The sequence below is a fragment of the Mesorhizobium sp. M1D.F.Ca.ET.231.01.1.1 genome (assembly GCF_003999155.2).
GTDB lineage: Bacteria > Pseudomonadota > Alphaproteobacteria > Rhizobiales > Rhizobiaceae > Mesorhizobium.
The window spans coordinates 234,953-292,623 of record NZ_RZOZ02000007.1 but is presented as its reverse complement, the minus strand read 5'-3'; the positions used below and the strand labels follow the sequence as shown (position 1 = coordinate 292,623).

Annotated in this window: 44 protein-coding genes (2 of these 44 running past the window's edge); 31 read left to right on the top strand and 13 right to left on the bottom strand. The window is 63.4% G+C overall.

Annotation, left to right across the window (positions count from 1 at the left end; genetic code table 11):
* Window positions 1-838 carry the 5' portion of an FAD-linked oxidase C-terminal domain-containing protein gene (locus EN874_RS20445; protein ID WP_127426504.1) on the bottom strand. The gene continues 659 nt to the left of window position 1, outside the view, so only the first 838 of its 1,497 coding nucleotides appear in the window; its start codon is at window positions 836-838; its stop codon lies off the left edge, out of view.
* 270 nt (window positions 839-1,108) lie between these two features.
* On the bottom strand, window positions 1,109-2,431 hold the full coding sequence (locus tag EN874_RS20440; RefSeq protein ID WP_127426505.1) for a DUF3422 family protein: 1,323 nt from the start codon (window positions 2,429-2,431) through the stop codon (window positions 1,109-1,111).
* A 208-nt stretch (window positions 2,432-2,639) separates the two neighbouring features.
* Between EN874_RS20440 and EN874_RS20435 the strand changes: the two genes are divergently transcribed.
* From EN874_RS20435 to EN874_RS20425, 3 genes are read left to right on the top strand one after another with little or no spacing between them, the layout of a single operon-like run.
* Window positions 2,640-3,443: an FCD domain-containing protein gene (locus tag EN874_RS20435; protein ID WP_127426506.1), complete on the top strand. Its 804-nt coding sequence runs from the start codon at window positions 2,640-2,642 to the stop codon at window positions 3,441-3,443.
* Between the two features lie 23 nt (window positions 3,444-3,466).
* On the top strand, window positions 3,467-4,603 hold the full coding sequence (locus EN874_RS20430) for an alpha-hydroxy acid oxidase (RefSeq protein ID WP_127426507.1): 1,137 nt from the start codon (window positions 3,467-3,469) through the stop codon (window positions 4,601-4,603).
* 60 nt (window positions 4,604-4,663) lie between these two features.
* Window positions 4,664-5,434 carry a metallophosphoesterase gene (locus EN874_RS20425; protein ID WP_127426508.1) on the top strand — a complete coding sequence of 257 codons (771 nt, stop codon included), beginning with the start codon at window positions 4,664-4,666 and terminating at the stop codon, window positions 5,432-5,434.
* Window positions 5,435-5,459: 25 nt separating this feature from the next.
* On the opposite strand, the gene EN874_RS34065 is transcribed toward EN874_RS20425, so the two are convergent.
* A complete protein-coding gene (locus tag EN874_RS34065; RefSeq protein ID WP_127426509.1) occupies window positions 5,460-5,600 on the bottom strand; it encodes a hypothetical protein in 141 nt (46 codons plus the stop codon).
* A 286-nt stretch (window positions 5,601-5,886) separates the two neighbouring features.
* On the bottom strand, window positions 5,887-6,585 hold the full coding sequence (locus EN874_RS20415; protein WP_127426510.1) for a type 1 glutamine amidotransferase: 699 nt from the start codon (window positions 6,583-6,585) through the stop codon (window positions 5,887-5,889).
* An 87-nt stretch (window positions 6,586-6,672) separates the two neighbouring features.
* On the opposite strand from EN874_RS20415, the gene EN874_RS20410 reads away from it, so the two are divergent.
* The 4 genes from EN874_RS20410 to EN874_RS20395 all read left to right on the top strand — a co-directional run bounded on the left by EN874_RS20410 (window position 6,673) and on the right by EN874_RS20395 (window position 10,745).
* Window positions 6,673-7,320, top strand: coding sequence for a hypothetical protein (locus tag EN874_RS20410; RefSeq protein WP_127426511.1), 648 nt, complete (start codon window positions 6,673-6,675; stop codon window positions 7,318-7,320).
* Between the two features lie 31 nt (window positions 7,321-7,351).
* Window positions 7,352-8,086: a 16S rRNA (uracil(1498)-N(3))-methyltransferase gene (locus EN874_RS20405; RefSeq protein WP_127426512.1), complete on the top strand. Its 735-nt coding sequence runs from the start codon at window positions 7,352-7,354 to the stop codon at window positions 8,084-8,086.
* A 209-nt stretch (window positions 8,087-8,295) separates the two neighbouring features.
* Entirely contained in the window at window positions 8,296-9,669 is a 1,374-nt protein-coding gene (locus EN874_RS20400) for a glutamate--cysteine ligase (protein ID WP_127426513.1), read from the top strand.
* A 101-nt stretch (window positions 9,670-9,770) separates the two neighbouring features.
* Window positions 9,771-10,745: a DUF937 domain-containing protein gene (locus EN874_RS20395; protein ID WP_127426514.1), complete on the top strand. Its 975-nt coding sequence runs from the start codon at window positions 9,771-9,773 to the stop codon at window positions 10,743-10,745.
* A gap of 354 nt (window positions 10,746-11,099) precedes the next feature.
* Here EN874_RS20395 and EN874_RS20390 read toward each other — a convergent pair whose 3' ends face one another.
* Window positions 11,100-11,390 (bottom strand): DUF1127 domain-containing protein, encoded by a 291-nt coding sequence (locus tag EN874_RS20390; RefSeq protein ID WP_127426515.1) that lies wholly within the window; start codon window positions 11,388-11,390, stop codon window positions 11,100-11,102.
* A gap of 238 nt (window positions 11,391-11,628) precedes the next feature.
* Between EN874_RS20390 and EN874_RS20385 the strand changes: the two genes are divergently transcribed.
* Entirely contained in the window at window positions 11,629-12,585 is a 957-nt protein-coding gene (locus EN874_RS20385; RefSeq protein ID WP_127426516.1) for a LysR substrate-binding domain-containing protein, read from the top strand.
* A 227-nt stretch (window positions 12,586-12,812) separates the two neighbouring features.
* On the opposite strand, the gene EN874_RS20380 is transcribed toward EN874_RS20385, so the two are convergent.
* Window positions 12,813-15,041: an EAL domain-containing protein gene (locus tag EN874_RS20380; RefSeq protein WP_127426517.1), complete on the bottom strand. Its 2,229-nt coding sequence runs from the start codon at window positions 15,039-15,041 to the stop codon at window positions 12,813-12,815.
* A gap of 123 nt (window positions 15,042-15,164) precedes the next feature.
* Between EN874_RS20380 and xseA the strand changes: the two genes are divergently transcribed.
* A complete protein-coding gene (xseA, locus tag EN874_RS20375) occupies window positions 15,165-16,730 on the top strand; it encodes an exodeoxyribonuclease VII large subunit (protein ID WP_127426518.1) in 1,566 nt (521 codons plus the stop codon).
* 7 nt (window positions 16,731-16,737) lie between these two features.
* Complete coding sequence (locus tag EN874_RS20370; protein ID WP_127426519.1) at window positions 16,738-17,856, top strand: P1 family peptidase; 1,119 nt, start codon at window positions 16,738-16,740, stop codon at window positions 17,854-17,856.
* Window positions 17,857-17,917: 61 nt separating this feature from the next.
* Here EN874_RS20370 and EN874_RS20365 read toward each other — a convergent pair whose 3' ends face one another.
* Entirely contained in the window at window positions 17,918-18,172 is a 255-nt protein-coding gene (locus EN874_RS20365) for a DUF768 domain-containing protein (RefSeq protein ID WP_127426520.1), read from the bottom strand.
* Window positions 18,173-18,726: 554 nt separating this feature from the next.
* Between EN874_RS20365 and EN874_RS20360 the strand changes: the two genes are divergently transcribed.
* From EN874_RS20360 to EN874_RS20330, 6 genes are all read left to right on the top strand, one after another.
* Window positions 18,727-20,589 carry an ABC transporter ATP-binding protein gene (locus tag EN874_RS20360; RefSeq protein ID WP_127426521.1) on the top strand — a complete coding sequence of 621 codons (1,863 nt, stop codon included), beginning with the start codon at window positions 18,727-18,729 and terminating at the stop codon, window positions 20,587-20,589.
* A complete protein-coding gene (locus EN874_RS20355) occupies window positions 20,589-22,481 on the top strand; it encodes an ABC transporter ATP-binding protein (RefSeq protein WP_127426522.1) in 1,893 nt (630 codons plus the stop codon). The genes EN874_RS20360 and EN874_RS20355 overlap by 1 nt, the downstream gene beginning before the upstream one ends.
* A 733-nt stretch (window positions 22,482-23,214) precedes the next feature.
* Entirely contained in the window at window positions 23,215-25,506 is a 2,292-nt protein-coding gene (locus EN874_RS20345; protein ID WP_245516096.1) for a mechanosensitive ion channel family protein, read from the top strand.
* Between the two features lie 405 nt (window positions 25,507-25,911).
* A complete protein-coding gene (locus tag EN874_RS20340; protein WP_127426523.1) occupies window positions 25,912-27,126 on the top strand; it encodes a glycosyltransferase family protein in 1,215 nt (404 codons plus the stop codon).
* Between the two features lies 1 nt (window position 27,127).
* Window positions 27,128-28,372 (top strand): glycosyltransferase, encoded by a 1,245-nt coding sequence (locus EN874_RS20335; protein ID WP_127426524.1) that lies wholly within the window; start codon window positions 27,128-27,130, stop codon window positions 28,370-28,372.
* Complete coding sequence (locus tag EN874_RS20330; RefSeq protein WP_127426525.1) at window positions 28,369-29,520, top strand: glycosyltransferase family protein; 1,152 nt, start codon at window positions 28,369-28,371, stop codon at window positions 29,518-29,520. The genes EN874_RS20335 and EN874_RS20330 overlap by 4 nt, the downstream gene beginning before the upstream one ends.
* 37 nt (window positions 29,521-29,557) lie before the next feature.
* Here the strand turns inward: EN874_RS20330 and EN874_RS20325 are convergent, their stop codons facing one another.
* A complete protein-coding gene (locus tag EN874_RS20325; RefSeq protein ID WP_127426526.1) occupies window positions 29,558-30,229 on the bottom strand; it encodes a class I SAM-dependent methyltransferase in 672 nt (223 codons plus the stop codon).
* Between the two features lie 164 nt (window positions 30,230-30,393).
* Between EN874_RS20325 and EN874_RS20320 the strand changes: the two genes are divergently transcribed.
* From EN874_RS20320 to EN874_RS20310, 3 genes are all read left to right on the top strand, one after another.
* Window positions 30,394-33,108 (top strand): ABC transporter ATP-binding protein, encoded by a 2,715-nt coding sequence (locus tag EN874_RS20320; protein ID WP_127426527.1) that lies wholly within the window; start codon window positions 30,394-30,396, stop codon window positions 33,106-33,108.
* Window positions 33,109-33,295: 187 nt separating this feature from the next.
* Window positions 33,296-33,745 (top strand): cyclic nucleotide-binding domain-containing protein, encoded by a 450-nt coding sequence (locus tag EN874_RS20315; protein ID WP_127426528.1) that lies wholly within the window; start codon window positions 33,296-33,298, stop codon window positions 33,743-33,745.
* Window positions 33,746-33,813: 68 nt separating this feature from the next.
* Window positions 33,814-34,668 carry an MBL fold metallo-hydrolase gene (locus EN874_RS20310; RefSeq protein WP_127426529.1) on the top strand — a complete coding sequence of 285 codons (855 nt, stop codon included), beginning with the start codon at window positions 33,814-33,816 and terminating at the stop codon, window positions 34,666-34,668.
* Between the two features lie 244 nt (window positions 34,669-34,912).
* Here EN874_RS20310 and EN874_RS20305 read toward each other — a convergent pair whose 3' ends face one another.
* Together EN874_RS20305 and EN874_RS20300 are read right to left on the bottom strand one after the other, a co-directional pair.
* Window positions 34,913-35,689 (bottom strand): polysaccharide deacetylase family protein, encoded by a 777-nt coding sequence (locus EN874_RS20305; RefSeq protein ID WP_127426530.1) that lies wholly within the window; start codon window positions 35,687-35,689, stop codon window positions 34,913-34,915.
* Window positions 35,686-36,774 (bottom strand): glycosyltransferase family 4 protein, encoded by a 1,089-nt coding sequence (locus EN874_RS20300; protein WP_127426531.1) that lies wholly within the window; start codon window positions 36,772-36,774, stop codon window positions 35,686-35,688. Before EN874_RS20300 ends, EN874_RS20305 begins: the two co-directional genes overlap by 4 nt.
* Window positions 36,775-36,849: 75 nt before the next feature.
* Between EN874_RS20300 and EN874_RS20295 the strand changes: the two genes are divergently transcribed.
* From EN874_RS20295 to EN874_RS20260, 8 genes are all read left to right on the top strand, one after another.
* Window positions 36,850-38,028, top strand: a complete 1,179-nt coding sequence (locus EN874_RS20295) for a DUF3095 domain-containing protein (protein WP_127426532.1) — start codon at window positions 36,850-36,852, stop codon at window positions 38,026-38,028.
* A 191-nt stretch (window positions 38,029-38,219) separates the two neighbouring features.
* A complete protein-coding gene (locus EN874_RS20290; protein ID WP_127426533.1) occupies window positions 38,220-39,314 on the top strand; it encodes an IS4 family transposase in 1,095 nt (364 codons plus the stop codon).
* A gap of 304 nt (window positions 39,315-39,618) precedes the next feature.
* Window positions 39,619-40,959, top strand: coding sequence for an adenylate/guanylate cyclase domain-containing protein (locus tag EN874_RS20285; RefSeq protein WP_127426534.1), 1,341 nt, complete (start codon window positions 39,619-39,621; stop codon window positions 40,957-40,959).
* Window positions 40,960-41,107: 148 nt separating this feature from the next.
* Window positions 41,108-43,003 (top strand): ABC transporter ATP-binding protein, encoded by a 1,896-nt coding sequence (locus EN874_RS20280; RefSeq protein ID WP_127426535.1) that lies wholly within the window; start codon window positions 41,108-41,110, stop codon window positions 43,001-43,003.
* The gene (locus EN874_RS20275) at window positions 43,000-44,898 is read left to right on the top strand and encodes an ABC transporter substrate-binding protein (protein ID WP_127426536.1); all 1,899 of its coding nucleotides are present in this window, start codon (window positions 43,000-43,002) and stop codon (window positions 44,896-44,898) included. The genes EN874_RS20280 and EN874_RS20275 overlap by 4 nt, the downstream gene beginning before the upstream one ends.
* 2 nt (window positions 44,899-44,900) lie before the next feature.
* Window positions 44,901-45,899, top strand: a complete 999-nt coding sequence (locus EN874_RS20270) for an ABC transporter permease (RefSeq protein WP_126085750.1) — start codon at window positions 44,901-44,903, stop codon at window positions 45,897-45,899.
* Window positions 45,896-47,077 carry an ABC transporter permease gene (locus tag EN874_RS20265; protein ID WP_127426537.1) on the top strand — a complete coding sequence of 394 codons (1,182 nt, stop codon included), beginning with the start codon at window positions 45,896-45,898 and terminating at the stop codon, window positions 47,075-47,077. The genes EN874_RS20270 and EN874_RS20265 overlap by 4 nt, the downstream gene beginning before the upstream one ends.
* 246 nt (window positions 47,078-47,323) lie before the next feature.
* Complete coding sequence (locus EN874_RS20260; RefSeq protein ID WP_127426538.1) at window positions 47,324-47,803, top strand: class I SAM-dependent methyltransferase; 480 nt, start codon at window positions 47,324-47,326, stop codon at window positions 47,801-47,803.
* Window positions 47,804-47,819: 16 nt separating this feature from the next.
* On the opposite strand, the gene EN874_RS20255 is transcribed toward EN874_RS20260, so the two are convergent.
* Window positions 47,820-49,235, bottom strand: a complete 1,416-nt coding sequence (locus EN874_RS20255; protein WP_127426539.1) for an adenylate/guanylate cyclase domain-containing protein — start codon at window positions 49,233-49,235, stop codon at window positions 47,820-47,822.
* Window positions 49,236-49,435: 200 nt separating this feature from the next.
* Between EN874_RS20255 and EN874_RS20250 the strand changes: the two genes are divergently transcribed.
* A complete protein-coding gene (locus EN874_RS20250; RefSeq protein ID WP_127426540.1) occupies window positions 49,436-50,260 on the top strand; it encodes a hypothetical protein in 825 nt (274 codons plus the stop codon).
* 139 nt (window positions 50,261-50,399) lie between these two features.
* Here the strand turns inward: EN874_RS20250 and EN874_RS34855 are convergent, their stop codons facing one another.
* Complete coding sequence (locus EN874_RS34855) at window positions 50,400-50,534, bottom strand: hypothetical protein (RefSeq protein ID WP_281061447.1); 135 nt, start codon at window positions 50,532-50,534, stop codon at window positions 50,400-50,402.
* Between EN874_RS34855 and EN874_RS20245 the strand changes: the two genes are divergently transcribed.
* Window positions 50,533-50,961: a GNAT family N-acetyltransferase gene (locus EN874_RS20245; protein WP_245513725.1), complete on the top strand. Its 429-nt coding sequence runs from the start codon at window positions 50,533-50,535 to the stop codon at window positions 50,959-50,961. The two genes, EN874_RS34855 and EN874_RS20245, sit on opposite strands and share 2 nt — an antisense overlap.
* A 70-nt stretch (window positions 50,962-51,031) precedes the next feature.
* On the top strand, window positions 51,032-52,417 hold the full coding sequence (locus EN874_RS20240; protein WP_127426542.1) for a hypothetical protein: 1,386 nt from the start codon (window positions 51,032-51,034) through the stop codon (window positions 52,415-52,417).
* 44 nt (window positions 52,418-52,461) lie between these two features.
* On the opposite strand, the gene EN874_RS20235 is transcribed toward EN874_RS20240, so the two are convergent.
* The gene (locus EN874_RS20235) at window positions 52,462-55,386 is read right to left on the bottom strand and encodes a trifunctional glycosyltransferase/class I SAM-dependent methyltransferase/polysaccharide deacetylase (RefSeq protein ID WP_127426543.1); all 2,925 of its coding nucleotides are present in this window, start codon (window positions 55,384-55,386) and stop codon (window positions 52,462-52,464) included.
* Window positions 55,387-55,711: 325 nt separating this feature from the next.
* Here EN874_RS20235 and EN874_RS20230 point away from each other — a divergent pair, with 325 nt between their 5' ends.
* On the top strand, window positions 55,712-57,671 hold the 5' portion of the coding sequence (locus EN874_RS20230) for an adenylate/guanylate cyclase domain-containing protein (RefSeq protein ID WP_127426544.1). It continues 1,340 nt past the right edge of the window; the window shows 1,960 of its 3,300 coding nt (coding positions 1-1,960); its start codon is at window positions 55,712-55,714; its stop codon lies beyond the right edge, outside the window.

Sequence of the window (57,671 nt, the reverse complement as noted above, 5' to 3'; positions counted from 1 at the left end):
CATGGACGAAGTCTTCCGCCGCCTGGATCGCCGGGCGGTCCATCATCTCCATGCCGCCGGGGATGATGCCGGCGCCGATGATGTCGGCGACGCACTGGCCGCCCTCTTCGCTCGTCGGGAAGCCGATCAAGAGCGCCCGCGCCGTCTCCGGCTTCTTCAGGATGCGCACGGTGACCTCGGTGACGACACCGAGCAGGCCCTCGGAACCGGTCATGACGCCGAGCAGGTCGTAGCCTTCCTGGTCGAGATGGCTGCCGCCGAGCCGCACCACCTCGCCGTTCATCAGCACCATCTCGATGCCCAGCACATTGTTGGCGGTCAGCCCGTATTTCAGGCAGTGCACGCCGCCGGAATTTTCCGCGACATTGCCGCCGATCGAGCAGGCGATCTGGGAGGATGGATCGGGGGCGTAGTAAAAGCCCTCCTGCTCGACAGCGGTGGTGATGCCGAGATTGGTGACGCCCGGCTGGGCGACGACGACGCGGTTGGGATAGTCGATCGCCAGGATGCGGTTGAAGCGGCTCATCACCAGCAGCACCGCATCCTCGAGCGGCAGCGCGCCGCCAGAGAGCGAGGTGCCGGAACCGCGCGGCACGACGCGGATGCTGCGCTCGTTGCAGTATTTCAGGACGCGCGAGACCTGCGCCACCGTCTCCGGCAGCACCACCACCAGCGGCAATTGACGGTAAGCGGTGAGGCCGTCGCTCTCGAAGGCCCGCATTTCGTTGGCCGCGTCGACGACACCCTCCCCCGGCACGATGATGCGCATGTCGGCGACGATCTCGTCGCGCCGGCGCATCGTGGCGTCGTCTGGCTTCGGCATGGCAAGGCCGGACATCGGGGCAGCCTCATGAGCTTGACTGGTCAAAATCTTTTACCAGCCAAGCGCGTTCGTTGCAAACCCTGCGTCAGTCGGACAGGGGGACGGGCGCAGTCCAAGCTTCCTCAGCGGCAATCTGCCGCTATGGTTTACCCTCCCCCTTGTGCGGAGGGTCGCGAACGAAGTGAGCGGGGTGGGGGTCGGCGCGACGAAAGCGCTTTACGAGCACCCACGCCCCGATCCGCTATGCGGATCGACCCTACCTACAGGGGAAGGTAAGGGGCGCGGCTATTCTCCCGCCGGCTTACCCGGCTCGGAATGCATCTTCCGCACGCGGCGCACGCCCCACCATACCAGCAGGATGGCGACCGGCACCGAAGCCGCGGTGACGACTTCCGGCGCAAAGGCGTGGCCGAAGCTCGAGGCGCCCTTGGCGACGTAGCCGATGAGGCCGACGACATAATAGGAGACGGCGGCGACCGAGAGGCCTTCGACGGTCTGCTGCAGGCGCAATTGCAGCCTGGCGCGGTTGTTCATCGAGGCCAGAAGATCGCGGTTCTGCTTCTCGACGTCGACATCGACCCAGGTGCGCAACAGCGTGGTGGCGCGGGTGAGCTTTCGCGAGAGGTTGGCCTGGCGCTCCTCGACGGAACGGCAGGTGCGCATGGCCGGCGCCATGCGCCTTTGCAGGAAGCCGGCCCAGGTGTCGTAGCCCTGCACCGGCTCCTCATCCAGCGCCTCGAGCCGTTCCGAGACGATGCCGTCATAGGCGCGGCTGGCGCCGAAGCGGTAGAGGCTGGACGCCGCGTCGGCTTCGAGTTCGGCGGCAAGCTCGGTGAGATCGGCAAGCAGCGTCTGGCTGTCGCGGGTCTCGACCGCCTTCATCTCCAGTGTCGTCTGCGCCAGCCGGTCCTCGATGCGGCGGGCCCGGCCGGACAGCGTCAGCGCCAGCGGCAGGCCAAGCATGGCAAGGGTCCGGTAGGTCTCGATGTCGATCAGGCGCTGCGACAAGGCGCCGGTGCTGGCCGGCGTCAGGCCGCGGTCGAGCACCAGCATGCGGGTCAGGCCGTCGCCGTCCTGGCGGAAGTCGGTGACGATGGCCGCGGCACCGCGCTCGACCAGCGAATAGCAGAGGCTGGTCGGGTCGAAGCCGGCGATCACCTTCTCGCTCGCCTGCGTCCATTTGCGGATCTCGAGCCGGATGCCGGAGATCACGGTTCCCGGCGGCGAAAAGCCGTTGCCGAAGGGCGAATCCTCCTGGCCCCGACCGTTTTCGGCCAGCGGTCCTTCCCAGAGATAGGTCGAGAACTCCGTGTGCCGCTCCCAGCGCAGCGTGCCCTTGCCCCATCTCATGGCGTGGTGGCGGGCATGGCGCTCGGGCGCCGCGATGCCGAGGCGGCGCGACAGTTCCGAGAGCACGGCATGGTCGACGCCGGCACCGCCGTCGGTCATGAAGGAAAGCTGGATGAGCACGCGCGGCTTCTCGACCAGCGGATGCGGCCGGGCATGGACTTCGCCCAGCGCGCCGGGGCGTCCCTCATGCGCCGGAAAGCCCATGACGCTGCCCTGGGCGCGCGGCTGGAATTCGAGGTTGGACGTCTCGTCCGACACGGCTGGTCCCCCTGGTTTCGACCGTTCGTGCAATCGGGTTGTCTTGCGGCAATCGCCAAGGCACGTAAACAGCAAATTTTAGCAGGCACGGATGGGAAGGCACTGCGTCGGAATCGACCGGATCCGGCGAATTGGATAAATAATTTGACCAGTTGGCGACAGAGGCTTTAATCTGGGCGGCATCCAATCCGTTCCCAGGCGCCCTCCGTTGAGCGATATCTTCTCCAGGATCGAGCATTCGCGCACCGCCGACGAGGTGGTGCAGCAAATCGAGAGCCTGATCCTCGAAGGCGTGCTGCGCACCGGCGACCGGCTGCCGGGCGAGCGCGAGCTGGCGCGTCAGTTCGACGTGTCGCGGCCGATCCTGCGCGACGCGCTGAAGGCACTGGAGGGACGCGGGCTGCTGACCACCAGGCCGGGCGGCGGCACGCATGTCGCCGACGTCATCGGCCAGCTTTTCACCAAGCCGGTGACCGACCTGATCTCGATGCACCGCAAGGCGGTGACCGACTATCTGGAATACCGCCGCGAGGTCGAGGCGATCGCCGCCGAGTATGCGGCGCGGCGCGCAACGCCAGAGGATCTCGCTCTGCTCGACCGCATCATGGCGCGCATGGACGAGGCGCACCGGACCGGCGATTTCGACGACGAGGCGGAAATCGACGTCGAATTCCATCACGCCGTCTGCGAATGCGCGCACAACATCATCCTCCTGCACACGCTGCGCTCCTGCTATCGGCTGTTGTCCGAGGGCGTGTTCCAGAACCGGCTCCTGGTGTTCACCGTTCCCGGCGCGCGCGAGGCGCTGCTTCAGCAGCACCGGGCGATCCACGCTGCGATCAAGGCGGCGGACCCGATCGCGGCGCGCAAGGCCGCGATGGACCACATCACCTATGTCGAGCGCTCGATGGCCGAAGCCGAGCGCAGCGGCGACTGGCAGCGCGTGTCGCGGCTGAGGCTCAGGCAACGCTCCGAGACCGGCGACATCGAACCCGCACGCAAACGCTCCTGAACACGGATCAAGCAAGGACCATTATGAGCGAAATCCTCACCATCGCCGATCTCAAGGACCTGGCGCGCCGCAAGGTGCCGAAGATGTTCTTCGACTACGCCGATTCCGGAGCCTGGACGGAGAGCACCTACCGCGCCAACGAGGAGGATTTCCAAAAGATCAAGTTTCGCCAGCGCGTGCTGGTCGACATGAGCAACCGCTCGCTGGAATCGACCATGATCGGCGAGAAGGTGGCGATGCCGGTGGCGCTGGCGCCGACCGGGCTGACCGGCATGCAGCATGCCGACGGCGAGATGCTGGCGGCGCAGGCTGCCGAGGAGTTCGGCGTGCCGTTCACGCTCTCGACCATGAGCATCTGCTCGATCGAGGATGTCGCCTCGGCGACCAAGAAGCCGTTCTGGTTCCAGCTCTATGTGCTGCGCGACAAGGACTTCGTGCTCAACCTCATCGACCGCGCCAAGGCGGCCAAATGCTCGGCGCTGGTGCTGACGCTCGACCTGCAGATCCTCGGTCAGCGCCACAAGGACGTTCGCAACGGGCTGTCGGCGCCGCCCAAGATGACGCTCGCGAACATTGTCGACCTCGCCCTCAAGCCGCGCTGGTGCCTGGGCATCGCCGGCACCAAGCGCCGAACCTTCCGCAACATCGTCGGCCATGCCAAGGGCGTCAGCGACGTCTTTTCGCTGTCGTCCTGGACGACGGAGCAGTTCGATCCGCAGCTGTCGTGGAACGATGTCGCCTGGATCAAGGAGCGCTGGGGCGGCAAGCTGATCCTGAAAGGCATCCTCGACAAGGAGGACGCGCTGATGGCGGCCGAGACCGGCGCCGACGCGATCGTCGTCTCCAACCATGGCGGGCGGCAGCTCGACGGCGCCGCCTCCTCGATCTCGGTGCTGGAGGAGATCGCCGACGCGGTCGGCGACAGGATCGAAGTGCACATGGACGGCGGCATCCGCTCCGGCCAGGATGTGCTCAAGGCGCTTTGCCTCGGCGCCAAGGGCACCTATATCGGCCGGCCCTTCCTCTACGGCCTCGGCGCGATGGGCAAGGCGGGCGTCACCAAGGCGCTGGAAATCATCCGCAAGGAAATGGACATCACGCTGGCGCTGTGCGGTAAGCGTCTGGTAACCGACATGGGCAAGGACCAGTTGCGGCGCTAGGGGCTTATTCACCGATCCGCCCTAGTTTCCCGTGATGACCGACACGGGAAGACGCTCGCCTTGACCGAAACCGGCATCCATTACCTCGACGCGCGCGGGCCGGACGGCATGCGGCTCTACGCGATCGGCGACGTGCATGGCCGTCATGACCTTCTCGCCGCCATGCACCACCGGATCGGGAGCGAGCTGGAACACGCGCCGTCGTCCGACTGGCGCATCATCCATCTTGGCGATTATGTCGACCGCGGGCCGGACTCCAAAAGCGTCATAGAGTTCCTGATCGAGGCCAGGAAGCGCGACCCGCGCAACATCATGCTTGCCGGCAACCACGATATCGGCATGCTGGAATTTCTTGCCGATCCCGACCCGGACGGCCTGTTCATGCGCTTTGGCGGGATCCAGACCGCGGCGTCATACGGGGTGAAGCTTTCGACCGGCGGCAGCTGGTTCGGCAGGCCGGACGAGACGCTGGCCCACGGACACGCGGCATTGGTCGACGCGGTGCCGCAAACCCATGTCGATTTCCTGAAGTCGCTGTCCTTTTCAGTGTCCTTCGGCGACTTCTTCTTCTGTCATGCCGGCATCAGACCCGGCATTCCGCTCGAAAGCCAGAGCCCGCTGGACCTGATCTGGATCCGCGACGCGTTCCACGATCACCCGGGGCTCTATCCGAAAGTGATCGTGCATGGGCACACACCCGTGCCGGAAGCCGAGGTGATGGCCAACCGCGTCAATGTCGACACACTCGCCTGGCAAGCGGGAACGCTGAGCGCGCTCGCCGTCAATGGCGGCGACAAGCGCATCCTGACCGTGCAAGGGAAAGCGCTTTAGGCCGCGATCCTTTTCCTGGATTGCTCTAGTTGAGCGCGCCGGTGACGCCGTAGCCGTCGACGGCCCGGTGGTTGGTCGCTGCATCGGCGGCATAGATGCCGAGGCCGCACAGAACGATGGCAGACAGCATGACAAAGGACAAAAGCGCTGCTTTCACGGACGTCATCTCTGGTTAAGCTTTCTGCATCTGTGCACGAGGCGGTTACCAATGCGTTGAAACGATAAAATGCGTCTCAATGTTTCGACGATTTCGCGCTTCTAGGCAGATTCTGTATCGCCGGTGTGTCGCCTGGATCACACAGAAGGTTCATCGCGGTTGCACGGACGACACAGGGCGGGCGCCTTCTAGGATGGCGGGCGAGCACAAGCTAAGGACGAAGCAGGTTTTCCCCAGGCGGAACCGCCGTCGCGTGCCAATTATGTCACGCTTGGTGCGGCGATCTGCAAGATGATCAGATCGTCGCTACCCAGGCGCGCGCAATCGCTAGGCCGGCGGCGTCGGCATCGGGCCCGTTGCGGACCATCTCGTCGTCGAGCCTGCCGGCCCAGTCGGGGTGACGGTCCTCGATCAGCGCGGCGAAGGAGGTGCTCCAGTCGCGCACCATTGGGCGATCCGCCTCGAAATGGAACTGGAAGCCATAGACGGCGCGGCCGATGCGAAAGGCCTGGTTCGCCGCGACATCGTTGGTGGCAAGCCGCACGGCCTCCTCGGGCAGGTCGAACGTGTCGTCATGCCACTGGAAGATCGGGAAGCTTTCCGGCAATGCGCCAAGCACCGGATCGGCCTTGGCCGCCGTCGTCAGCGACACGCAGCCCCAGCCGAATTCAACGGCACCGCCGATGTGGTTCTCGGCGCCGAAGGCGCGGGCGAGAATCTGGCCGCCAAGACAGATGCCGAGCACCGAGCGGTCCTTGCCGGCGAAATCGCGCGTCAGCTCGAGCAAGGCGGGAAAGTAGGGATAGTCGTCGTCGGCCAGCGCATTCTGACCGCCGCCCAGCACCACCATGGCATCGTGACCATTTGCGTCCTGCGGCAGCGGGTCGCCCTGGTAGGGGCGGCGCAGGTCGAGGTCGGCGCCTGCCTCCGCAAGAGCGGCGCCGATCTGGCCGAGGCCGGTGTTGTCGTAGTTCTGGACCACCAGCACCCGCATGGGAAAATCCTGCTGACATGAAAATGCTGGGGCGAGCGATATCATGGCGCCTTCCTTTCAGCCAAGATGCGTGCCGGGGAGAAAGCTATGCCACTGCAGAACCGGGTCGATCCGTTCGGTGTCATTCATGCCGCGCCGGAGCGCGGCCTGTTTACCGGCAATCGCGGCATCATCCACGACCCAGAGACGAAAACGCTTTTGAAGAAGCGCTGGGCCCTGCCGGCCTGGATCATCTGCACGTGCCAGTTCCGTGGTGTGCGGCGCGAGCCGATGGGCCGCAACCGGCCGGGGGGTAAGGCGGGCTGGACCGAGCTGTTCTTCCTCGACGAGGTGACGGCGCTCGCCGCAGGCCACCGGCCCTGCTTCTTCTGCCGGCGCGAGCGGGCCGCCGATTTCGTGCGCCGCTTCGGCGAGGCCTTCGGCGTTGCCGAACCGCGCGCGCCGATGGTCGACAAACGGCTGCACAAGGAGCGGTTGGGCTCGGGCGGCCGGCCACCGACGGTCGAGCCGGACGTGCTTTCCGCCCTGCCTGATGGGTCCATGGTCGCGGATGGCGGCACCGCCTACGCCTTGCGTGGCGGCAAGGCGCTGCGCTGGTCGTTCGCGGGATATGGCACTCCGACGGAATTCGATGAGCTAGCGGGCCGGCCGCTTCGCCTGATCACGCCGGCGACCACCATCTCGGTGCTGCGGCAAGGCTACGTGCCGGCGTGGCATCCTTCCGCCGAGGCTTGACGGCACAGGTCGCGTCGCCCATTGCTCGGCAATGCGCGCCAATTACAAGATGCAGCGGCTGTTCGTGCCGGACGACCTCGGAGCGGGCATCGAAGTCGATGCCGGACAACAGCAGAGCCACTATCTCGCGCATGTGCTGCGGCTCGGCGAAGGCGCCGAGGTTCTTCTTTTCAACGGCCGCGACGGCGAATGGTCGGCGGCGATCGCCGCCAAATCCAAGAAGGCGGTGCGGCTCAAGGTGCTCTCCCTCCAGCGGCCGCAGCCGCCGCTGCCCGATCTCGTCTACTGCTTCGCGCCACTGAAGCAAGGCCGGCTCGACTATCTGGTGCAGAAGGCGGTGGAGATGGGCGCAGGCATCCTGCAGCCGGTCATTACCCAGCACACGCAAGTGGCGAAGCCCGGCATCGATCGGCTGCGCGCCAATGTCGTCGAGGCGGCCGAGCAATGCGGCATCCTGGCGGTGCCGGACGTGCGCGAGGCGGAGAAGCTGGAGCGGCTGCTCGGCGGCTGGGACAAGGAACGGCGGCTGATCTTCTGCGACGAGGATGCCTCGACCAACAATCCGCTGCCGGCCTTGCAGGCGGTGCGGGAGAAAAAACTCGCGCTGCTGGTCGGGCCGGAGGGCGGATTTTCCGACGACGAGCGCAGGATGCTGCGCGCGTTGCCCTTCGTCAGCGCCATCCCGCTTGGCCCCCGCATCCTGCGCGCCGATACGGCGGCGGTGGCCGCGCTTGCCGTGATGCAGGCGACGATCGGCGATTGGTGATCAAATCCAGTTGAGCCGTGGCTCAGGATTTTTCGCTTGATCGGCTACTGACATTTCGTCCATCTAGCGCCCGGCGGTCGTCCGGCCGCCTACAGCGCCGCGCGTCCTTTTTCGGACGCGCAAAGGACGTTGTAGCACTTTGATTTGGCGTATGATCCTTTCCGAAAATCGAAGCCGATTTTCGGAGTCATGTGGCGGGAGGGCTCATCATGGCGCGCGACACAACCGATATTCAGCCCATTGAAGGCATCGACGAACTCGTCGGCTATCTCGCCGCGGGCAACAAGCCGCGCGACAAATGGCGCATCGGCACCGAGCACGAGAAATTCCCCTTCTATGTCGACGGCAACGCGCCGGTGCCCTATGGCGGCGAGCGCGGCATCCGCGCCATCCTCGAAGGCATGCAGCAAAAACTCGGCTGGGATCCGATCATGGATGCCGGCCGTATCATCGGCCTGGTCGAGCCGACCGGCCAGGGCGCGATCTCGCTGGAGCCCGGCGGACAGTTCGAGCTCTCCGGCGCGCCGCTGGAATCCATCCACCAGACTTGCCGCGAGGGCAACGCGCATCTGGCGCAGGTGCGCGAGATCGCCGAGCCGCTCGGCATCCGCTTCCTCGGGCTCGGCGGCAGCCCGAAATGGTCGCTCGCTGAAACGCCGAAAATGCCGAAGTCGCGCTACGAGATCATGACCCGCTACATGCCGAAGGTCGGCACCAAGGGTCTCGACATGATGTACCGGACCTGCACGATCCAGGTGAATCTCGACTTCGAAAGCGAAGCCGACATGCGCCGCAAGATGCAGGTGTCGCTGAAGCTGCAGCCGCTGTCGACGGCGCTGTTCGCCAATTCGCCTTTCACCGAGAGCCATCCGAACGGGCTGCAGAGCTGGCGCGGCGACATCTGGCGCGACACCGACAATCAGCGCTCCGGCATGCTCGAATTCTGCTTCGCGGCGGATTTCGGCTTTGCCGATTATGTCGAATGGGCGCTCGACGTACCGATGTATTTCGTCATCCGCGACGGGCAGTATCACGACATGACGCGCTACACCTTCCGCCAGTTCATGGCGGGCGCCGCGCGCAACGAAGTGCCCGACGGTCTGCCGACGATGGGCGACTGGGCAAACCACCTCTCGACGCTGTTCCCTGATGTGCGGCTGAAGCGTTTCCTCGAAATGCGCGGCGCCGATGGCGGACCGTGGCGGCGCATCTGTGCGCTGCCGGCCTTCTGGGTCGGGTTGCTCTATGACGAGCAGGCGCTGGACGCCGTCGAGGCACTGACCTCGAGCTGGACCTACCAGGAGGCGCTGGCGATGCGCAACGCGGTGCCGGAACTCGGCATTGCGGCGCCGTTCCGCAACGCCACCTTGCGCGACGTCGCCCGCGACGTGCTTGCCATCGCGCGCACCGGGTTGAAGAACCGCGCGCGCAAGAACCGCGACGGCTATGACGAGACTTCGTTCCTCAACACGCTGGACGAGGTCGTGGCGCGCGGCACGACCAGCGCCGAGGAGATGCTGTCGGCCTACCACACGCGCTGGGGCGGCTCGATCGAGCCGGTGTTCATGGAATATGCCTACTAACCGGCCAGCTTGCGCCTGACGGCGCGCGGCGAAAGCCGCTTCAATCAGGAATGGAAACGAATTAGGCTTCTTCCACGAGGATGTTCCCGAAGGAGACGCCAATGCCTTCCTTGTTCGACATATTCGCCCAGGCGCAGAACGGCGCCGGCATGCAGGCGCTGGCCCAGCAGTTCGGGCTTTCGATGCAGCAGACCCAGGCCGCGGTGCAGGCGCTGCTGCCGGCCTTCTCACAGGGGCTTCAGCGCAACACGGCGGACCCCTATGGGATGGGCGCCTTCATTACGGCGATGGCGAGCGGCCAGCATGCCAAATATTTCGAGGACGCGACCCGGGCCTTCTCGCCGCAAGGCATTGATGAAGGCAACGGCATTCTCGGTCACCTGTTCGGCTCGAAGGACCTGTCGCGCGCCGTGGCCGCCCAGGCCGCGCAGGCGACCGGCCTCAGCCAGCAGCTGCTGCAGCAGATGCTGCCGGCCATGGCCTCGATGATGATGGGCGGGCTGTTCAAACAAACCAACAACCAGATGCAGGCCGCCGGCGGCTTCGGCGGCGGCAATCCGCTCGGCGAGATCATCGAGGAAATGATGCGGCAGGCCGGAGGCGGCGCGCAAGCGCCGCAACCGGCACCCAGTCCCTATGGCGACAACCCGCTCGGCAAGGTCCTGCAGGACATGTTCGGCGGCGGCGCGCAACAGCCGCAAAGCCAGCCGCAGCAGGCGCCGAACCCCTACGGTGACAATCCGCTCGGCAAGGTGCTGCAGGATATGTTCGGTGGCGGCGCGCAACAGCCGCAAGGCCGTCCGCAGCAGACACAGAGCCCCTATGGCGACAATCCGCTCGGCAAGATGTTCGAGGAAATGCTGCGCCAGGGCGGCGGCGGGTTCGGCATGCCCGGCGCGCAGCCACCGCAGCCGCAGGCGCAGCAGCCGCAAACCAATCCGAGCGGCCGACCGCGAAACCCGTTCGATGACATTTTCGGCAGGATGTTCGAGACCGGCGCGCAGCAGCGTGACGAGTATCAGAAGGGCATGGAGACGATCTTCGACCAGTTCAAACGCGGCATGGACCGGCGCTAGCTTTCGCGCCCACGGCGAGGTCGTCATCCACGGGCGGAGCGACGCGAAGCGGAGCGCAGACCCGAGGATCCATGCCGTTACCTTCGCCGAAGGTGCAGCGGAGCAGAATTCTGCACAGTTACAGCGCGTCAACGTCACGGCATGGATTCTAGGGTCTGCGCTGCGTCGCTTCGCTCCTTGCTCCGCCCTAGAATGACGAACTAAAAGAAAAATGCCCGGTCCTGGAGGGGTACCGGGCAATGTGCAGGCAGGCCGGCGGGGAACCGGCAGGGAGTGTGGGAGCCTGCATGAAGCTTGGTCGCGCCAAGCCCCGAAAAGGTTCAAGGGCGGCCCAAAATTCAATCGCGCAGCCGATCAGGCCACCTTGCGGGCGAGGTCCTCGATCGTGTCGACGCGGTCGCTGGCGATGGCGCGCAGCTTCGCCGTCGGATCGCGGCCGAAAGGAACGGCGACGGCGACATGAAGGTCGGCGCGAGTCAGGCCGATGTCGGCAAGCTCGGCATCCGACATCTCGCCGAGGCGATAGAAGGCGCGGCGGTTTTTCCAGGCGCGATAGGTATTGGCGACCGCATTGAGCACGCGCGTCGCAACGGCCGGACGCGTGGTGATGCGCGGGGTCTGGGAGGCGAATTCGATCGTGGTCATGTCAGTCTCTCCTTCGGGAGTCGAGCGGACGAAACCAGTCAGCCGGCGCCTTGGGAGAAAGCGCCGTTGCGGTCTCGATACACTTAAAGTGACGCATGTCGTTGTCCCCAAACCGGGGACCACTTTTAGGCGACATGCAGTGCCTTCATGTGGACGATGCCAATTTGCCACTGTGCGATTGATTAATCCAACGAATGTTTCTAATCTTTAGCATCAACATCAATGATGGATTGGACCGATGAAAGCGCCGCTCGATCTCGATCAGTTGCAGACCTTCATCTCGATCGCCGACACGGGAAGCTTCACCCGCGCCGCGGAGGAGGTGCACCGGACGCAGTCGGCGGTGTCGATGCAGATGCGCCGGCTGGAGGAGCGGATCGGCAAGCCGCTGTTCGAAAAGGACGGCCGCACCAACAAGCTGACCGAGGAAGGCGACAGGCTGCTTTCCTACGCGCGGCGGCTGATCTACCTCAATCGCGAGACTTTGGCCGCCTTCGACGACCAGCGGCTCGAAGGCACGATCCGCATCGGCACGCCGGACGACTATGCCGACCGCTTCCTGCCCGAGATCATGGCGCGCTTCTCGCGCTCCAACCCGCGCGTCGAGCTGACCGTCATCTGCGAGCCGACGCCGGGGCTGGTCGAGCACATCAAGCGCGGCAATCTCGACCTCGCGCTGGTGACGCACAACGATACGCGCGGCCAGTCGGAAGTGGTGCGGCGCGAGCCGCTTCTGTGGGTTACCTCGGCCAACCACGCCACGCATGAGCAGGAGATCCTGCCGATGGCGTTCGGCCGGCCGAACTGCATCTGGCGACGCGCGGCCGTCGACGTGCTCGACCGGCAGAACCGCGAGTATCGCGTGCTGTTCTCCAGCTTCTCGGCCACCGTGATCACGGCAGCCGTGCTTTCCGGCCTCGCCATCTCGGTGCTGCCGGAATGCGCGCTCAGGCCCGGCATGCGCGTGCTCGGCGAGGCCGACGGGTTCGATGCGCTGCCGGATTGCCGCATCGGCATCATGCGCGGCCAGACCTCGCAGCCGGAGATCGTCGACGCGCTGGCCAGGCACATCGCGGAGAGCCTGGACAACATTTCCGTGCCGGTCGGCGAGGAGACGGGAAGCTTCGACTTCGCCGCGCTTGCCTTCGCCAAGATGAAGCGGACCAAGGCAAACCAGATCCTGCCTGGCTGGTAATCCCTGGGGCCTTGTTCGATCGCGCTGGAGCAGGTCATCGTCTCACGGAAACGCTGACCTGTGTTTCACGCAATTCCGCAGCGAAGGCGCCGAGCCTAACCGTTGCACACTTTTCCTGGATTTGTTCTAGCGCGTTTCACCGTTTCACGGAAACGGCGAAACGCCCTATCTCCTTGTTTTTACGCAATTCCAGACCGAAAACCGCTCACACTTTTCCTGGAATTGCTCTAGGCGCGAGCGGCGGTCGGCCCGACCTCGTCCGAAGAAGCCAGGCCAGAAAGGCTGAGCAGTTGGACCGGCTCGAGCGGCGGCGACAAGAAATAGCCCTGTAGCTGCCGGCAGCCCATGGCGACCAGCAGCAACTTCTGCGCCTCGGTCTCCACACCCTCGGCAGTGACGTCGACCCCGAGCGCCATGGCGAGATCGATCAGTGCCTTGACGATCGCCGCCGAGTTGCCGTCGCCATCGAGCAGCCGCACGAAGGAACGGTCTATCTTGAGCTTGTCGATGGCGTGGCGACGCAGGTAGCTCAGCGATGAATAGCCGGTCCCGAAATCGTCCAGAACGATGCCGACGCCCAACTGGCGCAAGGTCGCCAGAGCCGCCCGCGAAGCATCGCTGTTGTCCAGCAGCACGCTTTCGGTGATCTCGAACTGCAGGCGCTGCGGCGCCAGCCCGGTGTCGGCAAGGATCGATGCAACCTTTTCAGGAAAGCCGGCGTCGCGCAACTGCAGCGGCGACACGTTGACGGCGAGCCACGGCAGGTCGGTGCGCACGGCGAAGCGGCAGGCCTCCTGCAGCACCCACGCACCGAGCTGGCCGATCATGCCGCGTTCCTCGGCGATGGCGATGAATTGCGCCGCCGGCAATGCGCCATGCACATCATGCCCCCAACGGATCAGCGCCTCAGCGCCGAGGATCGTCTCGCCGTTCGCCGCGAACACCGGCTGGTAGGCAAGCCTGATGCCGGTGCCGCCGTCGAGGGCCTTGCGAAGCTCGGTCTCGACCTTGCGCTTGCGCAGAAGCAGATCGTCCATGTCGCCGGCGAAGACCTGGTGCCGGCCCCGGCCGTTCTTCTTGGCTTCGTAGAGCGCGATGTCGGCCTTGCGCAGCAGATCGTCGGCATCCGTCTCGCCGCCGGCCGATAGCGCGATGCCGATCGAAGCGCTGACAAAGACCTGATCCTCCATGAGCTTGAACGGCTCCTGCAACTTCTGCAGCAGCCGCTCGGCGATATCCTCGGCGGCGCGGATATCGCGGATGTCGACGAGGATCAGCGCGAACTCGTCGCCGCCCAGCCGTGCGACGGTATCCACCTCGCGAACGGTGTGCTGCAGCCTGGCCGCTGTCTGGCGCACCAGCTCGTCGCCCGCAGGATGGCCGAGCGTGTCGTTGATATGCTTGAAGCGATCGAGATCGAGATAAAGCAACCCCACCCTTCCCATGTCGTGAACCGCGATGTCCTGGCCGGCCCTGAGCAGGGCCCGCCGCAGGCGGTCCTCGAACAGAGCCCTGTTGGGCAGGCCGGTGAGCGTGTCGTGGAAGGCGAGATATTGTGCCTCGTCCTGGCTGGTCTGCAGCGCGGACGAGGCGCGGCGGAGCCTGCGCAGCAGGAACGCCAGGACGCCCGCCGCCACAAGCAGCGCCACGCCCAGCGCCGGCGCCATCTTGCGCACCAGTGTAAGACCGGGCCGCTCCCGATCCCAGCCGACATAGCCGAGGATGACGCCGCGGGAATCGACCAGCGGGACCGCCGCGGCGCCGGCCGGTTGCGACAGCGGTACAAGCCGCGCACCGTCGAGCAGATATTTTCCCGCAATCCTGCGGATGACGGCGTCGTTGATGAACTCCACCGACACGTCCAGATATTCGGTGCCGGGCGCCTGCGTGACCCGGTCCGAACTCGGCAGCAGCGGCATGACGCTCAGGATCGCCGGCTTGCCGCCAAGCGACACCAAGTCCTCCGCGACCATCTTGGCAGCCTGGCCGGAAGCGTCGGTCTTCGGCGGCCCGGCCAGCATGCGACGCAGCTTCTCGACGGATGGCTGCAAGGCAGGCTCGTCCCTGCCATAGGCGGACGGATCGACCACCTTGCCTTCTTGCATGGCATGAATGGGATGGTCGGCGGCATCGAGTATGTAGACCTGGTTGTGACCGTAATAGATGTACATCCAGACGCTGAGATTCTCCTCGATCCAGGTCTGGTTGCCGGCTCGCACATTGGTGATCGCGTCATCCCAGACCGAAACGCTTTCCTGCTCACGCTGAACAGACGCAATCTGATCCTTCAAACCGTCGGCGATGAATATTTTCTGGCGTTCGAGCGAGACGTCGTCGGCCTGGGCGGTCGCATAGACGCCAAAACCGACGACGATGACCAGCGCGAAGACAGCCAGCGTCAGCACGGTGAGCGTGACCTGATGCGTCAATGGGCTGCTGTTGGTGCGTTCGCTCATGCGTTCCCTGGGCCGACTTTCCTGCCGCCAGTCAAAGCAAATCGGGTTTAAGATCGCGTTATAATATTAGCGAGGATTCCTCCCTGCCTTGACGCGGCCCGATAAGCGTTCCCCAATCATGTGATGAGCGAAGCAGCAACCGAATCACGCAGCAACGCCACCGAATATACGGTGAGCGAGATTTCCGGCGCGCTGAAGCGCACGGTCGAGGACGCTTTCGGCAATGTGCGGGTGCGCGGCGAGATCTCCGGCTACCGCGGGCCGCATTCCTCCGGCCACGCCTATTTCGCGCTGAAGGACGACCGTGCCCGGATCGATGCCGTGGTGTGGAAGACCACGATGGCGCGCCTGAAATTCCGGCCCGAGGAAGGGATGGAAGTGATCGCCAGCGGCAGGCTGACGACCTATCCCGGCAAATCCAACTACCAGATCGTCATCGACAATCTTGAGCCGGCCGGCGCCGGCGCGCTGATGGCGCTGCTCGAAGAGCGCAAGCGGCGGCTGCAGGCCGAGGGCCTGTTCGATTCCGACCGCAAGCGGCGGCTGCCGTTCATGCCGCGCATTATCGGCGTCGTGACCTCGCCGACGGGCTCGGTGATCCGCGACATCATCCACCGCATCAAGGACCGCTTCCCGCTCACCGTGCTGGTGTGGCCGGTCAGGGTGCAGGGCGAGACGACGGCCAAGGAAGTGACAGCAGCCGTCAACGGCTTCAACGCGCTCATCTGGGACGGCCCCATCCGGCAACCCGATCTTCTGATCGTGGCCCGCGGCGGCGGCAGCCTCGAGGACCTTTGGGGCTTCAACGACGAAGGCCTGGCGCGCGCTGTCGCGGCCTCGCATATTCCGGTGATCTCCGCGGTCGGGCACGAGACCGACTGGACGCTGATAGACTTTGTCGCCGACATGCGCGCGCCGACGCCGACGGGCGCCGCCGAAATCGCCGTGCCGGTCAGGGCGGACCTGGAGGCCACCCTGGCAAGCCTCGGCGCGCGGCTCAACGCCTGCGCCTCCCGCAATCTGGAGCGCAAGCGCCAGGCGGTGCGCGCCGCGGCGCGCGCGCTCCCCTCGCCCGACCAATTGCTGGCGCTGCCGCGCCGCCGCTTCGACGAGGCGACCAGCCGGCTGGGACGAGGTCTGACGGTGAGCATCGAGCGCAAGCGCGCAAGGCTGGAGAGGCAGCGGCTGACGCCGGCCACCTTGTCGCGCCGCCTCAACGAGACGCGCACGCTGACAGGCCGCGACATCGCCCGCGCACGCGCCGCCTTCTTCGCGATCGTTCGCCAGGGCCGGGCCCGCTTCCTGCGCACGTCGGCGAGACTGTCACCGGCGCCGATCGTGCGACGGCAGAAGCTGCAGGCCGACACTCTGGCCGGGCTGACCCGCCGCCAGGATCAGGCGATGACGCGGCGGCTCGACCAGTTGCGTGCCGCCCTCACCCAGGCCGACCGGCTGCTCGCCACGCTGTCGCACAAGGCCGTGCTGGCGCGCGGCTTCGCGCTGGTCAAGGACGCCGACGGCGCCGTCATCAAGCGCGTCGCGGAGCTGGCGCCGGGGGCGGCGCTGCAACTGGAGTTCGCCGACGGCAATGCCGAGGCCATCGCCACCAGCGGCGGGGCGCGGCCGAAGCTGGCCGCCAAGCCGTCGGGCAAGGCCAAGGAGCCGGGCAATCAGGGCTCGTTGTTCTGAGGACGGGATGGGCAGCAACGACCCGCATCTTCGCACGCCATCGGGCAAGCCGCGTCTGCGCTCGTTCGGGATAGCCCTGGACGGCACGCCCGGCCGCTTCAACGCCATCACCGACGTGCCGGGCGTCGCGGTCGGCTATACGACGCTGATTGCCGGCGACGGCCCGCTCCAGATCGGCAAGGGGCCGGTGCGCACCGGCGTCACAGCGATTCTGCCAAGACCGGTTCAAGAGCTCGCGACGCCGGTCTTCGCCGGCGTCTTCAGCCAGAACGGCAATGGCGAGCTGACCGGCACGCACATCATCGAGGAGACCGGCGCCTTCAACTTCCCGGTCACTATCACCAACACCCATTCCTGCGGCGTCACGCGCGACGGGACGCTGCGCTGGATGAGCCGCGCGCTGCCGGCCGCGCTCGACAGCGCCTGGGGCCTGCCGGTGGCGGCTGAGACCTATGACGGTTTCCTCAACGACATCAACGGCCATCATGTCGGCTTCGAGCATGTCGCCGAAGCGCTCGACAGCGCAACAGGCGGCGCCATCGAGGAAGGCAGCGTCGGCGGCGGCACCGGCATGATCACCTTCGGCTTCAAGGCCGGATCCGGCACCGCCTCCCGCATCGTCGAATGGCAGGACAAGCGCTACACGCTCGGCGTGTTCGTGCAGTCGAATTTCGGCAAGCGCAGCAATTTCACCCTTCGCGGCCGGCGCGTCGGCCCGGAATTGGCCGAACCGGCGATCCGCGAGGCCACGCCGCGCGCCGAAAAGGGCTCGATCATCGCAATCGTGGCCACCGACGCGCCGTTCCTGCCGCACCAGATGAAGCGGCTGGCCAGGCGGGTACCGCTCGGCATCGCCTTGACCGGCGGCTACGGCTACCACAGCTCTGGCGACATTTTCCTCGCATTTTCGACCGCCAATCCCGAAGCCGCGCTGGCGGCTCCAGGCCGCATCGCCCGCGCCGATTTCATCCCGGACGTCGATATCGATCCGTTCTTCGATGCGGTGGTGCAGGGAGTGGAGGAAGCGATCCTCAACGCGCTCATCGCCAATGAGGACATTACCGGGCGCGACGGCAATTTCGTGCCGGCGCTGCCCAAGGCGTGGCTCAAAGAGAAATTCGGGTAGGCCGGATCCAGGATCAGGCCGAAAAATGCCTGTTTTTCCCGGCTCAAGCCGGGACGGCATCTCACTCTGACGGCTTGTCCGGCGCCGTCTGTTGCTCGCTCTCTTCGGCGACTTCCTCGAGCCGCGAAGCAATCAGTTCCTGGATGTCGCCGACTTCCTCCTGGATGTCTTCCAGAAGAATGCCTTCCTCGGCGGCCTGGGCGCAGCACTCCCTGGCGAGGGTCTCGGCCTGCTTCTCGATCTTGGCCGGCGAATGCTGGCAATGGACTTTCTCGCCAATCCATCCGCGCAAGAACTCGATCGCATGTTCACTCATACTGCTTCTTCCCTAGCGGCAATGCCGGTTGGTAGTCGTGCACGCCCCCATCCCGCTAACGGATGCAAGTCCCATTCGAGCCGAGTCGGCCTCGCCCCGCAAGACATCTTGCCCGAGGTCCACAAAGCGGGAGGAATTGGAGGGTTCAGGAAACACGTTCTGATTGGTGAGGGTGATGATGCCTTGGCCAGGACCGTCAAGGATCCGTTCTATTGTTTCTGTTTGCTTTTTCCCGGTTTTCCAGACCGATTTCGGTGACAACACGCAACGCATTTACGGCGATCTCGCAGGCGCGTCCAGGAGGCGAGAAACCGAAAGCCGCCGGTATATAGTGATATCCTCATGCAATGTCGACTCCGCGCGCCGACCCTGCTTCTTTCCGCCGCGTCAGGTACCCTGGATCACAAGGACATGCGGCCGGCTTCGCCAGGCACAGCGCGATGCCGTCATTGGCCCCTTGAACGCTCAACTCTGGCACGCGTAACATCAAATCGCTCACTTGAGTCTGTTTCATTCGTCCGGGCTAATGCCCGGATCGGTTTGGATATTTTCCTTTGCATAAGGATGCAAAAAGCAGCGCGCCGGAGCGCGGCAAATCCTTTGCCCATGTGGCGGAAGCCTCCTGGGGAAAGGGTCTCAGCACCCTGCTCCGCATCATGCGCATGACGCTGCGCCACCCTTGGCAAGTCGCGATCACCATCGTCTCGACCTTCATCGCAGCGACGCTGCAGCTTCTCATTCCCCGCCTGCTGGGGCGCGCCATCGACCAGGCGCAAGGCGTGATGGCCGAGGGCGCCGGCATCGCCGCGCAGCACGCGCTGTGGAGCACGGCGCTCACGGTGCTGGTCGTCAGCGTGCTGCGCGGCCTCTTCACCATGGCGCAGAACTACTATGGCGAGGCCGTCGGCCATCAGACCGGCTATGAGCTGCGCCTGGCGTTCTACGAGAAGATCCAGCGCCTCAGCTTTGCCTTCCACGACAGGGTCCACACCGGCGACCTGATCACGCTGGGGCTGCTCGATCTCGACGGCGTGCGCATGTTCTTTTCCACCGGCGTCCTGCGCGTGGTCCTGCTCGGCGTGCTGATCGGCGTCGGCGCCTATATCCTGATCAGCACCGATCTCGTGCTCGGACTGCTCAGCCTGAGCTTCGTGCCCTTCGTCGCCTGGCGATCCTCCGTCACCCAGCTCAGCCTGCGCAGCACCTGGCTGACCCTGCAGCAGCGCCTGTCGGTGCTGAGCCGGGTGATGGACGAGAATCTCGGCGGCATCCGCGTCGTGCGCGCTTTCGCGGCGCAGCGCCATGAGCTGGGCAAATTCGACCGCGCCAAGCAGGATGCGCTGGCTCTCGCCAACGAGCGCGTCGATATCCGCGTCAGCAACACCAGCGCCATGAACTTCTCGTTCCTGGCGGCCATGGGCCTGGTGCTCTGGTTCGGCGGCCAGAAGGTGATGTCGGGTCAGATCAGCGTCGGAACGCTGGCACAGTTCCTCACTTTCATGACCATCCTGCAGATGCCGGTGCGCCAGCTCGGCCTGATGGTCAACTCGTTCGCCCGCGCCTCGACCTGCGGCACGCGGCTGTTCGAACTGCTCGACACCGAGCTAGACATCAAGGACGCGCCGGGTGCCAAGGACCTCGTCGTCACCGACGGCGTGCTGCGCTTCGAGGATGTCGGCTTCCATTATCCGGGCTCAGGCGGCCGGCCGACATTGTCGGGCATTTCCTTCGAGGCCAGGCCCGGCCAGACCATCGGCATCGTCGGCCCGCCCGGCAGCGGCAAGTCGACCATCGCGCATTTGATCCCGCGCTTCTACGATGTGAGCTCGGGCACCATCACCATCGACGGCCAGGACATCCGCGAGGTCACGCTGCAGTCGCTGCGCAAGGCGGTGGGCGTCGTGCAGCAGGACGCTTTCCTGTTCACCACCTCGATCGAGAACAACATCGCCTACGGCAATCCCTGGGCGCGCGAGACGCGCATCGAGCGGGCGGCCGAGTCCGCCCAGCTGCACAACTACATCATCGGGCTTCCGGCCGGCTACACCACGATCGTCGGCGAACGCGGCGCGTCGCTCTCCGGCGGCCAGCGGCAGCGCCTGACCATCGCCCGCAGCCTGATGCTGCGGCCTTCGGTGCTGGTCTTCGACGATTCGACCGCGGCCATCGATGCCGGCACCGAGCAGCGCATCCGCGCGGCGATGAAGCGCTTCGCCAAGGATCGCGTGACGCTCATCATCTCGCATCGGCTGAGCTCGCTGATGCATGCCGACCAGATCCTGTTCGTGGAAGGCGGCCGGATCGTCGAGCGCGGCACGCATGAGGAGCTGCTGGCGCTCGGCGGACGCTACCGCGCGCTCTACGACCTGCAGCTCAGGCCCGACGACGACCGGCCCGTCGCGCTGGGAGCGGCATGATGTCGACACAGAACGACGACGAGAAGGAAGACACCAGCGGGCGGCCGGCAAAGGCCGTCGTCGGCTCGCATCGCGACGAGGAAGAGGTTTTCGCCAAGGCCTACGATCCGCGCATCGTGCGGCGCATCTGGAGCTTCGTCAGACCATACCGGATCCGGATTTTCATCTCGGTCGGAGCGGTTCTGGTGTTCACGCTGACGCAACTGGCGATCCCGCTGGTCATCCGTTACGCCATCGACCACGGCATGGCGCCGTGCCGGGTTGACCGTTCGATCATGGCCTTGGCGACCGGCGCTTTCGCGGCGGTCATCCTGGTGAACTATGCGGCGAGCTATGTTCAGGAGAACGTCGTCGGCAAGGTGGCGGAGAACGTCCTGTCAGACCTGCGCCGCGCCATGTTCGGCCATCTGCAACGGGTCTCCCTAAGCTTCATGGACAAGACCGAGGTCGGCCGGCTGATGTCGCGCCTGCAGGGCGACGTCAATTCGATGCAGGAGTTCCTCGAGACATCGGTCATGTCGGTGGGCGACATCGTGCTCTTGTTCGGCATCGTCAGCGTGCTCTTGTGGCTCGATTTCCGGCTCGGTCTGCTGACGCTCTCGACCATGCCGATGCTGTTCATCGTCCGCCTGTTCTGGCTGCCGCGCGCCAAGGTCGCCTTCATGGCCGCGCATGAAACCAACTCGATCGCCAACGGGGCTTTAGCGGAAGGCATCCACGGCGTGCGCACCGTGCAGAGCCTCGACCGCCAGCACGTCAATTTCGAGCTCTATGACGAGAAGGTGCTGGCCAATCTCAAGGCCCATCTGCGGTCGGCCAAATACGCGCAGGTGATGGTGCCGATCGTCGACACGCTGACCGGGATCGCGATGGCGACAGTCATCGTCGTCGGCGGCTCGATGGTGCTGTCGCACGGCCTCGACATCGGCGTCATGGTGGCGTTCCTGTTCTACATCCAGCGCTTCTTCGACCCCATCCGCTCGCTCACCATGCAGTACAGTGTCATGCAACGCGCCATGGCTTCCGGCCAGCGCATCTCCGAAGTGCTCGACGTGCCGGTGGACGTCGCCGACAGGCAAGGCGCGGTGGCGCTTTCGCGCGACATGGACGGCTCGGTCGAGTTCAGGAACGTCACCTTCGGATACCGGCGGAACCAGCCGGTGCTGAAGAATGTCAGCTTCCGCGTCAATCCGGGCGAAACGGTCGCGCTCGTCGGTCCGACGGGCTCGGGCAAGTCGAGCTCCGTGGCGCTGGCGCATCGCTTCTACGACGTGTGGTCGGGTCAGGTCCTGGTCGGCGGGCACGACGTGCGCGACCTGACGCAGGATTCGCTCGGGGAACAGATGGCGATGGTGCTGCAGGAGCCGTTTCTGTTTTCCGGGACGGTGCTGGAGAACATCCGCTATCACAAGACCAATGCAACGCGCGAGGAGGTGGTGCGCGCGGCCAGGGCCGTCGGCGCGCACGACTTCATCGAGCAGTTGCCCGGCGGTTACGACACCGAGCTCGAGCAGCGCGGCGGCAATCTCTCGCTCGGCCAGCGGCAGTTGATCAGCTTCGCGCGGGCGCTGGTTGCCGACGCCAAGATCCTCGTGCTCGACGAAGCCACGGCCAGCATCGATTCCTACACGGAGATGCTGATCCAGAAGGCGCTGATAAAACTGCTGGAAGGCCGGACCGGGCTCGTCATCGCCCATCGGCTCGCCACCATCCGCGGCGCCGACCGCATCATCGTCTTGCAGAACGGCGAGATCGTCGAGAGCGGCAACCACGAACAATTGATGGAGCGGAAGGGCCTTTACGCCCGGCTCTACAACATGAACTACGCCTCGTTCGACGACATTTCCGAGGAGGCGATGGAAATGGACGCAATGGCCGGCAAAGCGACGTGACCGCCAAGGAGTTGTCGCAAGAAAAGGCGGACCTGGGGGACACCGGCTCCGCGTTGCCTGCCGACGGGCTTCGGGGGAGAAGTCTGGGTTCGGCGCGCAGTATGGGCTAGGCCGCAGCCTGGCGCAGCTCCGGCAGATCGATGAAGCGGCCAAGATCCTGAGCGCGGTGCAGGAGCGAGCCGACAAGCCCATCGACCCAGTCCTTGGCGCCAAGACGCGCCTGCAGTTGCAGAGGCTGAAAGAGGACGCGAACCCCTGTTACATCAGACTGGAGCCCGCGAAAGCAAACCTATCCCCGCTTGAGCTTGTCGGCGCCTGATGCAGGCATCCTGCTTGCCGCAAGGAGCCTGATCCCGCGCGCCATGCCCACCGCAGGCTGAATTGGCCGACTTGGCCGGAGCGATTGCTTCGTTCGCCTCGCTTCGCACCGGGCTGAAGCCGCTGTCGGTCGGATCCGGCCAGCCTGGGTCCCGACGGAATTGCGCCAGCCCCCCGACCGGTGGCCACATCGACATCGCTGGCATGTCGCGGGCTGTCCACATAGTGCTTGCCGTCGATCCTGGAAATCGGCTAGGCGCATGGCCTTAAGCCAGGCGAGCTCGATGCCAGTTTCTCGCGCGAAACCGGTGACGCCTTGCACCGCAACACTGGTTTCTTCAAGGTAGGAGCGACGACTGGGCATAGATGTCGTTGCTTGCCGATTTGGCCGGAAGGTTACAGCACGATGCCACTCATGATCAGACGGTTGGGGACCAGGAGTCTGGCGCGCCCGGCGCGGCGTCTCGAAGACCTGACTGCGATGTTTGTCCTGATCGCCACGTCGCTCGTCCTTGGGATCGCGCTCTTGTTTGCTGGTCCGGCACAGGCTCAAGCGCCGGCGACCGTCCCGCCTGAAAGGGTAAAACAGCTATTCGAGCTTCTCGACGATCCGTCGGTGAAGGCCTGGGTGGCCGAACAGCGACATCAGGACGCCCGGCCCGCGGCTGCGCCTGCCGAGGCGGGAGCTTCGCCGGCCCGCGCATCGTCCGACGCGGTGGCCACACCGGGCCAGATGAATACGATGGCATCCTCGACGCTCGATCGGATCAAGCATCATATCGAAAGAATCGTGCGGACTTTGCCCTTGCTGCCAGGCCAGTTCGCGCGCGTTCGGGCAGAGACCATGGACGATATGTCCAGCAAGGGCTCTGCCGGCGTATTCATGCTGATCACGATGTTCATCGCTGCCGGCGTGGCGCTCACCTGGGCAACGTACAGGCTCACCCGTCCGTTTCGTCTTTGGATCATTGCGCAGCCGAAGGACACGCCCATCGGGCGGGCCAAGAAGATTGGCGGTCGCACGCTTTATTCCAGCCTGCTGATCGTTTCGTTCGCGCTGGGCAGCGCCGGCGCGTTCATGTTGTTCGACTGGCCGATGCTCATCCGCGAGATCGTGCTGACATTTCTGATCGCTGCAGTCGTTACAGCGGCTGTGCGCATGTACGTCGCAGCCATGCTCGTCCCTTCCTTCATGAAAGTCGAGAACGCCGTCGAGGTTCGCGCTTTGCCGGTCACCAACGAAACGGCCGACCATTGGTTCTATTGGCTACCCCGGATCGTCGGCGTCTTCGCCTTCTTCGCCGCGGCGTTTACCCTCCTGCCGGGTCTCGGCATCGATCGGGACGGAATGCTGGTCCTGTCGACGGGCGCCGATCTCGTGCTGCTGCTGCTCTTGCTGCTTGCCATTTGGCGTCGGCCACGAACACAGCGAGACGATGCGCAGCCAAGCGGCCACACGGGAGCGACCTGGCTATTGACCGCCTATTTCGTCGTTCTGTTCCTGCTGCGCATCGCCGGTCTCAACATATTGTTCTGGTTTACCTTCGCCGCATTCTTCCTGCCTTTGACAGTCGTGCTGACGCAGCGCGGGGTCAATTTCGTCCTGCGGCCGGGTTCGGAAGATGCCGGCCGGCCCACGATCCCGGCGGTGACGATCGCCGTCATCGATCGAGCAGTCCGGATGGTCTTGATCCTGACGGCGGCTTATTTTCTCGCGCGTGTCTGGGGCCTGGACATGCAGTCCATGCGGGACAGCGATACGACGACCACGCTCATATTGCGCGGCTTGATCAATGTCATGGTCATTGCGCTCGCAGCCGATTTCGGCTGGTCGATCATCAAAGCCTTGATCGAACGAAAGCTGGGCATCGAGACGCCGCACGCGGTGACCGACGACGAGGAGGCCCCGATCCTCGATCCGCAGCAGGCGCGGCTGCGCACGCTCTTGCCGATCATCCAGAACATTCTGCTCGCAGTGATCGTCGTGATGGCGGTGCTGATGATGCTCGCCTCGGTGGGTATCGAGATCGGCCCGCTGATCGCCGGCGCCGGCGTCGTTGGCGTCGCCGTGGGATTTGGAGCTCAAACCATAGTCAAGGACGTCATTTCGGGCGTGTTTTTTCTGCTCGACGATGCGTTTCGTGTTGGCGAGTACATTACCTCCGGCCGTTATGTGGGGACGGTGGAGAGCTTTTCGCTGCGCTCGGTGAAGCTGCGCCACCATCGTGGCCCGCTGTTCACGATACCATTCGGTGAACTCGGAGCCGTCCAGAACCAGAGCCGTGACTGGGTCACCGACAAATTCAACATCACCGTCGGCTACGACACCGATATCGATTTCGCCCGCAGGCTGATCAAGCGGATCGGCCTCGAACTGGCGGAAGATTCCGAATTCAAACAATGGGTGCTCTCGCCGATCAAGATGCAGGGCGTGCAGGAATTCGGCGAGTACGGCATCGTGTTGAGGGTCAAGGTGACGACCAGGCCGGGGGGCGCCTTCAATATGAAACGCAAATTCTATGTACGCCTCCGCCAGGTCTTCAAGGAGCAGGGCATCGAACTCCCATTCCCGACGGTCCACGTCGAGGGGCTGCAGAACCCACATGGGGCAGAGAGCGCACCGATAGAGATCACACCCGCGTTGAAAACGGCCGTCGCGCAGTCGCACACCACTCGGCGCAGAAGAAAAGCCAGCACAACGGAGTAGGAAAGCTTGTGACGTCCGCCGGCCGCAGCGAAACTTTCCGCGCATCGCGCGCGGCAGGGATACTCTTTTATCTTCAACCACTTAAGGCGAAAGAGCACCGTCCGGCCGACAGGCGCGGGCGCTTCGCACGAATGCAGCTCCATGGAGGGGTCCGGGTTTCTGATGTCTTGTTCACCACGAAAAGTGAGCCTGGAGTGGAGAGCGCCGGCTGGCCCTTTCGCGCCGCTCGGCGGGTGTGCATAGGAGTCGATGAGCCGGCGGATGGTGAGGCGATCTGCGGCTTGTTCGGTAATACAAATTGAAAATTGCGCCCTCATGTTTCAAAACAGGTCGATTGACCCAGTATGGTTTCGAAACGTGGGGTCGCCCACGGTCTCAAGGCGAGAGTTTAAAAGACGTTCAATAATGACCCATCACGTACAAGATGCCCGAATTCTCATGTACAGCCACGACACGTTCGGGCTAGGCCACCTGCAGCGCTGCCGGACGATCGCGCATTCGCTGGTCGAGGATTTCCACGGACTTCAGGTGCTTATCATTTCGGGTGCGCCTATTGCCGGCGCCTTCGACTACCGCGCCCGTGTCGACTTCGTGAAGATCCCCAGCGTCATCAAGTTGCGCAACGGCGAATACACCTCGTTGGAAAAGGATATCGACCTGCATGAGACGCTAAGGATGCGCCAGTCGATCATCCGCCACACCGCCGAGACCTTCCGGCCGGATATATTCATCGTCGACAAGGAACCGCTCGGCCTGCGCGGCGAGATCGAGGACACGCTGTCCTACCTCAAGACTCGGGGCACCACGCTCGTGCTTGGCCTGCGCGAGGTGATGGATGCGCCGCATCTGCTCGAAGCAGAGTGGGCACGCAGGGATGTGATGCGCAAGATAGGCCTGTTCTACGACAAGATCTGGGCCTATGGACCGCCGGATTTCTACGATCCATTGACCGGCCTGGACGTGCCGCCGAGTGTCAGGGCAAAGATGAGGTTCGTCGGCTTCCTGCAACGAAGCCTGCAGCGGAACGAATTGCCCGGCCACCGGCCCGAGGGCGACTATATCCTCGTTACCACCGGTGGCGGCGGCGACGGCGCCGAACTGATCCACGACGTCATCGATGCCTATGAGCACGATCCGCACTTGCAGCACAGGGCGCTGATCGTGCTTGGGCCTTACATGCCGGCGCGCAAGCGCAACAAGCTGCTCAAGAAGGGGGCCAAGATCCCCTACATCAGGATCATCGAGTTCGACAACCGCATGGAAGACCTGATTGCAGGCGCCAAGGCGGTGGTGGCAATGGGCGGCTACAACACCTATTGCGAGATACTGTCTTTCGACAAGCCGGCGCTGATCGTGCCGCGCGTCGAGCCCCGCGAGGAACAGCTGATCCGCGCTCGGCGCGCAGCCGAACTCGGCCTCGTCGAGATGCTTTTGCCGGAAGAAGCCAAGGATTCCCAGCGCTTTGCCGATGCACTGGCGGCGCTGCCGGACCGGCCCCGCCCATCACAGAGCAATCCGCATCTTACCCTGGAAGGGCTGCCTCATATTTCGGAAATCGTTGCGGAGCTGTTCGACCGGCGGGCCGGCCATCACCTTTCGGTCATCGAAGGAATAAACTGAGTTGCAACGTCGCAAGATCGTCGTGGTTCTGAAGGGGTATCCACGGCTGTCGGAAACCTTCATCGCGCAGGAACTGCTCGGTCTGGAACGTGCGGGGTTCGACCTGATACTCGTCGCGCTCAGGCGGCCGACCGATGCAAAACGCCATCCCGTGCATGACGAGATCAAGGCGCCCGTCCATTATCTGCCGGAGTATCTGCATAAAGAGCCGCTGCGCGTGATCCGCTCGCTGTTTGCTCATCTGCCGCGGCCGGGCTTCTGGCGCGCGCTCGCATCGCTGGCTGCCGATATCCCCCGCGACTTTACGCGCAATCGCGTGCGCCGCTTCGGGCAAGCGCTGGTGCTGGCGGCCGAATGGCCGGAAGGCGCGGGATGGTTGCATGCACATTTCGCGCACACGCCAGCGTCGGTGACGCGCTATGTCAGCCTGCTTCGCAGCCTGCCCTGGAGCTGCTCGGCCCATGCCAAGGACATCTGGACATCGGCGGACTGGGATCTGGCCGGCAAGCTTTCCTCGGCGCGCTGGACGGTCACTTGCACGAAGACCGGCTTCGACCGTCTGAAAGAACTCGCCAACGGCAACTCGTCCGTGCATCTGAGCTATCATGGGCTCGACCTTGATCGCTTCGGCAGTTTCGGCGAGGCGCGAAAACAGCACGACGGCTCGGCTCCGGACGAACCGGTTATCGTTCTGAGCGTCGGGCGCGCCGTCGAAAAGAAAGGCTACGACACCTTGCTGGAGGCGCTTGCCCTCTTGCCTGGCGACTTGGCGTGGCGTTTCGAGCATATCGGCGGCGGCGAGGAACTGGAACGGCTCAAGGCGCTGGCGCGAAAGCTCGGACTGGACGGGCGCGTCTCCTGGAAAGGCGCGCTTGCGCAGGAGGACGTGCTTGAGCACTACCGCCGCGCCGACATCTTCGCCCTGGCCTGCAGGATCAGCGCAAATGGCGACCGGGACGGTCTGCCGAATGTTCTGGTGGAGGCGGCGAGCCAGCGGCTTGCCTGCGTGTCGACCGATATTTCCGGCGTGCCGGAGCTTTTATCGCCGGATGAAACCGGGCTGCTGGTTCCGACGGAGAACCCGATCGCCCTCGCTCAGGCGCTGGAACGCCTGATCCGTGATCCCGTGCTGCGCGCCCGCCTCGGCGACGCCGCAGAGCGGCGCGTGCGCGGCAATTTCGATCATTTGACAAGCATTGGACAGCTCAAGGAACTGTTCGAGCGCGAGTGGCGGGTCGCCGATTGAAGCGGCTGCGCGCCTTCCTCTATGTCCAGCACCTGCTCGGTATCGGCCATCTCGCGCGCTCCAGCCGCATCGCAGCCGCTCTTGTCGATGACGGATTCGACATTACCGTCGTGACCGGGGGAGCGCCGATCGCGGGGTTTCCGGGACCGGGAGTAAAATCTGTAGCCCTGCCGCCTGTCACTTCCGGTGACGAAGGATTTTCCGGACTTGTCGACCTGCAGGGCAAACCCATCGATGACGATTTCAGGAAACGGCGTTCGGAGATGCTGCTGGACGCATTCCGGGATTGCAGGCCTGATATCGTCATCGTCGAGGCGTTTCCGTTTGGACGCCGCCAGATGCGTTTCGAACTCTTGCCGCTGATCGAAGCCATCGAAGCGACGTCACCCAGGCCGCTGCTGGCGACGTCCGTCCGCGATATCCTTCAGGAGCGCGTCAAGCCGGGCCGAAACGAGGAAACGGTCGAACTCATCAGCAGGCATTTCGACCTTGTCATGGTCCACGGCGATCCTGCTTTCGCAACCATCGACAAGACATTTCCGTTGGCCGGGGCGATAAGGGCCGAGGTCGCCTACACGGGGCTCGTTGCGGCGCCGCCACCGCCGGCGGCCTCCGAGCGCTTCGACATCCTGGTGTCGGTTGGCGGCGGGGCTGCCGGAAAGAGCCTTGTCAGCTCTGCCATCGCAGCCGCGCGGAATGCCGGCAACGGTTGGAAATGGTGTTTGATCACCGGCCCAAACCTGCCGAAAGACGAGTTTGACGCGATCGCTCGCGATGCGCCGCCCGGCCTGTCAATCTTCCGGTTCCGCGAGGATTTCGCCGGCCTGCTGACCGGAGCCCGCCTGTCGGTCTCGCAGGCGGGTTACAACACGGTCTGCGATGTCCTGCGCGCGGGTTGTCGCTCCCTGCTCGTTCCATTTGCGGCCGGCGGGGAGACCGAACAAACGGTTCGCGCCCTGATGCTCGAAGAACTCGGTCTTGCAACGGTGCTGAAGGAAAAGGACCTGACGCCTGAAGGTTTGGCGCAAGCGATCGAACAGGCGCTTGCAAGACCGACACCATCCGCGCATCGTCTCGATCTGGAAGGCGCGCATCACTCGGCGCAAATCCTGCGCGAGCGGTATCGAACCTGGTGCCAAAAATCCTGACGCGGGTCGCGTCGGGGTTAGATTGGCGCAACGCGCTTCAAACAGTTCCAATCAGCATGAAGCGCGTATAATTCTTTGTCGGCAGCTCGCCGGAGAACCTGATCTCCCGCAGCGCCGCCATGGCTTCGAAGGCTGCCAGTGAAGCCACGCAGTTGATGTGCGTCGGCTCGCTGAAATAGTCGTTCGATTGCAGCAGCACAGTCGTGCCCCGCGGAAGCAGGGCAAGCCAGGCGCTGAGATCGGCTATGTGCTCGCAGCTTGTATTGACCACCAGGTCGGGTTGCCCAGCCGCATAGTCGAGTGCGTACATATCGTCCGTCAGCGCCCGGAACCGGTCGCCGGCTTCCCGGTTGAGGGTCAGGGCCACCGCGCCGACTTCGGGGTCGATGTCGATGCTATCGACCGCCGCTATGTCGAAGCGGGCGTCGTTGAAAAGCATTGCCGGCAAAACGCCGTACCATCCACCCAGAACCCATATGCGCCCGAACCGGCCGCCGCAGCTTTCGAACAGCTTGTCGAGCGCCCACGTCTTGCAGGCGACCTGCTTGTGGTTGAAGGCGTTGGCGATGTCGGCCTGCGGATGCTTGGCGATGACGCGCGCCAGCCCTGCCACGAGCGGGTGGTTGACATAGACGGCAATTCCCCGCGTGAGGTCCAGGGCCTGGTCGTGCCCGTCCAGACCGGCATTGCGTGGCTGCGTGACATCCATCATATTCGCCTTGTATGTTGGGATTTCGGGCGACACAACGCAATCTTTGCCCCCGCAAAGCCGCCTCGCAGGCTTCGAACATGTCGCCGGCGATGGTTGCCGATACGCTGTCCGCTGGCAGATGCTTTTGCTTTGTTCTTTGAACTGAAGGTCCACAGTCGCATATGGAACCCAGCCTAGCCCGCTACATCTGGAGGCACACCAGGAAGCAGCAGATCTGGATATTGATGATCGTCCTGCTGTCGATGATCCCCTATTTCATGTCCTTCGACCTGCCGAAGCTGATCGTCAACGGCCCGATCCAAGGCAGGGGCTTCGAGCAACCGGGCGCGACCCAGCCATTCATGAGGTTGCACTATAACCTGCCGTTCATCGGCGAGGTCCTGTTGTTCTCCGGTTTTCAGCTCGGCCGCAAGGCAACGCTGCTTGCCCTGAGCATTGTGTTCCTCTTGCTGGTCGTCATCAACGGCCTGTTCAAACTCTACATCAACACCTACAAGGGCCGCCTCGGCGAGCGCATGCTGCGCCGTATCCGCTTCGATCTGGTCGATCGTGTGCTGCGGTTTCCGCCTATTTACTTCAAGCGGGTGAAATCCGCCGAAGTGGCGACCATGGTGAAGGACGAGGTAGAGCCGCTGGGCGGCTTCATCGGCGATGCCTTCCTGCAGCCGGTGCTGCTCGGCGGCCAGGCGCTGACGGCCATGCTGTTTATCATGGTCCAGAACGTCTGGCTCGGAATGATAGCGGTCGTGATCGTGGTGATCCAGATCGTGCTCATCCCGCGAATGCGGCGGCGGCTGCTGGTGCTCGGGCGCCAACGGCAGTTGACAGCGCGCGCGCTTTCGGGCCGGGTCGGCGAAATCGTCGACGGCATAGGCGCGGTTCACGTTCACGATACGTCAAACTACGAGCGAGCCGACATAGCATCCCGGCTCGGGCTCATCTTCAAGATCCGCTTCGATCTTTACCAATGGAAATTCATGGTGAAGTTCCTCAACAATTTTCTCGCGCAGCTCACGCCCTTTCTGTTCTACATGATTGGCGGGTACCTGGTTATCGGAGGACGGCTGGACGTCGGCCAACTCGTGGCCGTGATCGGCGCCTACAAGGACCTGCCCGGACCGATGAAGGAACTGATCGACTGGGATCAGGATCGGCAGGATGTCCAGGTCAAATATCAGCAGGTCGTTGAACAGTTCACCGTCGAGGGTCTCATTGCGCCGGGAATCGCAGCGCTGACCGTCGACAATCCCGCTCCGATGACCGGTCCGCTGTCGGCGATCAGTCTGTCGATGGCAGACGATGGCGGCGCAATGCTCCTCGACCGTATCTCCCTGCAGGTCAAGCCGGGTGAGACGGTTGCGCTGGTCAGCACCGCAACAGGCGGAGCGGAGGCACTTGCCGAAGCCTTCGCGCGGCTGAACTGGCCAGACAGTGGAAAGGTCACTTCGGGCGCCGATGACCTGCTTGAACTTCCCGAAGCAGTGACCGGCCGGCGCATGTCCTACGCCTCGTCGGATGTTTTCCTGTTCCAGGCAAGCCTGCGCGACAACCTGCTCTACGGGTTGAAGCATGCGCCGCTGACATCGGTGCCTTATGACGGCGCAGCGGCAGACCAGCAGCGTTGGAACATCGAAGAGGCGCGGCGGTCGGGCAATCCGGATCTCGATGTCCACAGCGACTGGGTCGACTATGCTTCCGCCGGCGCTACCGGCCCGCACGACCTCTTTGAAGCCGTGCGCCAGGTCCTCGACGCGGTTCTTCTGTCGCGCGACATTCTGGATCTTGGCTTGCGCTCTTCGGCCGACCTCACGCGTCACACGAAACTTGCCGGGCGGATCGTAGAACTCCGTGCGGCGCTGCGAACCCGGCTGGAAAAAGAAGGGTTGAGCGGGCTGGTGGTTCCTTTCGAACCGGGCGCCTACAACAAGGAAGCGGCGATTGGCCAGAACCTGCTCTTCGGCGCTGCCGCCGGCCCCGAACTAGCCGACAGGGCTCTGGCGGCCAATCCTTATTTCGCGTCGGTGCTGAAGCAAGCCGGCCTCGATCGCACGCTCTACGAAATGGGCATGGATATCGCCAAACAAGCGATCGAGCTGTTTGCCGACCTGCCGCCCGATCACCAGTTCTTCCAGCAGCTCGCCTTCATGAGCGCCGAGGAGATACCAGCTTACGAAACCTTGCTGCAACGGCTCAAGAACCGTCCCTACGAGACGGTCTCGGAGAACGACCGCGCCATGATCGTCACCCTGAGCTTTGCCTATATCGAGCCCCGGCATCGCTTCGGCCTGCTGAGCGACGAATTGATGAACAAGATCGTCGCCGCACGCAACCAGTTCTATGAAGACCTGCCGCCCGAGCTGCAAAACGCGGTCGAACGGTACGATCCTGCCAAATACATTGCCGCGGCCACGGTCATGGACAATGTCCTGTTCGGGCGTCTGGGCAGCAACCATCCCGACGCGCCGGACCGCATACGCTCCATCGTCTATGACATTCTTGATGAACTGGGGCTTTATGCCGAACTGCTGGATGTCGGTTTGGACTTCAACGTCGGTGCCGGCGGCAGGCGGTTGACCGGTGGACAGCGACAGAAGCTCGATGTTGCCCGGGCCCTGCTCAAGCGTCCCGATTTTCTCATTCTCAACCGGCCGCTGTCGGCGCTCGACCAGCGCGTGCAGGACAAGGTGCTGCAAAACGTGCTCGAGGAAGCCAGACGCGACGGCCGTTCGCCGGCAATTGTGTGGGTCGTGACGAATCCGGCAATGGCGATGATGTTCGATCGCGTTATCGTCTTCGACTCGGGTCGTTTGGTGGAGGACGGAACACACGAGGGACTTTTGGCAGGGGACGGTATTCTCAAGGAACTGCTGTCATAGGGCGTTGGAAATTCAGATAGGATCATTCTGCCGGTGGGAACTTGCTGCAGCATCAAGGATTGAGGTTCCAGCCGGTCGGGGTCGCCACCTCAAGTGGTTCGTATTGCCACCCCGAAACGGAATTGATTTCATCTGGGCGTCGGTTGTTCTAGTCTCGCAGACGTGAATTTTGGGAAGGTTTGCGACAATGCTGCTCAAGGATGAGGTTGGAATGCTGCAACGCGTTCCCTTGTTCTCCGGCATAGAGCCGGCAAAGCTCAAGCTGCTTGCGTTCACGTCCGATCGCGTGAGCTACAGCGCGGGCGAGATCCTTTTCCGGCAGGGCGACGAGGGAGACGCCGCCTATGTCATCCTTTCAGGCAAGGCGGATATTCTGGTCGATTCCGACAGCGGACCGATAAAAGTTGCCGAACTGCTGCCAAATTCGATCGTTGGCGAGATCGCCATATTGTGCAACAGCTCCCGCACGGCCAGCGTCAGAGCCGCAAGTCCGGTGGAAGCCTTGAGAATTCGCAAGGATCATTTCCTGAGGCTTATGAAGGAGTTCCCGGAAATGACCATCGAGATGGTGCGGGTCCTCGCCGATCGCCTAAGCCATACGACCGCGGATCTGATCGACGCACGGAGCGCCAAGTAACCAGTGACGCGCGTTTGATCCTCGCCGTTGTGATGGCACCACGGGCGACTGGACTGCGAAGGGGTAGCATGGACGACGACGTTTTCCTGGTCAGGTTTTGGGGCGTGCGCGGCAGCATTTCGGTATCGGGGCCAGAATTCTCCCGCTATGGCGGCAACACAATCTGCATTGAGATGCGATGCGGCAAGCATACGCTTCTGTTCGACGCGGGCTCTGGCCTACGGCCTGCCGGCCACGCGCTTCGGGCGTCGGGCGTGACCGATTTCGACCTGTTTTTCACCCATTGCCATTACGATCACATCATCGGGTTCCCGGCTTTTACGCCGATCTATGATCGGAGCGTCAAGGTGACGCTTTGGTCCGGGCATCTTGCAGGACGCATGACGACCCAGCAGATGATCGATGAGTTCATGCGGCCGCCATGGTTTCCGGTGAGGCTCGATATCTGCAAGGCAAGGCTCGACTGTCGCGATTTCGTATCCGGAGACGTGCTTCGGCCGCGTGAGGGGGTGGTGGTACGAACCGGCAGTCTTATTCATCCGGGGGGCTGCGTGGGCTACCGGGTCGAATGGGGCGGCCGCGTCGTGGCGGTGATCACAGACACCGAGCACGAACCGGACCTGCTTGACCAGACGGTGCTCGGCCTGATCGAAGATGCCGATCTCGTCATTTACGATTGCACCTACACCGAAGAGGAGATGGAACGCCGCCGCGGTAACGGGCACTCGACATGGCAAGAGGGCGTCAAGCTCTGTGAGACGGCCGGTGCGCGGGGGCTTGCGCTGTTCCACCACGATCCGTCACGCACCGACGACCAACTGGACGAGATCGAGAAAATGGCCAAAGACAGGTTTGCCGGCGCCTTTGCCGCGCGGGATGGCCAGACGCTCCAATTTCCAGTCTCATTGCGCAAAAAGGGCTGAGCGGTTTTCCTGTTTTGATGCAATTCCGGACGGAAAACCGTTTCACACTTCTCCTGGAATTGCTCAGAGCGGTTCACCGTTTCACGGAAACGGCAAACCGCTCCGTCTCCTTGTTTTGACGCAATTCCGGACGGAAAACCGTTTCACACTTTTCCTGGAATTGCTCAGAGCAGTTCACCGTTTCACGGAAACGGCAAACCGCTCCGTCTCCTTGTTTCGACGCAATTCCGGACGGAAAACCGTTTCACACTTTTCCTGGAATTGCTTTAGCGGCGCTGCGCTCGATCAATGTCGTGACAGGAAGCCATGTGCAGGCTTCGGTCTGCGCGGTGACTGTGAACAGCCGTTCAAGGAAAAGCCAGGCCGATTCATCGTGCACGAGATGGTGGGTGAGCAGGCCGACCGGTTCGCCGCCGTCGAATGCATGCTGCAATTGCGCGACGATAGCCTGAACCAACAGGTCATGATCGCGGCATCCGCGCGTGCCACGCCAATCCATGATGTCGACATTGCTGTTGATGACCGCCAGCGGAGCCGGCTTCGGCGGTCCATAGACCGACAATGCCGCAAATCCGATCGATCCAAGGTCGGGTACCAAGCCGGCGTCGATCCTGTTCCAGGGCGGCACCAGCATCGGAACGGCACGTGCGCCGTGCAGGCCGATCACACGCGACAGCCCGCGAGCCAGATCATCGAGCACCGCCTCGCGTGGCCGATGCGGGCCAAGCTCCTGCTTCTTCTGGCCCTCGGGCGCATGATTCCGGTGCGCCCAGCCATGGATGGCGACCGTGGCTTGCGGCGCCTCGTCGAGCCGCGCGGCAAGCGTCTCATCAGTCGGGGCCGGAATGACGGCCAGCGTGACCGGTACCGCGAATTCACCGGTGAGGCCGAGCAGCCGATCAAGCGCAGGCGTCGGAGCCACGGCGTCATCGTCGCGCAGCCAGAACTCCGCCTTACGCCCCGCCCGTCGTCGGCGCGCCAACTCTTCCACCAGGGGTTGCCAGATCCGATCGGATGTCATGAAACCGGGATCTTCGCAAGAAGCTCGGCCAGACGCACCGCCGCAGCACCGAGGGAACGTTCTTCGAGGATGAAACGTCTGGCTTCCGCAGCCATGGCGGTTCTTTCGTCGTTACGGACCAGAAGCCTTTCAATGGCGGAAGCGAACGCCGCCACATCGCCCGGTGGGGTGAGAAACCCGGCCTGGCCATTCCGCACGACCTCCGGCACGCCGGCGATGTCCTGGGCCACCACCGGAAGGCCGGCGGCCTGTGCTTCGAGATAGGCAATGCCATAGGCCTCGCCGAAACCCGGCCAGACGTAGATTCCCCCGCTGTAGAGGACATCCGGCACGGCGGCTGGCTCGATCGCGCCGAGCCATTCGATACGGTCGGCGGGCAAGCCGGCGAATTGCGCCTTGACCTCGTCACGGGCCGGCCCGTCCCCGACGATCGACATCGTCCAGCACAGGTGGGCGATCGAACCGAGCGCCTGCGCCAGCATGCGATAGCTTTCCAGCTTGTCGCCTGGGCGCATCATGGCGACGGTGACGAGGCGCGTCCGACAACCCCGTGCCGGCGTTTCCCGGAATGCCGATGTGTCGATGAAGGGCGAAAGCATGCCGTAAGCGGCGTCGGGTATCGCGTCTGCCAGTCCCTGGCGATCCCTTTGCGTGAAGCAGATGTTCAGCGCCGCCTGCTCGACGGCTCGCGCCACCAGCGCTTGCGTGTCGGCCCACAAGCCGGCGTTGCGCCGCCTCGAATAGGAGGCTTCCGCCGTCACATAGGGAACGGCAAAGGCCGACGCCAGCTCGGGCCCGATCAGGTCGGGCGCCTTGTAATAGGGATGATAGGAGAACCAGAGATCGGGCTTGCCGTCACGATCCCAAAGCCGTGTCAGCCGCGCGACTTCCTTTTGGGCCTCGATCCTGAGCGCATCGAAACTTTCCGGCTCCTGTTGGCGTAGATAGAAGCGCAATTCGGAGGCCAGTTCGACGCTATGCCCTCCGCGCTCCAGCGCCTTGATCAGCGCCCGTGCCATCTGGCGGTCGCCGGAGGCAACGGGGTCATTGGGTGACTTCAGCGGCGCATAGAAGGCAATTCGCATCGCCGGAACCTATCATCGGAAGGCCGGCGCAAGTCAATTTCGAAGCATGATCGACTTCACCTGCAAGCAGTAGGAATGTGCTATCTGATGCTCATGGAAACAGCTATCGCGTCCGACCCGTTTGTCGCTTCCCTGCCGGTCTTCGCAAAGTTCGAAAGCGTTGCCGATATCGACAACTATCGACCTCTCCCCGACGGCTGGGCGCTGGCCACCGCCGACATCGTCGGCTCGACCAAGGCGATCGGGGCCGGGCGCTATAAAACCGTCAATATGGCCGGCGCCAGCGTCATTTCGGCGCTGCTCAATGCGCTTGGTCGGCAAGATCTTCCTTTTGTCTTCGGCGGCGACGGCGCGCTCGTGGCGTTCCCCGGCTCGGCGCTGGAGATCACACGCAACGCGCTGGCGGCTGTCCAGAGATGGGTGGCGGACGAACTGGACCTGACCTTGCGCGCCGCAATCGTGCCGATAAAGGACATAAGAGCGCAAGGCCTCGACGTTCGCGTGGCGCGGTTCCAGGCCTCCGAAGCGGTCTTTTATGCCATGTTCGCCGGCGGTGGCGGCAGTTGGGCGGAAGCCGAGATGAAAGCGGGGCGCTACCGCATCGATCCCGCGCCGGCCGGCGCGCGCCCGGACCTGACCGGCCTCTCCTGCCGCTGGAACCCTATCGAAGCCCGGCATGGCGAAATCGTCTCGATCATCGCCATACCGCGGGCTTCGCGCGACTTGCGCGGTTTCCAGTTGCTGGTTTCCGACATCATCGCCCTTGCCGGCAGGCAGGAGCGCGACGGTCACCCGGTGCCGGCGAGCGGGCCGAGCTACAGTCTGCTGCCCGCCGGTCTCGATATCGAGGCGCGGGCCGTGGCGCCGGTCGGACGGCGGTGGCTGGCGAAGCTGTGGGTGGTGTTCCTGATGACGCTTACGGCTGTCACCGATCGATTTGGCTGGACGATCGGCAGGTTCGATCCGAAGATCTACAAACGCGACGTGGCCAGCAATTCGGACTTCCGCAAGTTCGACGACGGCTTGAAGATGACCATCGACGTCGAGGCGGATGTGTTGCAACGGATCGAGAGCCGGCTGAAACAGGCGGAAGAAGCGGGCATCTGCAGCTATGGCCTGCACCGCCAGAAATCGGCCCTGATGACATGCCTGGTCGCCTCGCCGCTACAGCGAGATCACCTTCATTTCATCGATGGCGCGGCCGGCGGCTACGCGATGGCCGCCGCAAGCCTGAAGGCGAAGGCGGCAATCTGACGACGGCCGGCCCGAGAGACGCCGGTGAAGGCTAGAGCAATTCCCGGAAAAGTTTGAGCGGTTTTCCGTCCGGAATTGCGTAAAAACAAGGAGATATGGCGTTTCTCCGTTTCCGTGCACAGTACACGACGCAAGGGTGAGGACGGCTTGGAGTGATTGAATAGAGGATTCTTCGCCAAAAGGATCCTGCCATGGCAATCACGGTTCACGCCGCCCTCATCGAGACCCTAAAACGTCATTTCGCGCTGCGCAATTCGCGGCTGGAAACGCTGGCCGTCCTGATCGTGGGGCTGGTTCAGGGCCGCACGGTCAATCTGAGCCATGTTGCGAGCCATTTCCCGGGAACGGCGCAGCACGGGTCGAACTATCGCCGCCTACAGCGTTTTTTCCAGTCGATCCGGCTGGATCAGGCAGTTGCTGCGCAGCTCGTCGTGCGGATGCTGAACCTGTCGCGGCCCAAATACTTGGCACTCGACCGCACCAACTGGAAGGTCGGCTGCAAGGATATCAACATTCTCATGCTGGCCATCGTGACACGGCGCTTCCGCGTGCCGCTGCTGTGGACGGTGATCGATCACCAGGGCAACAGCAACACCGGCCAGCGCATCGAACTGATGCGACGTTATCTGAGCCTGTTCGGCGCGGCCTCGATCGAACTGCTGCTCGCCGACCGCGAGTTCATTGGCGCCGACTGGGTCAAATTCCTCATCGAAAACAAGGTCCCATTCGCCATTCGCGTCAAGCAGGGCCAGTGCGTTGCCCCGGCCGATGGACGGCTCTGGACGATCACGTCCCTGCTGCGCCGCCGCCGCAAGAGCCGCGGCCTCACCACCTTCCAAGCCTCCTTGCCCGACGCATCCACCGTTCTGTCCTTTGCCGTCAAATGGATCGACGGCAGAAAAGGCCAGCCAGGCGAATGGCTGATCGTCATGACCAACAGCCCCGATGCCAAGGCGGCAATAGGCGCCTATAAGAACCGTTGGGCCGTCGAATGCCTGTTCGCCGATGCCAAGACACGCGGCTTCAACATGGAAGACACCAGGATGACGGCCCCAGGCAAGATCGACACCCTGACCGCCATTCTCGCCATTGCCGTAACCTGGACCTATCGATGCGCGACCCAAACCATGGGCATCAAGGCGATCAAGCGAAAGGTGCATGGCCGACGCGAGAAGTCGTGGTTCCGCACCGGCCTCGACGCGCTCAGGGCATGGATCACCTTCGCACCCGAAAACGCTCTGCGAGCCTGGCAAAGCGAATTCCCAAAACGCATCAAAAACCTATGAGTCGTGTACTGTGGTTTCCGTGAAACGGTGAAACGCGCTACGGCGTCCGAGCCGACGAATTTTTGCCCGATGTCAGGATGGTGATTGCACTTAACAGGCAGCCTCTCCACATAACGCCGCAGAAAATAGATGCAGTCGCGCCTGCTCCCTGGCCGCAAGGACAGTCATCCGGGAACCTCTTCGCCGCTTTTGCCGTCGGAGCCGGCCCCCTTGCCGTCGGCAATCCTAGCTTTGGGTCGTTGGCGCACTGTGTTATGGCGGGTCAAAGGACGATGGCTCCGTCTTCGACGGGTTTCGGGATAGCATGAGCGCAGCGCACGCAGAAATTTCCACCATTCTCATGGACAAGGTCGCCGATTGGCTGAACCAATCGGCGCTGGCGGGCCACGACCTTGAGACATTGATAAAGGGCTTTTGCGAACGGCTGGCTGCTGCCGGCCTGCCGCTGAAGCGGGTGCATCTGAGCTTTTCGATGCTTCATCCGCTCTATGATGCGCTTGGCTTCACCTGGTTTCGCGGCGAGGGCCTGGAAGTGGAAAGCTTCCGCAGCAAGCCCGGCGTGCCGTCCGACAGGTTCCTCACCAGCCCATACTACCATCTGCTCAGCAATAAGCTCGACCATCTGCGCCGCCGGCTCGACCCGTCGATGCCGTCGGAGTTTCCTGTTTTCGACGACCTCAGGCTCATGGGCGTCACCGACTACATGGCTTTCGTCCTGCCCTTCAGCGGCAACACCAGTCAGGGCATGATGGGGTCCTGGTCGACCGACAGCGCTGGAGGTTTCAGCGACAGCATGATCTCGGCGCTGCTGCGCATCCAGAGCCATCTCGCTATCGCGACCAAGATGGCGGTGCTCACCAAGCTCGCCGACAACATGATGACCACCTATCTCGGCGGCGACGCCGGCAAGCGCGTGCTTGACGGTCAGATCAAGCGGGGCGAGGGAGATACTATCCGGGCCGCACTGGTGATGGGCGACATGCGCGGGTCCTCAAAGCTTGCCGAAACCTCCGGCCGCGAAATCTATATCGATACGCTCAACCAGTTTTTCGACGCCGTTGCTGCACCTTTCAATCGCAAAGGCGGGCAGATCATGAGTTTCATCGGTGACGGCTTCATCGCCGTCTACCCTTGCGAAAGGCACCGCTCGCAGTCCGAGATAGCCTGCCAGGCTGCCCTTGCGGCCGCGCACAAGGCCACGGCGCGCATGACGGATCTCAATCTGCGCAGAAAGGAAAAGGGCCTGTCCGATATAAAATTCGGTCTCGGCCTCCATGTCGGCAATGTGATGTTCGGCAATGTCGGGCTTACCGACCGACTGACATTCTCTGTCTTCGGCTCGGCTGTAAACGAGGTCCAGCGTCTCCAGACCCTGACCAAGAAGTATCCGCACAGCGTTCTCGCCAGCAAGGACTTCGCCAGCTATTGCGGCGCCAACAGCTGGCTGACGCTCGGCAACGAGGAACTGGTTGGCATCAAGCAGAAGCTGACGGTGCTTTCACCCGATCTGTCGGGCGCTCTCGCGCTCGATGAAGACGGTGCGCTGGAGCCGATTCACGGCCGGATGTCGGACGCCGAGCAGGTCATGCTGCTTCATCGCGATGCCGCGCGGATATCGGCGGGCGACCCAAGCAAGATCCAATAACCGCCACGATCTGATCCCGACGCCTTTTGGGCAGACAGTGCGGTCACCGGGTCCGCCTGCCGACGACCGTTTCGAATCCAAGTTGCTCTGGGCTGGCAATGCGCTAGTCTCGCTTTCTGGGACCCGCCAGAGTGGGGCTGGTGTGAGCATGAATTCGAGTGTTGATCTGCTGCGGATCGAAGATGTCGGCATCTCCTTTGCCATTATCGGGGGGCCGTTGCATGCCGTCAGGCGCGCAAATCTTCGCGTCCTGCCCGGCAAGGTTACCGCGCTTGTGGGCGAGTCGGGTTCGGGAAAATCGGTTCTCAGCCAGGCAGTGATGGGCATCTTGCCCAACACGGCCCGTGTTCGCGGCCGTGTCCTGTTTTCCGATCCTGAAAAGCCCGGCATGACGCAGGATATCCTGCAGATGCCGCGTGATGGACCCGAGATCCGGGCGTTGAGAGGCAGCCGCATAGGCAAGATCTTTCAGGAGCCGATGACATCGCTGTCGCCGCTGCACACGATCGGCAACCAGGTCAGCGAATCGCTGCAGATCCATACGCCCATGACCCGGGCGGAGCGCATGGCGCGGACCGAGGAAATGCTCGGCCTTGTCGGCTTTCCCAATCCCAAGCGCGCCTATGACATGTATCCCTTCGAACTTTCGGGAGGGTTGCGCCAGCGCGCCATGATCGCCATGGCGCTTATCTGCCGGCCCGCCCTGTTGATCGCCGACGAGCCGACGACGGCGTTGGACGTCACTATCCAGGCGCAAATCCTGCAATTGCTGCGCGGGCTTCAGACCAAGCTGAACATGGCGATGCTGCTGATCACGCACGACCTGGGCGTGGTCGCCAATGTCGCCGACGAGGTGGTGGTCATGTACCATGGCGAGATCATGGAAGCGGGACCTGTCGAGGCGATATTCCGCCGGCCAGGCCACCCTTACCTCAAGGGCCTGATGGCAGCCGTTCCGCATTTCGACCTGAAGCCTGGCGAAAGGCTGAAGGCGCTTCGCGAGGTGCCGGTGAATGTCGGGAGCCTGCTCGGCAAGCAGACGGCGCCGGCATCGAAGGGGCCGGACGACATCCTGCTGTCGGTCAGGGATCTGAAAAAGACCTTCACCATCCGCAAGTCCGGATGGTTCGGCGGGAATCATCAAACCACTGTTCGCGCCGTGGACGGCGTGAGCTTCGATATCCGGCGGGGTGAGTGCCTGGGTCTGGTCGGCGAAAGCGGCTCCGGTAAAACCACCGTCAGCAAGATCCTGATGCGGGCCGTCACCCCCGGCGGGGGATCCGTGATCTTCAACGGCCGCGATGGACCGATCGACGTCCTGGAAGGCGAGGGAGACACCCTGCGCACGCTGCGCGCGAAAATCCAGATGGTTTTCCAGGATCCGGTCTCGTCGCTTTCACCTCGCATGACGGTGGAGAACATCTTGAGCGAGCCGCTGGAAATCCATCAGCGTGGCAATGCCGCGTCCCGACTTGCCACGGTCAAGAGCCTGATGCAGGCAATCGGGCTCGATCCGCGCTTCATCAAGCGTTATCCGCACAGTTTCTCCGGCGGGCAGCGTCAGCGTATCGGCATTGCGCGCGCATTGGCGCTGGGACCTGAACTCCTGATCTGCGACGAACCGGTTTCGGCGCTCGATGTCTCCGTCCAGGCGCAGATCCTCAACCTTCTGAAGGACCTGCAGAAGGAACTGGGGCTGACCTACCTGTTCATATCCCACAACCTGGCGGTGGTGGACTACATGGCGGACCGCATCGCGGTGATGTGCGGCGGGCGTATCGTCGAGCTTGCGCCGCGCGAAATCCTGCTCAGGAAGCCGATCCACCCCTACACGCGCTCGCTGGTCGCCGCGGTGCCTTTCCCGGATCTCGACAGGCCGATGGATTTCAAGACGCTGAAGCTCAGCGGCGCTTCCGACCCCAGCGCATGGGGACCGCAATTCCGCGACGAGGGCGAGGAGGATACGCTGTCGCCGCTCGATCTTGGCGGCGGCCACCTTGTGCTGGCCCGACGTTCGGCCGATGTCAGCGAGTTGCGCCATTGATCAGCCGACGCACCGTCCTTGGACTCCTGGCTTCGGCATTTGTGCCGGGCACGTTGCGCGCCGGCGATCTGGAGCCGGAATTTCTTCAGCCGCTGCTGATAGCCAAGGCGCTGCCGCCACTCGCCGAACGCTTGCCCAAGAGCCCGCGCGTGTTGAATCTCGCCGCGATGGGCCGGCAGCCCGGCCAGTATGGCGGCACGCTGCGCACGATCATCGGCAGCCAGAAAGATATCCGGCTGATGACGATCTATGGCTATGCCCGTCTGGTCGGCTATGACGAAAAGCTCAACCTGCAGCCCGACATTCTCGAAAGCTTCGACGTCGCGGACGATCGCGTATTCACCTTCAAGATACGGGAAGGACATAAATGGTCCGACGGCAGCCTGCTGACGCCGGAGGATTTTCGCTATTGCTGGGAGGATGTCTGGCTGAACGACGAGCTTTCGCAAGGCGGGCTCGCCCCTGTCCTGCTGGCGGACGGCAAGCCGCCAAGCTTCGAGATCGTCGATCCGTTGACGGTGCGCTACAGCTGGGACGCGCCCAATCCCGACTTCCTGCCCAAACTCGCTGCCGCTTCGCCGCTATCGCTTGTCCTGCCGGCGGCCTATCTCAAGCAGTTCCACAAGAAATACCAGGATCCATTCCGGCTCGCCGGCCTGATGGAGGAGAACAGGGCTAAGAAATGGACGCTCCTGCATATCCGCATGTCGCGGCAGTATCGCCCGGAGAACCCGGAACTGCCGACGCTCGATCCCTGGCAGAACCGGACCAAGCCGCCGGCTGAGCAGTTCATCTTCGAGCGCAACCCGTTCTTTCATCGAATAGACGAGAATGGCCGGCAACTGCCCTATGTCGACCGGATCGTCATGAGTGTCAGCTCGTCGGCGATCATTTCCGCCAAGACCGGTGCAGGCGAGAGCGACCTGCAATGCATGGGAATCGACTTTTCCGACTACTCCTTCCTCAAGGACGCAGAGAAGCGCTACCCGGTGAAGATGCATCTGTGGAAACGCACACAGGGTTCGCGGCTGGCGCTGCTGCCCAATCTGAATTGTGCCGACCAGGTGTGGCGTGGCCTTCTTCGCGACGTGCGCGTGCGCCGCGCGCTTTCGCTCGCCGTGGACAGGCGCGAGATCAATTTGGCCGTGTTCTACGGATTGGCTCAGGAAAGTGCCGATACGGTCCTGCCGGAGAGCTCGCTCTACCGGCCGGAATTCGCGAAGGCCTGGGTCGCCCATGATCCCGACCGGGCCAATGCCCTGCTCGACGAGGTCGGGCTTCAGAGGCGTGACGATGACGGCCTGCGGATCCTTCCCGATGGACGCCCGGCGCAGGTCATCGTGGAAACGGCCGGCGAAAGCACGCTGGAAACCGACGCGCTCGAGCTCATCACCGATCATTGGCGCCAGATCGGCATCGCCCTGTTCATCCGGACTTCGCAACGCGACATCTTCCGCAGCCGCGCACTTGGCGGCCAGATCATGATGTCGATGTGGTCGGGCATCGACAATGGCGTGCCGACCGCCGACATGAACCCGTACCAATTGGCCCCCACCATGGACGACCAGCTGCAATGGCCGTTATGGGGCGCTCACTACTTGTCTCATGGCACGCTCGGCGAGGCGCCGGACCTGCCGCCCGTGGTTGAGCTGATGGCTTTGCTCAAACGCTGGAACACATCGACCAACGCCGCGGAGCGCGCCGAAATCTGGAATTCAATGCTGTCGATCTACACCGATCAGGTGTTTTCGATCGGCACGGTGAACGGAACGTATCAGCCGGTTCTGGCGTCCTCGCGGCTGCGCAATCTGCCTGACAAGGCGCTCTACGGCTACGACCCGACCTCCTATTTCGGCGTCTATATGCCGGACACATTCTGGCTTGGAGAGTCCTGAGCGTGCTTCGATATATCGCCTGGCGCATCACCGTGATGGTTCCAACGCTGCTGATCATATCGGCGCTGGTGTTCACGATCATCGAACTTCCCCCAGGCGACTATTTCGACAGCTATGTCGCCGAGCTTCGGGCTCAGGGCGAAGCGGTGGATTCCGATCGCATCGTGATGATGCGCAAGGAGTACGGTTTCGACAAACCGCCGGTCATTCGCTACTTCTACTGGGTCGGCGGGATGCTGCACGGCGATTTCGGCTATTCCTTCGAATATGAGCTGCCGGTTCGCAACGTCATCGGGGACCGAATGTGGCTGACCGTGCTGGTTTCCTTCGTCACGATCATCTTCACCTGGCTCATCGCCTTTCCGATCGGCATGTACTCCGCCACGCATCAATACAGCTGGGGCGACTACGGCCTGACTTTCCTCGGCCTTCTCGGCCTTGCCATTCCGAACTTCATGCTGGCGCTGATCCTGATGTATTTCGCCAATATCTGGTTCGGTACGTCCATCGGCCATCTCATGGACCAGCAATATCTCGGCGAGCCGATGAGCTGGGCCAAGGCGAAGTCGATCCTCGCCCATCTCTGGATCCCGGTCTTGATCATCGGCACCGGGGGCACGGCAAGCATGATCCGGCGGCTGCGCGCCAATCTGCTCGATGAGCTTCACAAGCAATATGTCGTGACCGCGCGCGCCAAAGGCCTGCATCCCTTCAAGGCGCTGGTCAAATATCCGCTGCGCATGGCGCTCAATTTCTTCATTTCAGACATCGGCTCCATCCTGCCGGCCATCATCTCCGGCGCCGAGATCACGGCGATCGTGCTGTCCTTGGAGACGACCGGGCCGATGCTGATCCAGGCGCTGCAAAGCCAGGACATGTATCTGGCAGGGTCGTTCCTGATGTTTCTCGCCTTCCTGACGGTCATCGGCGTCCTGATTTCCGACCTGGCGCTGGCGCTGCTTGATCCGCGAATTCGTTTGCAAGGCGGCAGCACCAAATGAACACGCAATCGCCGCTGCCCGCTCCGGGTGCCCCACTGCAACACTACGTGTCCATCGCGCCATTCGACCTGCAGTCGGTCGAGGCGATGACGCCGGAGCAGTCGAAGGTCTTCCAGGCATCGCAATTGCGGCTGATGTGGTGGAAATTCCGACGGCACCGGCTTGCGCTTATATCCGGCATATTCCTGGCAGCGCTTTATCTCTCGATACTGATCTGCGAGTTCCTGGCGCCCTACAATCTGCACACGCGCAACATGGACTACATCTATGCGCCGCCGCAGCAGGTGCACCTGTTCGACAACGGCCAGTTCGTCGGGCCGTTCGTCTATGGCCGCCGGATGACGCTGGACATGGACACGCTCAAGCGGAACTACATCGACAGAAAGGACGATGTTCAGCGGATCCGTTTCTTCTGCAAGGGCGACAGCTACCGGTTCTGGGGCCTGATCGAAGGTGACATGCATCTTGTCTGCCCTGCCGAAAACGGCCAGCTCTTCCTGGCCGGCACCGACCGGCTGGGACGCGATGTGTTCTCGCGCATCATCTATGGCGCGCGCATTTCACTGACAATCGGTCTTGTCGGCATCGCTTTCAGTTTCCTGCTCGGCATAATCATCGGCGGACTGGCCGGCTATCACGGCGGTATCTTCGACCTGATCGTTCAACGGATAATCGAAGTCCTGCAATCGATCCCCAGCATTCCGCTATGGCTGGCCCTGGCGGCGATCATGCCGATAACCTGGAGTCCGATCCTGATCTATTTCGGCATCACCGTCATCCTCGGCCTGCTCGACTGGACCGGACTGGCGCGGGCCGTGCGTTCGAAGCTTCTGGCCTTGCGCGAGGAGGACTACGTTCTGGCCGCGCAACTGATGGGCGCCAGCAGCGGCCGCATTATCCGGCGGCATCTCATTCCCGGCTTCATGTCGCATCTGATCGCGACGGCGACGATCTCCATACCTGGGATGATCCTGGGCGAGACGGCGCTGAGCTTCCTCGGGCTTGGCCTGAGGGCGCCGATAACCAGCTGGGGCATCCTGCTCACCGAGGCGCGCAGCGTCAGCGTGATCGCCTTCTATCCATGGCTGCTTTTGCCGATCCTCCCCGTCATTCTCGTCATCCTGGCCTTCAACTTCCTCGGCGACGGCTTGCGGGACGCCGCAGACCCCTACAAGTGATACCGCCGTTCCGCCGCGCGCCCGGCTGCCCGCTCCGCCCGGCACGATCCCAGCCGGGCCGAACCGCTCTATCTCTTTGTTTTGACGCAATTCCGGATGGAAAGCCGTTCACACTTTTCCTGGAATTGCTCTATATGCGGCGAAGGCTCGATCGGGGTCCAACAAGTCGCCCTCGGGTTTCACTCGCGAACCGTTCCGGTCGCGGGCATTGCCGATCCCTTGAGCTGGTTCAGGACACAAACGCATATGTCTCGCCTCGAGAGTTTCATCCGCAGGCTGACCGCACAGCGCGACATTCTCGATCAGGTCTGCGTGGAGGTGGCCAAGATCGAAGGCCCCGTGATCGAGCTCGGCCTCGGCAACGGCCGAACGTTCCATCATCTGCGCGAGCGCCTGCCCGGACGGCGGATCGTGGCGTTCGATCGCGCATTGGCCGCGCACTCCAGCTCGGTACCCGAACCTGAAAACCTCGTGCTCGGCGAGATACGCGAGACGGCGAGACGGTTCATTGGCATCGAGGCCGCTCTTGTCCATGCCGACATCGGCACCGGCTATGAAGATCGCGACGCGGTGACCTGCACCTGGCTCCCCGACCTGACCGCGCGCCTCCTTCGCGTCGGCGGCATCGCGGTCAGCGGCACACCGCTCGATCACCCGCAGTTGCAACGCCTCCCGCTGCCGCCTTCGGTGCCCGCCGATCGCTATTTTGTCTGCAGGCGCGTGTGAGAGCCGAACCAAGTCTTCAGGGGATCGTGTAGACCGCTATCTCTCGCTCGATGCCGCGCAGCGAGACCTCGTGCGGCACGGGCGTCAGCGCGTTCCTGTGCAACAGATCGGCGGTGAGATTGTCCTCGACGACCGCGCGAGTGGCGAAGATCGCCTGTGCGGTAGCGAGGTTCTGGACCCGCGAAGCAATGTTGACCGTCTGGCCGAAATAATCCTGCCGCTCGTTCATGGACACGGCGATGCAGGGGCCGGCATGGACCCCGATCTTGAGCAGCAGATCCTCGCGCCCGCTTTTGTCGTTGAGCGCACGCATGGCTTCGCGCATCCTGAGGGCTGCGGCAATCGCACGATCAGGCGTCGCGAAGGTCGCCATCACCGCATCACCGATCGTCTTCACCACCGCGCCTGCCTCCGCCGCGACGATCTCGTGCAGAACCTGGAAATGCTCGCGCACGAGATCGAAGGCCGAAAGGTCGCCCACCCGCTCGTAAAGCGCGGTCGATCCGCGCAGGTCGGTGAACAGGAATGTCAGGCTGGTGATCTTCAGGCGCTGGTTGATGTCGAGCGTATCCGTGCGATAGAGATCGCGGAACGTCTGGTTGGTGAGCAGGCGCTTGGCGGTGACGAAGGGCCGGCGTTTGCCCAGGAAATCATGCAATGCCTGGCCGGCGATGAAGACCGTCGGCAGCACGCGGGTGTCGGTCCTGTTTTCCAGCGAAATGCGCAACGGGCCGGGTTGCATCTCCAGCGTCTGGCTCTGGACATGCTCGCGGTCGAAGACCAGTGAGAGGCTGCGGCGCTCCTTTGTCGGCTCGCCCTTCACGTCGATGAACTGCGCCGAATGGGTGACCGGCTCGAAGACGATGACGAATTCGGACGGAAGCTGTATTGGCAGAACCGCCTTTTCACCGGGCGCAAGCTCGATATCCTCCAGCGAGAACGCTTCCATCGTCTTCGCGAAATCCCCATCCTGCAGATCGACGCCGGACGCCCAGTAGATCTGGCGGAAATACTCCACCATCGGCAGTTCATGCGGATTGTGGGCGGCAATCCTGCGCATGCGGGGACTGACGGTGAATGTCACTTCGACCATCTCATCGAGGGTCGGCGAATAGCCCGAGGAGCACAGCGCGCAGGTGTACTCGTCCTTCTGCAGGGTTTTCAGCGTGGCGTTCGTGTCGAGCACGCCGCCGCAGCCGGGACACAGAACATTCCAGGAAATGTCGAAGATGCCGACCCGCGCCGCATGGAGAAAGGCGCCTATGGCGCGCTCCTCGTCGAGACCATGCTTGCCGGCGAAGGCCAGCGCATTGATGCGGCAGAGTTCGTGGTCCTCGCCTTCCGCGATGGTTCGCCTGATCGCGTCGACTGCCAGTGGATCGACATCGGCCGATTGCCGCAGACGCGAGAACAGATCCTGAGCTTCGTTCATCGTGCAGGCTCCGGAAAATGCGCCCCGTGGCGTGTTGACCGGACCGCGCTGGTCCGAGTGCTCCATGTTACTTCGAAACGGACCGTAGGGCGATTCGAATAGACAAGCCTAGTGACAGCCCAATTCCATTCGGCCGATTTTCACCGGCCGCAAGCGGCACTATGATGGCCCACGGGCATTCATCTTTGGGGCTCTCTCCCATGCCGACATCCGACAATCCACCATTTCCCCCGACCCTGCGCCTTTTCTCTCTGGCGGTCATTATCGTCCTGATCGTGGGTGCCGGCCTGTTTTTCGCGCCCGTGCTGGTCAAGCCGCGCTGGCCCTGGGCCGTCACGCCGTTCAATGCCCGCTTCCTCGGCGGTTTCTACACCGCCGAGATGGTCGTGATGGCGGCGCTGCTGTTGTGGAACCGCTGGTCGCCCGGCAGGCTCGTGCTCGTCATGGCCTTCATCTTCACCGTGATCGTGTCGGCGGCTTCGTTCATCAATCTCGGCTATTTCAACTTCGGGCGCAAAGCGCCCTGGCTCTGGTTCTTGGTCTATCTTGCCTCGGCCGCGGTATCCGGGCTGTTCCTGTGGCGGACCAGGGCCCTTCCTTCTGCAAAAGGCGTGACCTTAAACCCGGCATGGCGCGGCTACCTGCCGGTGGAATCGGCAATCCTTGGACTTTATGGCGTCGGCCTGTTGCTGTTTCCGCTGACATTCAGCGGCATCTGGCCATGGCCGGTCGATGCCTTCCACGCTCAGGTCTACAGCGCCATCTTCCTCGCCGGTGCAGGAGGCACATATCTCCTCTGGGCAAGCGCGCCGCGCGAGGAACTGCTGGTACTCGGCCTGGCGCAGTTCCTGGTCGGCCTGCTCGCCATCCTTGGCCTCGCCATCACCGACGCTGCGGTGCACCGGATCGACTGGACGGCGGCCGGGACTTTGTGCTGGCTCGCCCTTTTCGCCTGGATCGGCATCAGCGGCGCCTTCAAACTCTACGCCGCCTCCCGGTATTTCGGCTCGCAAGCGGCACCATAAGGTGCAGAAACGGCTGGATTTTCAGGTGACGTCCGGTGCATCGTGCCGGACCTATTGCCTTAGAGCATTTCACCATTTCAAAGGAAATGGCGAACTGCTCTATCTCTTTGTTCTGACGCAATTCCGGGCGGAAAACCGCTCACACTTTTCCTGGAATTGCTCCAACCAGGAACGCCATGACCAGCACGACCTCGCCATCCGCCAAGAAAATCCAGCCGCAGCTCCGATCCGTCCGGCCAAGCGATGCGGAGGCGCTTTGCGCCATCTTCAACATGCCAGGTTTCCGCTGGGGCACGTTCAGGATGCCCTTCGAGATGGTGGAGCAGGTGGAGCGACGCATCGCCAAGTCCGGTCAGGAGACCACCTGGATCGTTGCGGAGCTGGATGGCAAGGTCGTCGGCCATGGCCGCCTGGAGGTGCAGGGTTCGCCGCGCCGCTCGCATATCGGCGAGATCAATATCGGCATTGACGATGCCTTTGTCGGCAAGGGCATCGGTTCTGCCATACTTGGCACGCTGCTCGACGTGGCCGACAACTGGCGGGCCCTGAAGCGGGTCGAACTGACCGTCTATGCCGACAACGAACCGGCCATCCGTCTCTACACAAGCCACGGCTTCGAGGTCGAAGGTCGGCATGTGAAGGCCGGTTTCGCCGACGGGCAGTACCGCGACCTCCTCAGCATGGCCCGGCTGCGGTTCTAGGGATCGACCGTCTGGCCTTGGCGAACCGGTCTCCCTTGGCGATTGCAGCGCAAGCGGCTAGACGGGACCGATGAGCGCCGTCCTTGATCCAACCCCTGCGCCGCCGGCGGAAATCCTGGCTGTGCTGTCGCTGCTCTGCCCGGAAGTCGTGCGCGACATCGAGCAGAAGTGGAATGCCCCGGTTTCCGACTACGCCCGCCATCTGTGGCGGCCGGTGGCAAGGCCCGCATCGCACCCGGCGATCGCTGCCCGCTCGATCCTGCGCGAAATCCTGCATCAGCGCCTCGGCGCGATCATGCGGCCTGAGCAGATCGGCAAGGCCCTCGAAGAGTTCGAGCAACGACCGGTGATCCAGTCCGGCCTGCACTGCCTGCTTCTGATGGACCGGATCACCTTCGATGCCCTCCTGTTCGCCTGGCTCGGCGCGGTCGAAAACGGGCTGTCGGCCTTCGTCGGCTTCATGGGAACGACGATGACCATGGAGACGATTGGCCGGGAGGGGCCGGGATGGCTCGACGTCGGCGACGACAAGGTCAACCTGTTTGGCATGGGGCGCCACAAACTGTGCCGCAAAAGCGCCTGCGCGGCCGGACCCGTCTCCCTCAACAAGCGCGCGCTCGAAGCGGTGGGCGATGAAACGGATGCCAGCCGCTGGCTGGGCACGCTGCTGGCCAGCCGGGACAAGGTGTTTGGAACCGCCGCGGATGCGCTGACAGCCCTCAACGAGGATCTGATCGCCGATTGGGACCGTTCCGGCATGGCCCTGCCGGTTTTCATCGATGAGCGATTCGCAGCCGCTGTCATGGCGCGGCACCTGGAACATGACGACAGTCTTCTTTCCAGGCTGCTCATTGAACCCGCACGACGCCAGCGTCTCGAGCATGCCTTGCAGGAGGCCGCATCGGGTCCATTCGGCAGATTCCTGCCCAACGCCACGGACTATTTCTGGGGTATCCGCGAGCAGCGCGTGCACAGGCTCGTCCTCGAGAACGGGCAGCTGATCGAGCCCGACAGGCCGCATGGTCTTGCCATCCCGTTCGAGCGGCCGCATCTCAAGCAGGCGCTGCTCGACGGCGTGCTGCTGCCGAACCTGTTCCTGACGTTCCTCGTCCTTGCGTTATTGCCGCGGGTGCGGGTTGTTGGCGGCCTGAGACAGATTGGCTATGTGGCGCTTTTCCACTCGATCCTGCTGGCTGCGCTGGACGAAGACGCACCGGAAGAGCGCGATCTGGCCGCCGAGCTGCAGGTTCGGGAAAACGCCTGGGGCATGCGGGTCATCGATGAGATGATCTCGGTCCGCGAGCAGCTTGCCGCCCTGCCGGAAGGGGCGCTCTTCCCGGACCTGCTCCGGCAATACCGATCGCGGACATTCGCCGAGACGACCGACGACCTGAAACTGGTTCGCGAAAACGCCCGCTGGCGCAAGATCGGCCGGGCAGAGATCAAGGCGAGCTAAGCCTCACGGCGACTGTCGGTGCCCCCGGCTTCCGATCCGCCGCTTCATTCGAGCACGGCCTCGACAATGGCGACAAAGTCATCGAGCGAGCGATCGCCACGAATCTCGATGCGTGGAAGATCGATGAGATCGCAATCGAGGTCCGCCGGCCCGTGTCTGCCGCCAAAGCCGATTCGATAGCCGCACTCCCTGGCAAGCCGGCCAAGCCGTCGGTCGGTGACAGAGAAAGGTGCCGCGAACGCCGTGGTCGACCGACTGGTCCAGCGTTCGATGAACATACGCGAACGCAGGAGCTCGGCGGCCAGCTCAGAGCTCGACAGGCCGTCGATCGCGCGATGGGTCGCCATATGGCTTCCGAAGAACGCACCTTCGCCGGCGATGCGTCGCACCGTCCCGGCGTCCATAAGCGGCGTCGGCGGACCGCTGAACGCGTCCCACCGCGCACTTTCACCCACCAGGTCCGTCACCAGGAACACTTCCGCGGTCAGGTCGTTCGCGCGCAACGTCGGCCAGGCGTGATCGGCAAAGTTCTGGAAGCCGTCATCGAAGGTGATGAGCACCGGGCGGCCGGCGAAAGGGTGACGGTTGGCGATGAACCATTCCAGTTGCTCGGACGTGATCGCGTGGAAGCCATTGGCTCGCAGCCACGCCATCTGGCCGGCGAATGCGGTTGGCGTGCACCGATAACGGGCGAGCGCGGCCGGACCGTCATCGGCGACGCTGTGATACATGAGGATAGGGATACGCTGCCGCCGCTCGCTGCGTGCGACGTCTCGGCGCAGGGCCCGTGCCCCGCCCCAGACGATCTTTCGCGCAACCCCGATTTCGATGGGCGCGCGGATTGGCACATGATCAATCACCGGCTCCATCGCCACGTCGTCCGGCGACAGGCGGCGGAAGCGGTCTATGCGATAGAGCTCGGTCTGGATCGATCGATCGAGGACGACGCCGTCGATCCCTGCCAGCGTCTCCGCGATCGCCTGCGCACCGAATGTGTTCCAGTCGAAGCCCGTCCTTTCAATATTGTCACCGAGCACGAATGCGTGCGCGCTTATGAAACTGCCGCCAGGCGCCAACGCCTCGACGACCTTCTTTGCGACGCGCCGCAACTCGGCGAGATCGTCCAGGTAGTAGAGCACTTCCGAACAGACGATCAGATCCATCTCGCCCGGCAGCGTGTCCGCGGCGAAATCCAGCACGCCGAACTCGACATTCGGCTGATCGCTGCATCGCGCGCGCGCCCGCCCGATGGCTATGGCAGAGATGTCGGTCGCGGTCAGATGGCCCACGCGCGGCGCCAGCCGCCGCGTGAAGTGGCCCTCCGCGCAGGCCAGCTCAAGCGCCCGCCCGATAGGACCCGCAGGCAGAATTTCGAGCTGCCGCTCATATTTTTCCTGCTCATAGGGCGAACCGTAGTTCCAGGGATCCTCGGTCGCGAAATAGCGATTCCAGAACGACATGCGATCATTGTCGTGGGCATCCGCGGCCGGTCTACGACGCGGCGCTGCAAGAGGTTTTGCAGGTTCGGCGCTCGACCGAACCAGCCTCCGCGCTTCCGCGGCCAATCGCGCAAGCTTGCCGAAATGGCTGTCCCGATCAGACCGGCGTCCCGACACGGACAACGATGCCTCGGCTGCAAGCATGTTCGACGTGTCGGCACCGGCGCCCGGCGCAAGCCGCTCGGGAGGCATGAGATTCGAGATCAATTCAATCCAATGACGCCTTGTCACCGTCCCGAGCGCGGCGAACTGCACGCGAGCCTCGATCCGGCCATCCATCATCAGACAGGCATGGATCTGATCGATCCCTTCCGGAAGTTCGATCGCGGTCGGATTTCTGGCGTCGACGCGAATTCCGAGTGTCCGCGCCAGCCTGCGCGGCGCGTCAAGATCGTCGCAGTCGAGAAGCATTTGCTCAAGGTGATATTGGGCACGGCGACCGGCCACGGGATCTCCCCAGACCTTGCCGAGTTCGATGATCAGCTCGGCGAGGGAGGCGCCGAACCTGTCCCACCTGGCCGCCAATTGCGCCGGCACCGACAGGCTTCCCACGATCAAGCCGTCGACGATCACCCTGGCGACCTTGCGCGCCCACTTACGCCCCACCGGGAGCGCGCGCAGGGGCTGCGGGTTGATCGGGCGCGAGCCGCGGCCGCAATCCGACGCGGCGTTCCACAACGCGAACCACGCGAGCGCCTCGGAAGCGGTACAGCCGTTTGCCTCGATCGCTCCATTGGCGTGAGCCGGTGCCGGGTGCTTGACCCTGGGATCGGGAGAAAAGCCGCGGGCGATCACGATCTCCGCGTCTGCCATCATCTGCGTCGAATTGCGGGAGAGCGAGTCGGGGCCGATCCGATGGAAAGCGAGCGGCTCGTCGACCATCACCCAACGTTTGCCCAGACGCGCGAGGCGCTGCCACAGGTCCCAGTCCTCGCAGGTGCGCAGCGACACATCGAAGCCGCCCAACTCGACAATCGTCTCCCGGTCGACCAGCAGCGCGTGAGTGCGAATGGCGCACCGGCGAGCGAATGTTTCGAAGGGCTGGATCGCGACCTCCGGTGCGATGCTCGACGGGGTGAGGCCGCCATCGGGCATCACGCGGCGAGATCCGCAATAGGCGGCCACCGCCTCGGGAGCGGCTTTCAGCGCGGCCAGCATTTTCGCGAGAAAGCCGGCATCCACCCAATCGTCCGCGTCCAGAAACACGAGCCAGCGGCCCCGCGCTGTCGAAATCCCGCTGTTGCGCGCGCCGGCGGCGCTCTGCGCGCAAGAGCTCAACGTCCGAAATCGGGCATCGCGCTTCGCATAACCCGCGATCATCGCGGGGGTGCGGTCCGTGGAGGCGTCATCGACGATGATCGCCTCCCAATCCACAATTTCCTGATCGAGAAGGCAATCGAGCGCGCGCGCCAGCGTTGCCTCCGCGTTGTGCGCAGGAACCACGATTGAAACCAAGGGATTATGCGTCACGCCGTCTCACCCGCGTCCGGTTCGATGGGAGAACAAAACGGATGACGGCATCGGATGGCAGCATCGCTCTGTCAAGATCGGGGCGAATTGGAAACAGGCAAAAAGGACTGGAATGACGACGGAGCGTAAGCGAAAGCTTCGCAAACGACGGCCGCCTCAGCCGTCCGAATCGGCAGCGTTCTGCCACCGGCCCACAGCGATCGCTCGATGCCCATTTGCGCTGCCGCTTGCTGGTTGACGGCTATCGGTTCATCCTTGTGCCTAGCCTGGCCGTGAAATGCGTGGCGAGATCACGCCGTCGCGGCCGCCAGTGAGGTCTTGTTCCATGGACTGCTCGGGCTGTGGTTTCGAGGTTGAGGCCGGTTTCGCCTTCTGTCCGAAGTGTGGCCGGCGCCAGCCGGTGCCATGCGCCAGTTGCGGCTACCTCTGCGCATCTGATTTCGAGTTCTGTCCGAAATGCGGGGCAAGCGTCGGTGCGCCGGCAAAGGCCGTCGAACGGCCTGCTCCGACACCAAGCCGCACGATCGTGCCGCCTTCGCGAACGCCGTCGCTGCTTCCCAACATCGAAAGCGAAGAAGGGCCGCAACCCGCCTCTGACGCCGATCGCCGGACGGTAACGGTGCTGTTCGCCGACCTTTGCGGCTTCACGACACTCAGCGAGCAGCTCGACCCCGAGGTCATGCAAACGCTGCAGAACGAACTGTTCAAGGAATTGACGGCGGCCGTGCGAAGCTTTGGTGGTTTCGTCGACAAATTCATCGGCGATGCGCTGCTCGCCTTGTTCGGTGCGCCGGTCGCGCATGAGGATGATCCGGAACGTGCGCTTCGCGCCGCTCTCGACATGCTCGCCCGGACGGCGCGGCTCGGCGAACGCACCCCCGACTCGGGCTCGCCTCTGTTGCTCCACATCGGCATAAATACCGGTCCGGTCGTTACCGGAGGATTGGGCATCGGCACCGCCAAATCCTATTCGGTGACCGGCGACACGGTGAATACAGCGCAACGCCTGCAATCGCTGGCCGCGCCGGGTGAGGTGCTGGTAGGCGAGCTCACTCACAGGCTGACCCGGCATGCCTTCTCCTATGAGTCGCTGGGCGATGTCGCGCTTCGCGGCAAGGCCGGCAGCGTGCTCGTCCATCGACTGGATGCTCCGCTCGCTGCGCCGCGCGCAGCGCGCGGGCTCGAGGCGCTCGGCCTCAATGCGCCGATAATAGGTCGTGGCGCGGAGCTCAACAGAATGCTGGCCAGCCTTGACCAGGCGTGCGGCGGCTCGGCCCAGCTCGTCCGCCTCGTCGGAGAAGCCGGCATCGGAAAATCGCGGCTGGTGAAGGAGTTCGTCGCCCGCGTCGGCGACGAGGATCGCTTTCGCAACGTCGCGGTGCGGCAGGCAACGTGCTCACCGCTGGGCGAACAATCATATGGCGCCTTGGGCGCGGTGGTGCGCAGCGCTGCCGGAATGATGCAAAACGACAGCGGGGACGAAATGCGGGCGAAGCTCGCGGCTTTGCTTACCGATCTCGGCGTGCAGGGCGAGGAGGCGAGGCGGCTGATGCCCTTGCTCTACCATGTGCTTGGCCTTGACGACCCCGATGCCGCCCTGCAGCATGTCGAGCCCGAGCAGTTGCGGCGGCAAATTCTCTACGCGGTCCGCACGATCGTCGAACGGCGGCTTGCCTTGTCGCCGCTGTTGATTGTCGTCGAAGACCTGCATTGGGCCGACGCCGTATCGCTCGAGGCGCTGCGTTTCGTGATGGACAGGCTGGAACGCACGCGGTTGATGCTGCTGGTCACGCATCGTCCAGCGCCGGACAACGACCAGCTCGACTCAAGTCGGGTCAGTCACACGGCGCTCAGGCTTTTGCCGCTCAACAGCGACGACGGACGCAGCCTGCTTACGGCGCTTTTCGGCGAAAGCTGGGTGAACTCCGCAGGCGGGCTTGTCGACCAGATCCTCGAGCGCGCGGGCGGCAACCCGCTTTTTGTAGAGGAGATCGTTCGCGGCCTTATCGATCGCGGTGTGCTGACGCGCGAGGACCAGCGGTGGCGGACTGCGGCAGGCGAAATCGCAACCGGCATTCCCGCCACTATCCAGGCAATGTTGCTTGCCCGGGTAGACCGGCTGCCGCAAGAGGTGCGCCGGTTGGCCCAGGAGGCCGCGGTAATCGGCCCGCGCTTCGATGCCACGCTTCTGAAAACCGTGACAGCCGACCCCGCCCGCCTGGAAGCCGGCTGCGAACTGCTTTGCGACGCGGAGATCATCGAGGAGGTTGCCGGATCAGGCTCGG

Coding starts and splice junctions, on each gene's coding strand:
- EN874_RS20245 (WP_245513725.1), top strand. CDS start 50,533: ATGCCAGGTTTCCGCTGGGGCACGTTCAGGATGCCCTTCGAGATGGTG.
- EN874_RS20320 (WP_127426527.1), top strand. CDS start 30,394: ATGGAACCCAGCCTAGCCCGCTACATCTGGAGGCACACCAGGAAGCAG.
- EN874_RS20395 (WP_127426514.1), top strand. CDS start 9,771: ATGCCTTCCTTGTTCGACATATTCGCCCAGGCGCAGAACGGCGCCGGC.
- EN874_RS20370 (WP_127426519.1), top strand. CDS start 16,738: ATGGGCAGCAACGACCCGCATCTTCGCACGCCATCGGGCAAGCCGCGT.
- EN874_RS20355 (WP_127426522.1), top strand. CDS start 20,589: ATGTCGACACAGAACGACGACGAGAAGGAAGACACCAGCGGGCGGCCG.
- EN874_RS20410 (WP_127426511.1), top strand. CDS start 6,673: ATGCCACTGCAGAACCGGGTCGATCCGTTCGGTGTCATTCATGCCGCG.
- EN874_RS20260 (WP_127426538.1), top strand. CDS start 47,324: ATGTCTCGCCTCGAGAGTTTCATCCGCAGGCTGACCGCACAGCGCGAC.
- EN874_RS20250 (WP_127426540.1), top strand. CDS start 49,436: ATGCCGACATCCGACAATCCACCATTTCCCCCGACCCTGCGCCTTTTC.
- EN874_RS20300 (WP_127426531.1), bottom strand. CDS start 36,774: ATGCGAATTGCCTTCTATGCGCCGCTGAAGTCACCCAATGACCCCGTT.
- EN874_RS20405 (WP_127426512.1), top strand. CDS start 7,352: ATGCGCGCCAATTACAAGATGCAGCGGCTGTTCGTGCCGGACGACCTC.
- EN874_RS20255 (WP_127426539.1), bottom strand. CDS start 49,235: ATGAACGAAGCTCAGGATCTGTTCTCGCGTCTGCGGCAATCGGCCGAT.
- EN874_RS20285 (WP_127426534.1), top strand. CDS start 39,619: ATGAGCGCAGCGCACGCAGAAATTTCCACCATTCTCATGGACAAGGTC.
- EN874_RS20385 (WP_127426516.1), top strand. CDS start 11,629: ATGAAAGCGCCGCTCGATCTCGATCAGTTGCAGACCTTCATCTCGATC.
- EN874_RS20310 (WP_127426529.1), top strand. CDS start 33,814: ATGGACGACGACGTTTTCCTGGTCAGGTTTTGGGGCGTGCGCGGCAGC.
- EN874_RS20240 (WP_127426542.1), top strand. CDS start 51,032: ATGAGCGCCGTCCTTGATCCAACCCCTGCGCCGCCGGCGGAAATCCTG.
- EN874_RS20265 (WP_127426537.1), top strand. CDS start 45,896: ATGAACACGCAATCGCCGCTGCCCGCTCCGGGTGCCCCACTGCAACAC.
- EN874_RS20290 (WP_127426533.1), top strand. CDS start 38,220: ATGGCAATCACGGTTCACGCCGCCCTCATCGAGACCCTAAAACGTCAT.
- EN874_RS20430 (WP_127426507.1), top strand. CDS start 3,467: ATGAGCGAAATCCTCACCATCGCCGATCTCAAGGACCTGGCGCGCCGC.
- EN874_RS20295 (WP_127426532.1), top strand. CDS start 36,850: ATGTGCTATCTGATGCTCATGGAAACAGCTATCGCGTCCGACCCGTTT.
- EN874_RS20340 (WP_127426523.1), top strand. CDS start 25,912: ATGACCCATCACGTACAAGATGCCCGAATTCTCATGTACAGCCACGAC.
- EN874_RS34065 (WP_127426509.1), bottom strand. CDS start 5,600: ATGACGTCCGTGAAAGCAGCGCTTTTGTCCTTTGTCATGCTGTCTGCC.
- EN874_RS20365 (WP_127426520.1), bottom strand. CDS start 18,172: ATGAGTGAACATGCGATCGAGTTCTTGCGCGGATGGATTGGCGAGAAA.
- EN874_RS20390 (WP_127426515.1), bottom strand. CDS start 11,390: ATGACCACGATCGAATTCGCCTCCCAGACCCCGCGCATCACCACGCGT.
- EN874_RS20400 (WP_127426513.1), top strand. CDS start 8,296: ATGGCGCGCGACACAACCGATATTCAGCCCATTGAAGGCATCGACGAA.
- EN874_RS20345 (WP_245516096.1), top strand. CDS start 23,215: ATGATCAGACGGTTGGGGACCAGGAGTCTGGCGCGCCCGGCGCGGCGT.
- EN874_RS20280 (WP_127426535.1), top strand. CDS start 41,108: ATGAATTCGAGTGTTGATCTGCTGCGGATCGAAGATGTCGGCATCTCC.
- EN874_RS20325 (WP_127426526.1), bottom strand. CDS start 30,229: ATGGATGTCACGCAGCCACGCAATGCCGGTCTGGACGGGCACGACCAG.
- EN874_RS20315 (WP_127426528.1), top strand. CDS start 33,296: ATGCTGCTCAAGGATGAGGTTGGAATGCTGCAACGCGTTCCCTTGTTC.
- EN874_RS20415 (WP_127426510.1), bottom strand. CDS start 6,585: ATGCGGGTGCTGGTGGTCCAGAACTACGACAACACCGGCCTCGGCCAG.
- EN874_RS20305 (WP_127426530.1), bottom strand. CDS start 35,689: ATGACATCCGATCGGATCTGGCAACCCCTGGTGGAAGAGTTGGCGCGC.
- xseA (WP_127426518.1), top strand. CDS start 15,165: ATGAGCGAAGCAGCAACCGAATCACGCAGCAACGCCACCGAATATACG.
- EN874_RS20380 (WP_127426517.1), bottom strand. CDS start 15,041: ATGAGCGAACGCACCAACAGCAGCCCATTGACGCATCAGGTCACGCTC.
- EN874_RS34855 (WP_281061447.1), bottom strand. CDS start 50,534: ATGTTGAAGATGGCGCAAAGCGCCTCCGCATCGCTTGGCCGGACGGAT.